The following is a 57,671-nucleotide window of genomic DNA, read 5'->3' as shown; positions in this document are numbered from 1 at the left end:
CCGGCATGCCGGCGTGGCGGCGGATGGCCGCCACCAGCACGTCGGCGTCGATCGGCTTGGTGACATGCTCCACCATGCCGGCCGCCAGACAGCGGTCGCGCTCCTCGCCCAGGGCGTGTGCCGTGAGCCCGATGACCGGCAAGGCGGGCGCGATCTGACGAATGCGCTGGGTGGCCTGATAGCCGTCCATGACCGGCATCTGCACGTCCATCAGGACGGCGTCGAAGGCGCCCACGCCGGATTCCTGCAAGCGCTCGATCGCCTGCTGCCCGTTTTCGGCGAACAGTACCTGTGCCCCCTCGCTGTTGAGGACGTACTCCAACACCAGCCGGTTGACATCCACATCTTCGGCGGCCAGCAGACGCAGCCCTTCGAGCCGTCGATCCGAGGCCGCGCCGGAAGGCGGCGCCTTGGGAAGGGGCGCTTCGGTCGCCGGCAAGGGCAGGCGCAGGGTGAAGGTGCTGCCGGCACCCGAGGCGCTGGTCACCACGATTTCGCCGCCCATCTGGTTGGCCAGCTTCTGGCTGATCGCCAGCCCCAGGCCACTGCCACCATAGCGACGGGTGGTCGAGTTGTCGGCCTGCTCGAAGGAACGAAACAGGCGCCCGATCTGCTCGTCGGTCATGCCAATGCCGGTGTCGCTGACGGCAAAGAAGGTGTCATCGCCGCGCCGCGTGACGTGCAGCCGGACCTCACCGCGATCCGTGAACTTGACCGCATTGGCCAGCAGGTTGACCAGTATCTGGCGCAGCCGCTGCTCGTCGCCAGCCATCCACTGCGGCAGACCCGGTGCCGCCTCGACGGCGAACCTCAGTCCCTTGGACTCGGCCCGCTCGCTGACCAGGCTGTGCACGTTGTCGAGCACGGCGGTCAGCGCCAGCGGTTGTGAGTCCACCAGGACCCCCCCGGCTTCGAGCCTGGAGAAATCGAGCACGTCGTTGATGACGCCCAGCAGGTGTTCACCGGCTTCGCGGATGCGGGCAAAGGTTGCGTAGGCCGCCCGCCCGGCGCTGTCACGCGCGCCGACCTGCGCCAGACCCAGCACGGCGTTGAGCGGCGTGCGGATCTCGTGGCTCATGTTGGCCAGGAACTCGCTTTTCACCCGCGCCAGGCGCTCCGCCTCGGCGCGGGCGGCCTCCAGTTCCGCCGTGCGGCTTTGCACCAATGCTTCCAGGTGATGGCGATGCTGGTCCAGCTCCTGCTCGAGGGTCTTGCGCTCGGTAATGTCCTGCACGGTACCGACCAGCGCCAGCGGCCGACCCAGGGCATCACGCTGCAGGTACGCCCGCCCGTTCAGTACCCGCATCTGGCCATCCGGCAGCGCGACTCGAAACTCTTGGTCCGCAGTGGATCGCCCGGCGATGCATGCGTCTGCCCAGACACTCACCCGGTCCCGGTCGTGCGGGTGCACCCGGTCCAGAAAGGCCTGCCGGTCACGAACCGGATCATCCGGGGCGATGGCGCACAGCCGGTAGGTCTCCTCACTGCAGCTCACCGCCCCACTGGCCAGGTGCCAGGACCAGCTGCCGATATGGGCGATCCGCTGCGCTTCCGACAGGGCGCTTTGCTTCTCCAGCAGGGACTGCTCGGCCCGTTTGCGTTCGGTGACGTCGGTATAGGTGCCCACCACCCGCAGCGGCTCGCCGTCCGGGCTGCGCTCGAAAACCGAGCCCTGATCCAGTATCCAGCGCCACGAACCGTCCCGGGCGCGCACCCGATGTTCGTTGCTATAGACGGCCGTTTCGCCCCGAAAATGACGCTCACGGTCGGACTGGCAGCGCGCCAGATCGTCCGGGTGAATGCGATCGGACCATTCCTGCAGGGTGTTGCCGACCTCGCGCTCGGAGTAGCCCAGCATCTGCTTCCAGTGGCGCGAGAAAAAAACCTTGTTGGTCTGTGCATTCCAGTCCCACACGCCCAGCCCGGCGCCTTCCAGCGCCAGAACCCAGCGCCGTTCGCTCTCGATCAGCGCCTTCTGGGAGGTGACCAGGCCGTCCAGCATGTGGTTGAAGCCCCATGCCAGGCGGCCGATCTCATCATCGCGGCGTGGCGTCGCGCGCAAGCCGCGCTCGCCGGCGGCGATCTGTTGCACCACGCCGCCCAGTTCCCGCAACGGCACGAGCACATGACGACTCAGCCCCAGCCAGGCGGCCCCGACCAGCAGCAGCACCAACGCCAAAGTGGCCACATTGGCAGCCAACAGTTTGTGCAGCGGCGCATACGCCGCGCCGACCGGGATGGCCACCTGCAGCCAAGCTGCCGGCTCGCCGTCCCATGCCAGCGGCACCACTGCCTGAATATAGTGACCGCCACCGGGCCCCGGCGCCTCGAACACACTGTCGCTGCGCACGGCCTGGACCCTGGCCAGCGCGTCGCCCGCCAGCGGCCGACCGATCCAGTTGCCCGGATCCGGACGGCTCAGCATCACCTTTCCCGTGCGCTCGATCAGACTGACGACCGAGCCGGCTGGCAAGCGCTCCTCGACCGGGCCTTTGGCGAGCCAGTCCAGATCAAGCGCAACGTGAATCAGCAGTGCCACATTGCCGCCCCGGTCCAGCGCCGGCGCCAGCAGCGACAGGTTGGGTCGGCCGCCAGGCTGACCGAAGGCGTAGCCACCAACGTGAAAGGCCGCCGTCTTGAGGGTCTGCGAGAAACCCGGCAGCCGCGTCGCGTCGAATGACTCGGGCAGCGGTACCGCGCTGCAGCGCAGCGCCCCGCTGGGCCGGATCACGGTGAAATTCTGGTAGGGCGATGCCGCCTCGCCGCGAATCTGCGCCAGCAGCGCGCTGCACGCCGCCGGATCGCCGTCGCGCAACACCGGCACGCGCAGCAACCCTTCCAGCAGGCGGCGCGCTGCCTCGATCTGGCGTCCCTGCTGGTTTACCAGTTCACGAGCAAGGTTCTGGGCGTTGCTGCGTACCGACTGCCTGGCCGCGACGTACTGCATCCAGGCCACCGACACCATCAGTGCCAGTACCGGCAGCAACACCAGCACCGCCCCCAGCAACAGGCGGGATCGCAGACTCGCAAGGCGGATCGCGCTCATGGCATCACACCAGCCTGCTGCGAGTGCGTCGCCGCTGCCTGAACGGCCTACTGCGGATCATTGCCATCGCGATACCGCCGGGCGATGTCGCGGCAGGTTTCGGCCAGACCCTGCAGGGCATCCACCACATCGGGATCGAAGTGCCGACCGCGCTCGGCCTGAATCATCTCCATCGCACGCTCGTGGGAATAGGCCTCCTTGTAGGTACGGCGCGACATGAGGGCATCGTAGACATCGGCCGCCGCCATCAGGCGTGCGGAGATGGGAATGTCATCGCCGGCCAGGCCCTGCGGATAACCGGAACCGTCCCACTTCTCGTGATGGCAGTGCGCGATTTCGCGCGCGAAGCGCAAGAATGAGCCACCCTGATCGCCCAACTCGAGTTCGGCCTGGGCAATCGCATCCCGGCCATGGGTGGGGTGCCGCTTCATGATTTCCCATTCGGCCGGCGTCAGCTTGCCCTGCTTGAGCAGGATTGCGTCCGGAATGGCCACCTTGCCGACGTCGTGCAGGGGCGCCGACCTGAACATCATGTCGATGGTCTCGTCGTTCAGTTCATGGCGAAAGCGCGGGTGGTCCCGCAAGCGCTCGGCCAGGACCCGCACGTAATGCTGGGTTCGGCGAATGTGGCCACCGGTCTCGTTGTCGCGCACTTCGGTCAGCGAGCACAGGGCGGTGATGGTCGCCCCCTGCGAGGCGATGACTTCCTGCTTGCTGCGTATCAGCTGCTCGGACTGACGCAGGATCTCGCGCGTGCGCTCGGCCACCAGCCGCTCCAGGTCCTCGTTGCGATCCCGCAGCTGGCGGCTGGCGCGGGCCAGCTTCAGGTGGTTGTTGACCCGCGCCAGCACGACCGGCGGCGAGTAGGGCTTGTGGATGAAATCGTCCGCCCCCAGCGACAGGCCGTATTCCTCGTCGGCCGCGCTGTCCAGGCTGGTGAGCAGCAGCACCGGCATGTCGCGCAAGCCGGGCGATGCCTTGACCCGCCGGCACACCTCAAAGCCGTCCATGCCCGGCATGACGACGTCCAGCAGCATCAGGTCCGGCCGATCGCCATCCGCAAGACGTGTCAGCGCCTCCTCCCCGTCACAGGCGGCATGCACCGTGTAGTGCCGGCCAAGCAGGTCCTCCAGGATCAGGAGGTTGTCCGGCTGGTCGTCGACGATCAATATCCGGGCCGCGGCTTCATTCATCGGGTCGATGCTCATTTCCCGTAATCGCCCGGTGCGGCTGGCAGCCGTTGCTGCGCGCAACGACCACCCGCATCAGTGCAGGGCACGATGACTACATCGGCGGGCGCGGAAAAAAATGAAGCGCTGCGTAAAAAAACATTCGGCCGGAACGGCCAGAGGCCGGCGCTACGACGCCCGGCGGGCGTTCTTCAGACCGGCTAGGCGGCGGAATGGCGATCGCGCCAGGCGCTCAGCAAGGCCGTGACCTCGGCATCGCTGACCGGCCCGAAATCGCGATAGAACTGGCCAACGGCGCCGAAATCGACCGGCGTCAGCAGGCACACGACCTGGTCGGCATGGGCGCGCAATCGGCTCAGTGCATCCGGCGGCGCCACGCCGACGGCCACCACCAGCCGCGCCGGGCGCCGGGCGCGCAGCGCATCCAGGGCGGCGATCAGCGTGGCGCCGGTGGCGACGCCGTCATCCACCACCACCACCAGCCGGCCGGCCGGATCGACCTGCTGCGCGCCGTACTGCGCGCGCCGGCGCCTGATGACGGCCTGCTGACGGGCCGTTTCCTCGGCCAGGTACTGCGCATCCAGGTCAGCGGCAACATCCGGGTTGACATAGACATGCCCAGCCTCGTCGACCGCACCGATGGCGTACTCGGGATTGCCGGGTGCCCCCAGCTTGCGCACCAGGATCAGGTCCAGGTCGCCTTCGAGAGCCGTGGCCAGAATCACGCCCATGGGCACCGCCCCGCGCGGCACCGCCAGAATCAGCGGGCGCTGGCCACGCAGATGAGCCAGGCGCGCCGCCAGCTCAGTGGCGGCTTGGTCGCGATCCTTGAACATGCACACCTCCGGGACGTGCGCCGCGTGCGCGGCGCCTGCGGGATGTCGAGGGCTTCAGGCATTGCCTGATCCAGTCCCGCCCGACCGGACGACAGCTTGCGGTGGGCTCTGCAGCCGATCGATGACCTCGGTCAGGATCTTCTCGCCGGCTTCCGGACCGCGGGCATCCAGTCCCTCGGCAACGACTTCGCTGTAGCGGCAGTCGATGAACTCGCACAACCAGCGCAGGTAACTGGTCTGGAAATTTACCTGCGGCAGATCGGCGTAAGCGCTGCCGCGGGTGGTGACCAGCGTCAGCGGCTTGCCACCGCACAGGCCATGCGGCCCCTGCGCGGTATAACGAAAAAGCAAACCCGGCTGCACCACCACGTCCAGGTAGTGCTTGACCGGATACGGCAGGCTGAAATTCCACATCGGCGCGGCGATGACCACCTCGTCGGCCGCCAGGAACTCCCTTGCCCACGGCACGATGGCCTCCCAGGCCCGCTGCTGCGTCGGCGTCAGCTGCGACCCGGCCGCCACGCTGCCCTTGGCCAGGGCCACCGGCCCGTCGACCAGCGGCAGTTCGGTATCGACCAGATCGACCTCGTCCACGGCCAGTGCCGGATCCGCCGTACGCCGTTTGGCGAGCCAGGCATCCAGCAGCCGGCGCGTGCGCGACAGCGGTCCCTTGGGTGTGCAGGAAACGACCAGTAAGCGCGCCATGGCTATTCCTTGGGCACGGTCAGCGCCAGGAACAACGGATTGCCGCGTCGCTGTATCAGCAGCGGCACCGCCCGTCCGGCCGGCAACTTGCCAACCAGGGTCTTGAAGTGCGCCACGTCCTTCACCTCGCTGTCGCCCACGCGCAGGATCACGTCGCCGCGAGTCAGTCCCGCCCGCGCCGCCGGCCCGTCGCCCACCGCCATGACCAGCACGCCACCTTTGGGTACATCGAGCTGCTCACGTTGCGCCGCGTCGAGGTCGGCGACCGCCAGCTTCAGCCGGCCACCCTGGGCCTGATCGGCCGGCTTGGACGCCGGGCCGCCAGCCTCGTCGCTATCCGAAAGCGCGCCGACCGTCGCCGATACCGTGCGTTCCTTGCCGTCCCGAAGCACGGTCAGGGACACCTTGTCACCGACTTCGGTATTGCCCACCAGGGGCGGCAGGTCGCCGGCATCGGCCAGCGCCCGCCCGTTGAAGGCCAGAATCACGTCGCCGGCCTTGATGCCGGCCGTGGCGGCCGGGCTGCCCGCCGTTACATCCGCCACCAGTGCCCCGCGCGCCTTGTCGAGACCGAAGGATTGCGCCAAGGCTGGCGTCACCGGCTGCACGGTCACGCCAAGATAGCCGTGCGAGGCGTGGCCGGTTTTCTGTATCTGCCCGGCGGCGCGCATCGCCACCTTGATCGGAATGGCGAACGACAGCCCCATATAGCCGCCAGAGCGGCTGTAGATCTGCGAGTTGATGCCGATGACTTCGCCATCGGTATTGAACAGCGGCCCGCCGGAGTTGCCCGGGTTGACTGCCGCATCGGTCTGGATGAACGGCACGTAGGCGTCGCTGGGCAGGGTGCGGCCGACCGCGCTGACGATACCCGCCGTGGCCGTGTACTCCAGCCCGAACGGCGAGCCGATCGCCAGCACCCACTCGCCCACCTCCAGCCGGTCCGAGTCGCCGATCTTCACCACCGGCAGGTCCTTGGCCTTGATGCGCAGCACCGCCACGTCGGTGCGCTCGTCCAGGCCGACCAGTTCGGCCGGCTCCTCGCGGTGATCGGACAGCTTGACCAGAATCTCGTCGGCGTCCTTGACCACGTGCGCGTTGGTCAGGATGGTCCCGTCAGAGGAAATGATGAAGCCCGAGCCCAGCGATCGGGCCTGCCGCTGTCCGCCCGGCGGCTGGCCGAAAAAGCGCCGGAAAAACTCGCTGCGCGGATCGTTCGGATCCATCGGCATGCCCGGAAACAGCTCCTGCGTGCGGGCCTTCTGCGTGGTCGAAATATTGACCACGGACGGGCCGACGTCCTTCACCAATTGAGTGAATTCCGGCAGCGCCGCATGGACGCTGGACCACCACGGAGTCCACAGCAGCAGCACGGCGAAAACAGCGCGTAACGCGGTCATACAGACTCCAGTAGAGGCCAGGGTTTCAGCATTGGATTGCGGCCAGCCGACACGCGGGCCGTGGCGGCTGCCGCATGAGACTCGCAGCGCATGCAATAAGTTCCGGGGCTGTTCGGCCCGAGGGTGGGCCTCCCACGCAAAAGACCCGTGGGAGCGGCACCCCGCCGCGAATGCCCAGGCCGGTTGCGGGCACGGCCCCGCTGCTGCCGAACAGACGACTTCGTCGGCTCAAGGCGCGTACCCCGTAGCGCGGCCGCATCATTGTCCAAGCAGCGCCATCAGGCCGGCCTCGTCCAGGATCGCGACCCCCAGCTGCACCGCCTTGTCGGCCTTGCTGCCCGGATTCTCGCCCACGGCGACGAAGTCGGTGTTCCTCGACACGCTGCCGGTGACCTTCGCGCCCAGGCGCACAAGCGCTTTGGTAAGCGCCTCGCGCGGCTGCGAGAAGGTGCCGGTGATGACGATAGTCTTGCCGGCCAGGGGCTGCGCGGCGGGATCGGCCGCGCGCGGCGCGGCGCCGTCGTCCTGAAACGTGATGCCGGCTGCCAGCAGGCGGCGGATGACATCCAGGTTGCGGGCATCGGCGATGAACTCGGCCAGGCTGTCGGTGATCTCGGTGCCGATGCCGCGCAGGGGCAATTCCTGCACCGGCAGCGGCGCACGATCGGGGTGGTCGGCATTGTGCTTGCGGGCCTTCTGATTGGCCTTGGCGATCGCCTGCTTACGCTCGTGCAGCGCCGCCCAGTCCTGCGTCAGCACGGCATCCAGGGTGCGGAACTCGGCAGCCAGCTGCCGCGCCACCTCCTCGCCGACCAGCGGGATGCCGAGCGCGAAGATGAAGCGCGACAGCGTGGTGCGCTTGCTGGCCTCGATCGCCGCCACCAGCTTGGCGGCCGACAGCTCGGCCATGCGCTCGAGGCCCGCCAGGGTCGGCGCGTCCAGGTGATAAAGATCGGCCACGTCGTGCACCAGGCCACGGTCGACGAGTTGCTCGATCAGCTTGTCGCCCAGGCCGTCGATGTCCATCGCCCGCCGTCCGGCGAAATGGGCAATGCCGGCCTTCAGCTGCGCCGGGCAGTGCAGCCTGCCGCTGCAGCGCGAAACCGCCTCGCCGGCCAGGCGCACGATGTCGGAGCCGCACACCGGGCAATGCGTGGGCATGACGAACGGCTGGGCATCCGCCGGCCGGCGTTCCGGCAACACCCGCACCACTTCCGGGATCACGTCCCCGGCCCGGCGCACGACCACGCTGTCGCCGATGCGCAGGTCCTTGCGCCGCAGCTCGTCCTCGTTGTGCAGCGTCGCGTTGGTCACCGTGACGCCACCGACGAACACCGGCTGCAGGCGCGCCACCGGCGTCACGGCGCCGGTGCGGCCGATCTGCACCTCGATGTTGTCGAGCACGGTCACCGCCTCCTCGGCCGGGAACTTGTGCGCCAGCGCCCAGCGCGGCGCGCGCGAGACAAATCCCAGCCGCTCCTGCAAATCGATACGGTCCACCTTGTACACCACGCCGTCGATGTCGAACGGCAGCTGCGGCCGCAGACGGCCAAGCTGTGCGTAATAGGCCAGGCACGCCTCGATGCCGGTAACCCGCTGACGCTGCGGGCACACCGGCAGCCCGAACTCGTGCAGCAGATCCAGCCGCTCGCCGTGACGCGCCGGCAGCCAGCCCTCGAAGCGCCCGTGGCCATAGCAGTAGAAACGCAGCGGCCGCCGGGCGGTGATCCGCGGGTCCAGCTGGCGCAGGCTGCCGGCGGCGGCATTGCGCGGGTTGGCGAAGGGCTTCTCGCCGCGCGCCGTCTGTTCGGCGTTCAAGCGCGCGAAGCCCTCGCGCGGCATGAACACCTCGCCGCGGGCTTCCAGCAGCGGCGGCGGATTGCCGCGCAGGCGCAGCGGGATGGCGGCGATGGTGCGCACGTTGGCGGTCACGTCCTCGCCGGTGGTGCCATCGCCGCGGGTGGCCGCCTGCACCAGCAGGCCGTCGCGGTACAGCACGCTGATGGCCAGGCCGTCGAACTTGGGCTCGGCGTGGTAGTCCACCACCGCCTCGCCGGTCAGCTCGCGCACCCGGCGGTCGAAATCGCGCACCTCGCTCTCGTCGAAGGCGTTGGCCAGCGACAGCATGGGCACGGCATGCGTCACCGGCGCGAAGGCCGGCGAGGGTGCGCCGCCGACGCGCTGGCTCGGCGAGTCGGGCGTCACCAGCTGCGGGTACTGGGCCTCCAGCGCCAGCAGCTCGCGCATCAGCCGGTCGTACTCGGCGTCCGGAATGCTGGGCGCGTCCAGCACGTAGTAGCGGTAGTCGTGCTCGGCGATTTCGCGCCGCAGCGCCTCGATGCGCGCGCGCGCCTGGGCTTGGTCCATGCGGTCTCCTTCAGGCACTCGCCAGCGCTACGGCCTCGTCCACGTCCACCGCCACCAGGCGCGACACGCCAGGCTCGGACATGGTGACGCCGGTCAGCTGGCCGGCCAGCTCCATGGTGGTCTTGTTGTGGGTGATGACGATGAACTGCACCCGCGCCGACATCTCGCGCACCAGGGCGCAGAAGCGGCCGACGTTGTGGTCGTCCAGCGGCGCATCCACTTCGTCGAGCATGCAGAACGGGGCGGGGCTCAGCTCGAACAGCGCGAACACCAGCGCGATCGCCGTCAGCGCCTTCTCGCCGCCCGACAGCAGATGAATGGAACTGTTGCGCTTGCCCGGCGGGCGGGCAACGATGCCGACCCCGGCTTCGAGCAGGTCGTCGTCGAGCAGTTCCAGGTGCGCCTCGCCGCCGCCGAACAGGCGCGGGAAGGCCGCCTGGAACCCGCTGTTTGCCTTGTCGAAGGTCTCCTTGAAGCGACTGCGCGTCTCCCGATCCATGCGCCGGATGGCCTGCTCCATGGTTTCGAGGGCCGCCGCCAGGTCCGCGTGCTGGGCGTCCAGATAGGTCTTGCGCTCGGCCAGCTCGCGCTGCTCGTCGATGGCCGCCAGGTTGATCGCGCCCAGGCGCTCGATGCGGCGGGACAGATCGGCGATGGCGAGCTCCAGGGCCGCCTCGTCCGTGTCCGATGGCAGCTCGGCCAGCAGGTGATCGGGATCGGCATCGAATTCCAGCGCCTGCTCGCGCAGGCCGGCAGCGCGGGTTTCCAGCTCCGTCAGCTCCAGGCGACGGGCCTCGACCTCGCCGCGGCGCTCGTGCAACGCCCGCTCGGCCTGCAGGCGCGCCTGATCCTGCTCGCGCAGCGCCGTGTCGGCCGCCGCCACGGCCTCGCGCGCCGCCGCGAGGCGCGCCGCCGCCACCTCGCGCGCGGCCAGCTGCGTTTGCAGTTCCTGCTGCAGGGCTTGCAGCGGCGCGGCGGCGGCCTGCTGCTCCTCCTGCGCCGCCGCCTGGCGCTCGCCGATGCCGTCCCGCTGCGCCTGCCAGCCGACCAGGGTTTTCTGCAGAGTAGCGACCTCGGTATGGGCGACCTGGACGCGCATGCGCAGGGTCTGCAGGCGCTCGCGGGCCGCGTCCTGCGCCGCCCGCGCGGCGCGCACGGCAGACTCGGCCTCCCGTCGCCGGGCTTCGCTGCGCTCGCGTTCCCCGGCCAGGCCGGCCTGTTGCCGGACCGCCTCATCGCACGCCGCCTGGGCGGTCGCCAGCTCCGCAGCGTCGTGCGTGGCCTGCGCATCGATCTGCGCCAGCTCGTCGGCAATGGCCGCTCGCCGCGCCTGCGCGCGCTCGCGGTGGGCCTGCGCCGCCGCGTGGCGGGCTTGCAGCTCGCCCAGCTGCCGCACGCCGGCCGCGTGCTGCTGGCGGGCCTCGCCACGGGCGCGTTCGGCCTCGACCAGCGCCGTTTGCGTCGCGGCCCGCTGCGCCTGCAGGGCGGCCAGTTCCTGCTCGGCCCGCGACAGCGCTTCGCGCAGGCTGGCGATTTCGGCGCTGCGTTCCAGCACGCCCTCGCCATGCTCACCGGCCGGCACGGCCAGCCAGTTTGGCCCCACGCGGGTGCCATCCGCAGTGATCAGGCTCTCGTGCGCCGCCAGCCCATGACGGGCGACCAGCGCGCCGGCCAGCGTGTCCGCCCGCCGCACGCCGCCGATCAGGGACCGCAGATCGACCGAGCTACGCACGGCGTCCAGCAGGTCGCCGGCTGCTTCCGCCCTGCCCGGCCGCGATTCCACCAGCCGCAACCCGGCCACTTGGGCCAGCCCATCGGCGGACAGATCATCCAGGCTGGCCACCACCTGCGCACCCAGCCACGGGCCAAGCGCCACCTCGAGGGCGGCGCGCCAGTCGGCTTCGGCGTCCAGATCGCCGAGCAGGGCCTGAGCCTCGACGCCCTGCGCGCTGAGCCAGGCCTCGGCCCGGCCGCTGCCGGCCAGCGCCACCTGCTGCAAGGTTTCGAGGGAGGCCAGGCGTCCGCGCTGCTCGCGGATGCTGGCTTGAAGGCGGGCAAGCTCGCCAGCGCTTGCGTCCAGCTGCGCCCGACGGCTGGTGATGTCGGCCTCCACCGCCGCCAGCGCCTGCTCGGCAGCGGATGCCTGCGCGCCGGCGCTGGCCAATTGGTCGGCAAGCCCGGCCTCATCCGCGCTTGCTTCGGCCGCCAGTTGCTGCTGTTCGCGCAGCAGGCGCTGGCGCCGTTCCTCCAGGCGGGCAAGGTGCTCGGCCAGCCGCCGGGCACGTTCCTGCTCCAGGCGCTCGCGCTGGGCGGCTTCGCTGACCGCCATGCTGGCGGCATCTTGGGCGCGCCGGACCTGGCTCAATGCGGCTTCGGCGGCGGCGAGCGTTTGCGAGGCCTGCGCCAGCTCCCCTTCCATCTGCTCACGGTCGGCATCGGCCGTCTGCTGCGCCGCGGCCAGCTGCAACAGGCGCGCCTCGGTCTGCACGCACTGGCGATCGATCTGCTCGGCACTGGCGTCCAGCCGCGCCAGCTCCTGTGCCAGACGCTCGCGCTGGTGTTGCAATGCCGCGAGCGCCTGCTCGCAGCGGGCGACTTCGGCGCCGATCTGATACCAGGCCTGCTGGGCTTCGCCGAAGGCGGCCGTGGCCTGCGCGTGCGCGTCACGCGCTGCCTCGACCTGCGCCTCGCCGGCCCGCACGGCCGACAGCGCCTGTTCCTGGGCCGTCAGGCTGCGCTCGAGCGCCGCTCGCCGCTCGGCTGCGGCCGTCTCCAGCACCCGCAGCCGAAACCCCAGCAGCTGCCCGCGGGCCTGTCGCTCGGCGGCCTTCAGTTCGCGAAAGCTCTGCGCCGCGCGCGCCTGGCGCTCCAGGGTCGCCAGACGCTTGCCCAGCTCATCCCGCAGGTCGTCCAGGCGCGCCATGTTTTCGCGGGTGTGGCGGATGCGGCCGGCCGTCTCGTGGCGGCGCTCCTTGTACTTGGAGATGCCGGCCACTTCCTCGATGTAGGCGCGCAGCTCCTCGGGCCGCGCCTCGATCAGGCGGGCGATCATGCCCTGCTCGATGATGGCGTAGCTGCGCGGGCCAAGCCCGGTGCCCAGAAAGATGTCGGTGATGTCGCGGCGCCGGCAGCGGCTGCCGTTGAGGTAATAGACCGACTGCCCGTCGCGTGCCAGCTCGCGCCGCACGGCGATCTGCGCATAGGCCGCCCAGGGGCCACCCAGACTGCCGTCGGAATTGTCGAATACCAGCTCGACACTGGCCTTGCCGACCGGCTGACGGGCGCTGGAGCCGTTGAAGATCACGTCCGCCAGCGCATCGCCGCGCAGCTGCCGGGCCGAGCTTTCGCCAAGCACCCAGCGCACGGCGTCGACCACATTCGACTTGCCGCAGCCGTTGGGGCCCACCACGCCGGTCAGCGGCCCGCGCAGGTGCAGCGTGGTCGGATCGACGAAGGTCTTGAAGCCGGCCAGGCGGATGGTCTTCAGTTTCATGCCTGACGGTATTCCTGAAGGCGCCCGGTTGGTCGTTGTGGGCGCGCGCGCGGCGACCGGATAATGCGCGCCCCACAACCCGACCCGGAGACCTGCGTGGCCAGTTCGCGTCCCGTTCGCTCGAAAAAGCCGCCAGCCGTCGGCAGCGCGCTCGAAACCTTCGCCAATCCCCACCCTGGGCGGGACTACACGGTGCGCATGCGCTGCCCGGAATTCACCTGCCTGTGCCCGAAAACCGGCCAGCCGGACTTTGCCACCATCCACATCGAGTTCGTGCCGGACCGGCTGTGCGTGGAGCTCAAGTCCCTGAAATTATATCTGTGGTCATTCCGCGACCAGGGCGCGTTCCACGAGGCCGTCACCGGCCGCATCCTGGACGATCTGGTCGGCGCCATGGCGCCGCGCTTCCTGCGCGTGACGGCCGAATTCCTCGTGCGCGGCGGCATTTACACCAGCGTCGTGGCCGAGCACCGGATGGCCGGCTGGGCGCCCGCAGCGCCGGTGCTTCTGCCCTGAGGGCCTGCGGCCCGCAGCGATCGGCATCTGGCCCGCGGTCTGACGGGCACGCTATCTGAATTGCTCTCGCGATTGATGCGTTGGGGCATCCATGCCCCGCCGGGCACCTCGAAAGGTTTTTCGAGGTGCCCTGATCGGGGTTATCCGAACCCCCGCCGCGGGGCCGGATGGCTCAATGCGCCTGGTCGCCGGACAGTGCCAGCCAGGTGGCGACCACCGTGTCGGGGTTCAGCGACACGCTCTCGATGCCCTGCTCGACCAGCCACTGCGCCAGGTCGGGATGATCCGACGGCCCCTGGCCGCAAATGCCGACGTACTTGCCGGCGCGCTGACAGGCGTCGATGGCGAGCTTCATCAGCGCCTTGACCGCCTCGTCGCGCTCGTCGAACTCGCCGGCCACCAGGCCGGAGTCGCGGTCCAGGCCCAGCGTCAGCTGGGTCAGGTCGTTCGAGCCGATCGAGAAGCCGTCGAAGTACTCCAGGAACCGGTCCGCCAGCACGGCATTCGACGGCAGCTCGCACATCATGATCAGGCGCAGGCCATTCTCGCCGCGCTTGAGGCCCTGCTCGGCCAGCAATTCGGTGACCTGGCGCGCCTCGGTCAGGGTGCGCACGAACGGGATCATGATCTCGACGTTGGTCAGGCCCATGTCGTCGCGGACTTTCTTCAGCGCCCGGCACTCCAGCGCAAAGCAGTCACGGAAGCTGTCGGCGATGTAGCGCGAGGCGCCGCGAAAGCCCAGCATCGGGTTCTCCTCGTGCGGCTCGTACAGGTCGCCACCGAGCAGGTTCGCATACTCGTTGCTCTTGAAATCGGACATGCGCACGATGACTTTCTTGGGCCAGAAGGCCGCACCCAGCGTGGCGATGCCCTCAACCAGCTTTTCGACGAAAAAGGTCTGCGGATCCGCGTAGCCGGCGATTATCTCGTCGATGGTGCTGCGCAGGTCGGCGCCCAGCGTCGCGTAGTTGATCAGCGCCTTGGGGTGCACGCCGATGCCGCGGTTGATCAGGAACTCCAGCCGCGCCAGGCCGACGCCGGCATTGGGCAGGCTGGCAAAGTCGAAGGCGCGGTCCGGGTTGCCGATGTTCATCATGATCTTGGTCGGCGGCGTCGGCATGCTGTCCAGGCGTACCTCGCTGACTTCGTTCTTGAGCGCGCCCTCGTAGATGAAGCCGGTGTCGCCCTCGGCGCAGGACACGGTCACCGCCTGCCCGGTGCGCAGGTGATCGGTGGCATCGCCGCAGCCGACCACGGCCGGGATGCCCAGCTCGCGGGCAATGATGGCGGCGTGACAGGTACGCCCGCCGCGGTTGGTGACGATGGCCGAGGCCCGCTTCATCACCGGCTCCCAGTCCGGATCGGTCATGTCGGCCACCAGCACTTCGCCCGGTTGCAGCTCGCCCATGCGGGCCGGGCTGTCGACAACCCGTACGTTACCGACGCCGATGCCCTGCCCGACGCTGCGGCCGGTGACCAGAACCTTGGATTTCTCTTTCAGCTGATAGCGGCGCAGCACCTGTGAGTCGCCGCGCGCCTTCACCGTCTCCGGCCGCGCCTGCAGGATGTACAACTGGCCATCCTCACCGTCCTTGCCCCACTCGATATCCATCGGCCGGCCGTAGTGGTCCTCGATGGTCAGCGCCTGGCGTGCCAGCTCCTCGACCTCGGCGTCGGTCAGGCAGAACCGACGTTGGTCCGCCTGTGGGACGTCCACCGTGGTGGTCGACCTGCCGGCCGAAACCGCGTCGGTATAGATCATCTTGATCAATTTGCTGCCGCGATGGCGCGAAATCACAGCCGGCCGGCCAGCGCGCAGCGTCGGCTTGTGCACGTAGAACTCGTCCGGGTTGACCGTGCCCTGCACCACCGTTTCGCCCAGGCCGTAGGAGGCGGTCACGAACACCACGTCGCGGAAACCGGACTCGGTGTCCAGCGTGAACATCACGCCGCTGGCGCCGGTATCGGCGCGCACCATGCGCTGGATGCCGGCCGACAGGGCTACATGCCCATGGGCGAAGCCTTGATGCACGCGGTACGAAATGGCGCGATCGTTGAACAGCGAGGCAAACACGTGGCGCACCGCATGCAGAACATGCTCGGCACCGCGGATGTTCAGAAAGGTTTCCTGCTGGCCGGCGAAGGAGGCGTCGGGCAGGTCTTCGGCCGTGGCAGACGAGCGCACCGCCACCGCCACCGCATCGTGCCCCTCGCACAGACGTCCGTAGGCCTCGACGATGGCCTGTTCGAGTCCGTCCGGAAACGGCTGTTCCAGTATCCAGCCGCGGATTTTCTCGCCCGCGCGCGCCAGGGCCGCAACATCCTCCACGTCCAGCGCGTCCAGCTCGGCGTTGATCCGGTCTGCCAGCTGCGCGTGGGCCAGGAAATCACGATAGGCCTGCGCGGTGGTGGCAAACCCGCCCGGCACCCGCACACCCAGCGGCAGGAGGTGGCTGATCATCTCGCCCAGCGACGCGTTTTTGCCCCCCACGATCTCGACATCGTGCATGCCCAGGGTATCGAACCAACGCAGATATTCGGCCATGTGGCACTCCAGGAAGTTGAGACAGCAAACATCGCAGCGCCCACCGGCCGGCAACCCGGAAACGCTTCGCACGGAAACGCAGTTTCGGTCAGGTAATGGGGAACGCCATTTTGCCAGACCCAGCCCCGACCTCGCCCCCAATCCGGATTATGGCTGATCACGCACCCATGCCCCTGGCCAGGCATTGCTTGATCGCGATCAGGCGCCGCTTTTGCTTTTTTGCAGCGCCTGCCTATAATTCCGGCCGTGTTGATGTTTGTAGTGCGGACCCGCGCCGCACTGGTTGGTTTCAGTTACCTCAGCTTTTCAGGGGCTCTCATATGCAGAACAAATTGATTATTGGCAAGCTTGCGGCCGTCGCGCTGCTGGCCACCCTTTCCGCCGGTTGCGCCACCAAGGGCTATGTGAACGAGCAGATTGCTCAGGCCAAGTCGGCTGCCGACAGCGCCCAGGCCACCGCCAGCGCCGCTTCTTCCAAGGCCGATGCTGCCAGTGCCAAGGCCAGCGAGGCCCTGGCTGCTGCCCAGGCTGCCCAGCAGTGCTGCGTGGACACCAACGAGAAGATCGACCGCATGTTCAAGAAGTCGATGCTGAAGTAAGCATCCGCTTCTCCAGGCGTTGAAAAAGCGGGGTCAGCCAGGCTGGCCCCGCTTTTTTTACGTCCGGAGCGCGTGCTGTGTCAGTGCTGGACTGCCACCTGCGCACCCATATCGTCAACATTCGCGTCCAGCAGCATCACCTCATCCGACCGGCTGATAGCCACCGGCATCCCGGTTGGCTTGGCTAGCTCGCGCCGCACCAGCACCCAGTCCACGTCGGCCGTGGCCACGCCGCGGTTCGCTAGCAGACGAGCAATCTCGCCAAGCGCCCCTTCCTTGCGGCCTTTTTCTTCCTTCAACGGGTGGTGCACTTCCAGATAGGTGATGCCAAAGGCCTGTCCGATCTTGTACGGCTGACTGACAAAATTGACCGCCACGCCCGGCGCAACCTGCTGGAACAAGGCAGCGATATCTTCCGGATACAGACGCAGACAACCATGCGTCACTCGCATGCCGATTCCGTAGGGCTTGTTGGTGCCATGGATCAAATATCCCGGCACGCCCAGCCGCAGCGCGAACTGACCGAGCGGATTGTCCGGCCCGGCAGGCACCACCGGCGGCAGGATGTCGCCCTTGGCGGCATGCTCGATGCGAATCGATTCCGGCGGCGTCCAGCTCGGGTTGGGCACCTTCTGCGTGATCCTGGTCACGCCCAGCGGCGTGCGCCAGTCGAAACGACCGATGCTGATCGGATAGGTCACCACCTGCGAAAAATCCCCTTTCGCCGGCAGGTAGTAGTACAGGCGCATCTCGGGCAGGTTAATGACGATGCCCTCGCGCGGCGCCTGCGGCAGGATGTGCCGGGTGGGCAGTACCACCTGCACGCCCTCGCCCGGCATCCACGGATCCAGGCCGCGGTTGGCCATCTTGATCTCGGTATAGCCAAGCCCACCGCGGCGGGCTATGTCCAGCAGGGTGTCCTCGTGACGCGCTGCCACCACCCGCACCTGACCGACCAGGTCCACGTCCGAGGGCGGCAGGGGGACAGTCTCGGCTACCGCGGCCAGCGGCGTCACGGCAAGGGCCGCCAGCATGGGACGTAGCCAGGTATGGGGGGAATGCACGCGCGGGGACTCTCTCTTGTGCGGCCAAATAGCCGCGAAGTCTAGCAAATCGAGCCAACACCCCGCCCGCCACGCATGCCGAATCAGGCCAGGTTGCCGGCGCGCAAATCCGCCAGAAAAATCTCGTCCCGCCAGGCCGGCCGCTGGCGCAGGGCAGCCAGCCAGTGCCGCAGCGCCGGGTAGGACGCGAAATCGACGCCCAGCGGCAGCAGCGCCGGCACGCCGGCGCCAAGCGCAATGTCGGCGATGGAATAGGCGTCGGCCACCCAGTCCCGGCCGCTCAGCTGCTGTTCCAGCATGCCGAGCAGAAAATCGACCCGTGCCGCGGCGGCGGCCTCCTCGCCCCCACCGACATGCGCCATGTACAGCGCCATCAGGGCCGGGATGAACGTGCTCGCCTCCCAACCGAGCCACTGCAGCACGCGCGCCCGGTGCTGAGGCTCGATCGGCAGCAACGGCGCCGGGCCGCGGCTGTCGCACAGGTACTGCAGGATGGCCGACGACTCCCACAGAATGAACCCGTCGTCGTCCAGGATCGGCGTCAGGCCGTTCGGGTTCAGGCGCCGCAGCGGTGCCTCCGCTGGCCGCAGCTCGCGGGCCGGATCGACGTCGATCAGCTCGAACTCAAGACCCAGCTCGCGCAGCAGCACGGCCACCTTGAGCGCGTTGTGCGAGCCGGGATGATCGGCGCGCGGCAGGATGTGGTACAGGCGCAGCATGTTCAGAACACCCGCTGCCAGGGATAGATGGTCTCGACCGCGAAGTAGCCGTGCCGGGCCAGCGGATCCGCGTCGTGCAGCGTCCGCGCTTCGTCGGCGGAGCCGGCCTCGAAGATATTGATGGCGTTGACGAAACCCGCGCAGGGCCCGCCGCTGACCAGCTTGCCGCTGCCGCGCAGTTCGGTCAGGTGCGCCAGATGCGCCGCCAGAACGCTGGCCAGGCTGGCCGGCACACCCTGCGCCTCGATGTCGACCTGACTGGGCACGCGCTGGTGGTGGATGGCCTCGTCGATATAGGCGAAGGCCGCCGGCGGCAGTTCGCTGCGCAGGCGCGCCACGGCGGCCTCGTCGAAACGGGAAATGACCACATACAGCATCGCTCGCTCCTCCTGCGGTTTTTGTCGGCCGGTCAATCCTGCGCCCGTCGCCGGCGCACGACAAGGCCGGACCGCGCACCCGAACCGGCGGCTGCAACTGCCCCCGCGGTACCCGGCAAAGACACGCTCCCTACGAATCTTTCAGTCAAGCATTCGGCCCGAGGGCGGGCCTCCCACAGCGGAGAACCGCTGTGTGTAAGGCCTTGTGGTGCGGCGCCCCGCCGCGAATCTTCCAGCCGCCCATTCGGCCCTCGGCGGGCCTCCCGACACACCTGCGCGGGCGTCCTCAGGAACAAACCCGCTCAGGCCCGCGCAATGCGATCCACGCCACCCAGATACGACCGCAAAACCTCGGGCACCACAATCGAGCCGTCCACTTGCTGATAGTTCTCCAGCACCGCCACCAGCGTGCGCCCGACCGCCAGGCCGGATCCGTTCAGCGTGTGCAGCAATTCCGGCTTGCCGGTGGCCGGGTTGCGCCAGCGCGCCTTCAGGCGCCGCGCCTGGAAATCGCCGAAGTTGGAGCAGGACGAGATTTCTCGGTACTTGCCCTGGCCCGGTAGCCAGACTTCGAGGTCGTAAGTCTTGGCAGCGGAAAAGCCCATGTCGCCGGTACACAGCGCCATCACGCGATACGGCAGGCCGAGCTTTTGCAGCACGGCCTCCGCGTCGGCGGTCAGTTCCTCGTGCGCCTGCCAGGAGGTCTCGGGCGGCACCAGGCGCACCAGCTCGACCTTCTCGAACTGGTGCTGGCGGATCATGCCGCGCGTGTCCTTGCCGTAACTGCCGGCCTCGCTGCGAAAGCACGGCGTGTGGGCAACCAGTTTCAACGGCATATCGCTGGCATCGACGATGCTGTCGCGCACGATATTGGTGACTGGCACCTCGGCAGTCGGGATCAGGTAATAGCCCCCGCCCACGGCAAACAGGTCTTCCTCGAACTTGGGCAGCTGGCCGGTGCCGACCAGGCTGTCCGCATTCACCAGATACGGCACGTAGACCTCGGTGTAGCCGTGCTGGCGGGTGTGCAGGTCCAGCATGAACTGCGTCAGCGCGCGGTGCAGCGCCGCCAACGGGCCGCGCAGCAGGCTGAAGCGGGCGCCGGCGATCTTGGTTGCAGTCTCGAAATCGAGTCCGCCCAGCGCCTCGCCGAGGTCCACGTGATCGCGCGGCGTGAAGTCGAAGGCCGGCGGCGTGCCCCAGCGGCGCACCTCGACGTTGTCGTCCTCGCTGTTGCCGACCGGCACCGAGTCGTGCGGCAGGTTGGGGATTTCCAGGCAATAGGCGTCGAGCTCATCCTGCACGGCCTTCAGGCCCGCTTCGAGCTGCGCCAGCCGCTCGCCGACGCCGCTCATCTGCGCCAGCAGCGGAGCGGCATCCTCAGCGCGCCGCTTGGCCTCGCCGACGGCCCTGGACACGCGGTTGCGCTCGGCCTGCAAGTGCTCGGTTTCGGTCTGCGCGGTCTTGCGACGGGTTTCGAGCGCCGCCAGGCGCGGCAGGTCGAGTGCAAAGCCACGCGCGGCCAGGCGTGCCGCCACCGTCTCCGGTTCGCGGCGCAACAGTTGCGGGTCGAGCACGACTCAGCCCTCGAGTGCTTCGATGATCATCTGCGCCGCCTGTACCGTCATGCGGTTCAGCGCCTCGCGCGTGGCGGCGCCGATGTGCGGGCACAGCACCACGTTGTCCAACGCCAGCAGCTCCGGATGGTTCGGCGGCTCGGCCTCGTAGACGTCGAGCCCGGCGCCGGCAATCTGGCCCGTTTGCAGGGCCGCGATCAGCGCCGGCTCGTCCACCACCTCGCCGCGGGCGGTGTTGATCAGGATGGCGGTCGATTTCATGCGCCCAAACTGCTCGGTGCTGAACAGGTTGCGGGTCGAGTCCAGCAGCGGCACGTGCACGGTGATGTAGTCGGCGACGTCGATGACGTCATCGACCGTCTCGACCTTGCGCACGCCGTGCTCGGCCATGGCCGCCGCATCGATGAACGGGTCGTAGCCGACCACCTGCATGTCGAAGGCCAGCGCGCGCCTGGCCACCAGCTTGCCGATGTTGCCAAAACCGACGATGCCCAGCGTCTTGCCGGCCAGCTCCACGCCGGTGAAGCGGTCGCGGTCCCAACCCTCGCGGCTGCGCACGTAGCGGTCGGCCGCGGCCAACTTGCGCGACACCGCCAGCATCAGCCCGAACACCAGCTCAGCCACCGACACCACGTTGGCCTGCGGCGTGTTGCGCACCGGCAGGCCCTTTTCCTTGGCGTAGGCGAGGTCCACCTTGTCCAGGCCACTGCCGGCGCGGGCGACGATCTTCAGTTTCGTGGCGTTGTCGATGACCTGCTTCGAGACCCGCGTGTAGGTCTTGATCATCAGGCCGTCGTAATCGCCGATGATGCGTGCCAGTTCGGCCTCGTCGGTGCGCTCGCGCACGTCGACGTCGAAGTGCTCGCGCAGCAGGTCGATGCCGGCCTGCTCCAGGGTTTCCGCCACCAGAACGCGTTTTTTGCTGCTCATGTGTTGCTCAGGCCAGGTAGTGGTCCAGCACCTTGATGATGCGATACGCCGCCGTCACGGTCGGCACCGGGATGCCCAGCTCGCGGCCCTTGTCCACGAAGGGCTTGACGATGTAGTCGACCTCGGTTTTCTTGCCACGCACGACGTCCTCGTGCATGGAGGTGCGCCCGACGTAGTTCTGCTGCTTCATGCGTTCGCCAAAACCCAGGATCAGCTGCACGGCGTCTTCTTCGGTCTTGCACTCGTATACGTCCTTCAGGCGCGACAGCGGCGCGTAGAAGTTCTGCGGCGTGTAGCCCAGCGCCGTGTAGACCGCCAGCAGCTCCAGGGAAATGGCCACGTAGTGCTCGGCGCCCTCGCGCAGCGCCATGCCGTCCACGAAGGTGAGGTCGTTGTTGCCGGCCAGCGTGCTCACCGACCAGGCCGACGCGTTGCAGATCTGCGCCAGCTTTTCCCACAGCACCTGCTGGATACAGTCAACCGCCTTGGCTCCTAGACCGGCCTTGTTGAAGGCGTCGGCCAGCGCCTGCGCGCGCGGGCTGATGGTGCCGTCGATCTCGCCGAAATAGGCCGTGGTGGGCACCGTGACGTGGTTCTTGACGAAACCTGGCGCCTCCAGCGAGCCGCCCTCGATGGTCGAGGCGCCCATCACGCGCGCCGGGTCGCCAATCCAGTCCGTCAGCACCTGTTCCTTGACGATAGTGTTCTGGATGGAGCAAGCCGTCCGCACCCGGTCGCGCAGGCAATCGGCCGAGGCCAACGCCGTGTCGCTGTCCTTGGCCTTGGTGGCCAGGATCAGGTAATCGAATTCGCCCGTGGCCTCGGCCGGGTTGCTGATGGCCGTCAGATTCTCGTGGATCAAGTGTTCGCCGCGTACGCCCTCGATGCGCAGGCCATCGCGGGTGATGGCCTCGGCATGCGCCGGGCGGGCGATCAGGGTGGTGTCGACGCCGGTTTTGGCCAAGTAGCCGCCGATCACCGAACCGAGACCGCCGGCCCCCAGGATGCACACGCGCATGTCACGATCTCCAAAAATAGAAAGGGCAGACAAGGGCTCCGTGCGGGCCGCCGGTTCCCGCGCCAAGCCGGTGATTGTTCTGGCCCGCCGTCGAGGCTGTCAACGTGCCGATGGCGGGCTTCTGGCCACTACAGTCTTCGCCGCGTTCCGCGCGCTGACTGAGGTCGAGGCCGGCAGCCAGCGCGCACGCTCAGGCCGATCAGCGCACCGATACCCTGCAACATCAGGCAGCCTGGCCGCCGCCCTGCCAGCGGACGGCATGGATACACGGACCTTGCGGAAACGCGCAGCTGCGCTCAGAGCGCGTCCGAACCGGTCTCGCCGGTACGGATGCGCACCACCTGCTCCAGGGGACTGACAAAAATCTTGCCGTCGCCGATCTTGCCGCTGTTGGCGGCGTTGGCGATGGCCTCCACGACGCGTTCGGCGTCCTCATCGCGCACGGCGACCTCAACCCGCATCTTGGCAATAAAATCGACCATGTACTCGGCGCCGCGGTAGATTTCGGTGTGGCCCTTCTGGCGCCCGAAACCGCGCACCTCAGTCACCGTCATGCCGGTAATGCCAAGGTCGCCGAGCGCGTCGCGCACGTCGTCCAGCTTGTGCGGCTTGATCACCGCGGTGATGAGTTTCATGCCCCTGCTCCCTGATTTTTTGCAAACGGCGCCTGACACGCGCCGGGCCGCATAAGGTACACGAAAGCCACCCCTGGTCCGCTCCCGAATGGCACAGACATGCGGCCGTTTTGCCCCCACGCCGAGCGGCGAGCTGCACCTGGGCTCGCTGTTGGCGGCGGTCGGCAGTTACCTGGCCGCGCGTGCCGCGGGCGGGCGCTGGCTGCTACGTATCGACGACCTGGACTCACCACGCGTGGTGCCGGGCGCCGCCGATGCCATCCTGCGCAGCCTGCAGGCGCACGGCCTGCTGTGGGATGGCGAGGCGCTGTACCAGAGCCGGCGCGCCGAGGCCTACCGGGCGGCCCTGGAACACCTGCGCGACGCCGGCCTGACCTATGCCTGCGCCTGCACGCGCCGCGAGCTGGCCACCATCGCCCGCGCCGGGGTGGACGGACCGGTGTATCCGGGCACCTGCCGCAGCGGTCTGGCAGCCGACCGCCCGGCGCGCGCACTGCGCCTGCGGGTGCCCGACGCGGACATCGGCTTTTTCGATGCCGTGCAAGGCGAATATCGTCACAACCTTGCACGCGCGGTCGGCGATTTCGTCCTGCAACGGGCCGACGGCCTGATCGCCTATCAGCTCGCCACGGTCGTCGACGACGCTTACCAGGGCGTGACGCAGGTGGTGCGCGGCGTGGACCTGCTGGCCTCGACGCCGCGGCAGATCTACCTGCAGCGATGCCTTGGCCTGCCACAGCCGGACTATGCCCACCTGCCGCTGCTGGTCGATCGTCACGGCATGAAACTTGGCAAACAGACCGGTGCCGTCCCGCTCGACGACCGGCACGCCAGCGCCAACCTGCGCCAGGTTCTGGCCGCCCTGGCCTTGCCCCCGCCTGCTGAGCTGAGGGGCGCACCGCCCGCCGAGCTGCTGCGCTGGGCGACGGCACATTGGGAACCGGCGCGGCTGGCCGGACAAACGGCAATCCGGACCCAGGAGATCGCTGCCATGCCGTGACCCAAGGCGCTTCGCACCGCCCAGGCGCGGGCGGCCACGACCCGCAGGGCATCACCCAAGCGAAGTGGGTAGGCACGCTACGCTTTGCCCACCCGAGTGCCAAAGACGGTGGACGCCCACACCGGCTGGCCATGCAGGAGGGGCTTGGGCACAATGGCCCCATGTCCCCGAAACGCCGCACGCACCCAACGGACCTCACGGGCGCTGACGACCGCGCATCCCTCCCCGTTGCGGTGCGTATCCACGGCGCATCGGCGGGCACGCCGCTGACGGCGCAGCAGCAGAAGTTCAACCGCCACATCGAGCGCATCGCGCAGCAGCGCAAGCTGCTGGCCCAGTGGCAGCAAGCCATCGCCGACTACCACGAGCGTCAGGCGCGCGAAATCGTGCCGTTGCAGAACAGCTTGCAGGCGCTGACGGTCGATCTGGTCCTGTGGCTGGATACGGCCAGCGACCGCAAAAAACTCGCCAAGACCGATCGCCGTACCCTCAGCGAGGCCATCACCAGCCGACTCGCCCCGCTGATCGACGTCGTCCCCGACGAGGCCATGCGCGAGCGCCTCAAGGAGATCTACAACCGCCACAGCGGCAGCGACTACGACGCCGAAGCAGCCGAGGGCCACGAAATCGCCCGCGAGATGGCGCAGGCCATGGTGCACGACTTCTTTGGTGTGGATCTGGACCTGCAAGACGTGGACATGGATTCGCCGGACGAACTCCTGCGCCGCCTGCACGAGCAGATCCAGGCCAGCCGGGCGCAGGCCGAACAAGAGCGTGAGGCCACGCGCGCGCGCAAGCCCGGCGCCCGCGAGCGCAAAGCGCAAGAGGCTGCCGCGCAGGCCACGCAATCGGTGCGCGAAATCTACCGCAAGCTCGCCAGCCGGCTGCACCCCGACCGCGAATCCGACCCCGCCGAGCGCGAGCGCAAAACGACCCTCATGCAGCGGGTGAACGAAGCCTATGCGGCCAACAATCTGCTCGATCTGCTGCAGCTGCAGCTGGAGGTCGAGCAGATCGACACCGCCCACATCGCCGGCCTCAGCGACGAGCGCCTGAGGCACTACAACCGGGTGCTGGCCGACCAGCTCGAAGAGCTTCAGCAGGAAGTGCGTGACCAGCAACTGCAGTTCGCGATGCAGTCCGGCCTCGAGCCGCGCCCCGGCCTTAAACCCGCCAGCCTGATGCGCGAGCTGCGCGCGCACCTGCAATCCCTCCAGTACCAGAGCCTGCAACTACGCAGGGAGCTCGACGTCCTGCGCGCCGACCCGGCTGCCCTCAAGGGCTGGATCAAGGCCGAGCGCCACCGGCAAAAAATGCAGGAAGCCTTGGACGCCTTCGACGAACCGGACCTGTGGTTCTGACTCCACCGTCACCTGATTCCATGCCACGAGTCCCTTGCCGCGCAAGTTCGTATTCGGTCGTCCCTGAAAAAATTCATTTCTCATCCCAGGCCAGCCGTGAGCGGTGGTGTGATGGCGATACGCTGCGCCCGGGGCTCCGCATTCCGATCGGCCGGTTGACGGTGCACAAGAACGTCCTGCCTGTGACGCCCGACTGCCGGTAGCGCATGGCTTGCATGTCGTTATGTTGGGCTTCCAGTGTCAGCCCAATCTACGCTGCCTAGCTGATTGCCGGTGCCGATTAACCCATCCGCAGCGCATCGCCCAGACCCGAGTCACGCTCCAGGCGCCGGCCGATGGCGGCGGCAAGCGTCGCCTCGCTGCCCCACACGGTCACGCCCTCGCGCGCTCGGGTCAGCGCGGTGTAGATCAGCTCGCGCGTGAGCAGCGGGCTCGGCTGCGGCGGCAGGATCAGCAGCACGCGCGTGAATTCGCTGCCCTGACTCTTGTGCACGGTCAGCGCGTAGGCGGATTCGTGCGCCGGCAGGCGGCTGGGTGCCAGCGCCCGCGGCGTGCCCTCGGGGCCGGCAAACCAGGCGCGCAGCGCGCCGGCCGGGTCCAGCAGCAGCAGGCCAAGATCGCCGTTGAACAGCCCGAGCGCGTAGTCGTTGCTGCCGATCAGCAGCGGCCGGCCGGGGTAGTGCGCGGCCTGAGCGCGGATCAGCCCGCGCCGCTGCAGCGCGCGCTCGATGACGGCGTTCACGCCGCTGACGCCGAAGGCGCCCTCGCGCAGCGCCGTCAGCATCTGGAATTCACCCAGGCGCGCCAGCGCGGTCGCCGGGTCGACGGTCTCGAACAGCGGCTGCAGCGCCGGGCCGACTTCCGTTGCAAGACGCGCGACGAGTCGGGCCGGCGTATCCACCGCCTCGAAGCGCACCGCGCCGCCGCTGCGAAGCAGTTCCAGCGCGCCTTGCGCGTCGCCGGCGTTGACCGCTGCCGCCAGGCGGCCAATGGCGCCCCCACCGGCGAAGCGGTAGCTGTGTTCGAGCTTCGCCACGGCATCGCCGATGCCGCCCGGCCCACCGCCGGGGATGGCATCCCCACTGGCCGCCTCGATGCGCGCCGCGGCGGCCGGGCTGTAGGCGCCGGCACCGGCGCACAGCTCGCCGAGCACGGCGCCCGCCTCCACCGAGGCCAGCTGGTTCGGATCGCCGAGCAGGATCAGCCGCGCCGCGGGCGGCAGCGCGCGCAGGGTGCGCGCCAGCAGCGGCAGGTCGACCATCGACGCCTCGTCGATCAGCAGCAGGTCGCAGCGGAGCGGATGATCGGCATCGTGGCGGGCGCTGCCGTCCGGGCGCAGGCCGAGCAGGCGGTGCAGGGTCGGAATGGATGCCGGCAGCGCGAAGCCGGCCGGCAACACGTCCGCTGCCTTGCGCAGGCTCTCGGCCAGGCGCTGCGCCGCCTTGCCGGTCGGCGCGGCCAGTGCCAGGCGCAGCGGCCGCTCGCCGGACAGCTCCATCAGCAGCGCCAGCAGGCGCGCCACGGTGTGCGTCTTGCCGGTGCCGGGGCCGCCGCACAGGATGCCCAGGCCATGCAGGGCCGCCACCGCAGCGGCGCGGCGCTGGCCGACGCTGCCCGGATCGGTATCCGGAAAGAGGCGACGCAGCGGGGCGTGCAAAGCGGCCGGATCGACATCCGCCCGTGGCGCGGCGCGCCGCAGCAGATCGCGCGCCACCTCGGCCTCATCCCGCCACAGGCGATGCAGGTACAGCCGGCCGACCGAATCCAGGATCAGCGGCGTACCTGCGCCCGGCTCGCCGACCACACCACTGCCCAGCAGTGCCTCGCGCCATTCGGCCAGCGGCGGCGCGCGCCAAGGCTGTTCGTCGAACGGCGCCCGGCCAGCGAAGCGTCCCAGCGGCAGGCACACGTGACCCTCGCCGGTATGACGGCTGACCAGCGCGGCGGCCAGCGCCAGTTCCGGCGACGGCCTTGCGGCGTGGCGCAGCAGCAGGTCGGCGAAGTGCGCATCCAGCGGGCGTAGCGCGCGGGCCTGTTGCAGGGCCAGCAGGCGCGCGTCCATCAGGCGCCCCCGCACAGGGCAGCTTCGAGCGCGCGCACCAGGCTGGCGGGCGGCCGGTCGAAGTAAATGCCGGCGTCGCCCTGCCCCGGCGCCATGCCGCGCAGGAACAGGTAATAGACGCCGCCGAAGTGGCGCTCGTAGTCGTAATCCGGCACGCGCAGGCGCAAATAGCGGTGCAGCGCCACCGTGTAGACCAGGTACTGCAGGTCGTAGCGGTGCTCGGCCATCGCCGCGCGCAGCGCCGCCGGCGCGTAGTCCGCCGCGGTCGCGCCGAGCCAGTTCGACTTGTAGTCGGCCAGATAAAACCGCCCGGCGTGCTCGAACACCAGATCGATGTAGCCCTTGAGCACGCCTTCCACGGCGTCGAAGCGCAGCGCCGCGGCCTCGGCCGCCACGGCGGTGGCCTCCAGCAGGCGGTTCAGCGTGGCCGCCTCGATGCGCGCCAGCGGAAAGTAGAACTCCAGCTCGTCGCGGCGCTGCGCGCGGCCGATGTCCCGCAGGCGCAGCGCCTGGCCGTCCAGCGGCGTTTCGAGCACGTCCGCCACCAGCCGTTCCAGCGTCGGCTGCCACAGAGGCGGATAGCCGGCGCGAGCCAGCGTCTGCGCCACCGCCTCGCCCAGCGCCGGGCCGTGGGCGTGCGGAAAATCCAGCGCCTCGAACAGGCCGTGCAGACTGGTGCCGGCCGCCGCGCCACGCGGAAAGCGGGCGATCGGCGGCGGGCCGCCACGCTCGGCGGATACGTCCGGCGCCGCCGGCAGCGCGACCTGCGGCTCGGCGAGCGTGCCGGCATCGACCGCATCGTAGTCCGGCCGGTCGGTGCCCAGCGCGCCGGCGGCCAGCGCCGAGTAGCTGGTCACCCGCCAGCGGCTGTCGATGCGGCCGGTGAAGATGCTGGCCTGCCCGGCCGGCGGCGCAGCGCCGGGCGAGTACTGGGCAGCCGTCGGCGGCTCGGTCAGCACGAGCGCGCCGTCGCTGGCAGCGGCCAGCGCCTGCCACGGCGCGCGGGCGGCGGCATCACCGAGGGCGCTCAGGCCTTCTCCGCCGTACAGCAGCCACGCCAGCGCGCCCCACTCCGCCTGATTGATGACGCCAAACGGCAGGGCGCAGTGCTGGCGCGCCCGCGTCAGGGCCACGTACAGTAGGCGCACGCGCTCGGCCAGCGCCTCCTTTTGCGCTAGCTGCGCGTGCGGGCTGGCGGGGTCCAGATCGGCCGTGAATGCGAGATCCAGTGGGTCGTGAAATTCGAACGGAGGCTGGTCGTTGGGTGTTTTCTCGTTCCACGCGAAGGGCAGGAACACGATTTCCCACTCCAGCCCCTTGGCCTTGTGCACGGTGACGATCTGCACCAGGTTGGCGTCGCTTTCCAGGCGCAGCTGCTGGTTCTCGGCCACGCCGTCGATACTGGCGATGGCATCGCGCAGGAAGCGCAGCTGCGCATCCAGGCCGGACCGGCTGGCGGCCTGCGCCTGCAGCAATTCGCCCAGGTGAATCAGGTTGGTCAGCGCCCGCGCGCCGTCGGGACTCGCATGCAGGCGGCCGATGATGCCGGCCTCCTCCATCAGCCCCAGCAGCATGGGCAGCGGACCTGCCGTGAACCAGCGCCGGCGGGCGTTGTGGAACAGGATGACCCAGCGTTCCCAGGCCGCCTCGTCGCCGTCGAGCGCGGCGATGTCGGCGGCCGTGGCGCCCAGCAAGTGCGTGGCAAGAGCAGCCCGCAGCGTGCCGCTGGCGGCCGGATCGAGCGCCGCTTGCAGAATCCGCTCCAGCGCCACCGCCTCGGGGCTCTGGTAAACGCTGTCTTCTCGAAGGCAGACGCTGTCGACGCCGGCCCGGCGCAGCTGCGCCTGCATCTGACCCGCCTGCCGGTTGGTCTTGACCAGGATGCCGATGTGGCGACCGGCGAGCTCGTCTGCACCTACCCGCGCCTGACCCGCCGCGCCCAGCGCGAGCAGCTGCGCCACCCGCGCGGCAGTGGCGGCCAGCGCCTGCCCGTCTGCGCTGTCCTTGCTCAGCGGCTTGCCCGTTTCGCCACGCGCCAGCCACCACACCTCAAAGGCCGGCAGCGCCTCGCCGTCCACCAACAGTGGCGCCTGCTCGCGCCGGCCAGCGGCGTCGACCGCGTGGAACTCGATCTCCTGCCCGGGCGCGTCGAGCACAAACGGCCGCGGGTGGCCTCCAAACAGCGCATTCACGGCCCGCACCAGCCGGCCGGTGGAGCGCTGGTTGGTGGTCAGCGTGTGGCGCTGGGCCGGCGGCACGCTATTGCGAACGGCCAGATACGCGAACACGTCCGCGCCGCGAAACTGGTAAATGGCCTGCTTGGGGTCGCCGATCAGGTACAGGCCGAAACCGTTCGCGGCGGCCCGGTGCATGCGGTCAAACAGGCTGTACTGGAGCGGGTCGGTGTCCTGGAACTCGTCGATCATGACCACCGGGTAGCGACCGGCAAGGGTGCTCGCCAGCGCGGGCCCGCCGGGGCCATCCAGCGCCGCGGCCAGCTCCTGCAGCAGGCTGTCGAAGCCGCGCCGGCCGCCGGCCAGCAGGCGCGCCTCGCTTTGCGCACGCAGGTACGCCAGCGCCGCGTGCACGGTTTGCACATGCAGCGCGTGCGTGAGCGCCGCGCCGGCCACCGTCAGGGCGGCGGCGGCATCCAGCAACGGGTGCGTCGGCGCAGCGACGCCTTTCTTGCGGGCACCGGGGGTCAGCGCCTCATCGAGCACGGCCGGGCTGAGGCGCTCGATGCCCGCGGGTGGCAAGCCCTGCGGCTGCGCGGCCCAGGCGTCGATGGCGTCAAACAACGCGGACAGTTGATCTTTCGGATAGCCCTTTTTCTTGTCGCGGCTGAGTCCTTGGTGCCCCAGCAGCAAAGCCAGCGCGTCATCCCGCCCAGCCGACCAGACGGCGACGAAGTCCTGCACGGCCGTATCCAGCGCCGCTTGCCCCGCCGCTGGATCGACCTCAGACGCAGGCGGCAATAGGCGCAGGCCCAGCCGGCCGGACAGGCTCTTCAGCGCGCCAGCCAGGCTTTCCGGACCGTGCGGCCACAAGCGATACAGCGCATCCAGCAGCACCGCATCGGCAACCGCGCACCGCCGGCGCCAGAAATCGCCCAGGATTTCCGCCGTCAGCGGGCGGATGTCGGTTTCGATGTCGGCCTCGAAACGGCTGCCGGCGCTGAAGGCATGCTCGGCCAGCACCCGCCCGCAAAAGCCGTGGATGGTGTGCACGGCCAGCTCGTCCAGGCGCAGCAGCGCATCGTCCAGATGCGCCTTGGCGGCAGCGTGGTCCGGCAGACTGCCGACCAGCGTGGGCAGAAAGGCGTCGTTCTCGTCCTTGGGCGGCAAGCCGTCCAGGACGCCTCGCGCCTCGAACAGCCGCGCGGCGATGCGCTCGCGCAGCTCGGCGGCGGCCGCCTCGGTGAAGGTGACCACCAGCATCTGCCCCGGCTCGCGCCGGTTCTGCAGCAACTGACGCAGGTACAGCGCGGCGATGGTCCAGGTCTTGCCGGTGCCGGCGCTGGCCTCGATCAAATGCCGGCCGGCCAGCGGCAGGGTCAGCGGATCGAGCGGCGTGCTCATGCGCGCTCCATCGCGGCCAGCAGCGGGCCGCACAGGCGCTGTGCCAACTCGACAAAGGCCGGCTCGGACACCGGGTCGCGACCCCGGAAGGCGACCTGTACGTCCGCGTCGTCGCCCTCGCCGGGCGATTCGCGGTAGGAATTGCCCTCCCAGGCCTTGCGCGCGGCGTTCAGGCCGCTGGCGTGATCCTTGGCCGTGGCATATGCAAACGCGCATTCCGGCAACAGCGGCAGCGCCTCGCCGCGGCCCTGGCTGGCCAGAGCCAGGATGTCCGCCAGCAGGGCGTGCGCATCGGCCGGCGGTTGCAGCAACACGGTTTCATCGCGCAGCACGTAGCGCGTTGGCGTCGCTGCCCGGACCGCGTTGATCGCCAGGTGGCGCACCCACAGTTCGAGCAAATTGCGTGCGCGCCGCTTCGCATAGCGGTACTCCACCAGGCCCTGGTCGGTCAGCCCGCGCAGGCGGCCGGTCAGACGGGCACCGGCAATATCCACATCCAGCAACAGATCCGCCCGCGGCGTGGCCAGAAAGGGCACCAGGCGCGCGGCAAAGGCCGCCGTGTCGCGCCAGGACTGCTCGAACAGCCGCCGGCCGGCGGCCGCCGCCGGCAGCACACCTTCGCTGCGCAAACGCCGATAGGCCGCGTCCGTATCGTCCCCACTCAAATGCGCCGCCACCAGCCGCTGGCCAATGGCGTGGTTGGCGAGATTGTCCAGATAAAACGGCTCCTCGTCGGCCAGCGCGTCGTCCGCCCGGTACAGACGGATGCCCAGCCGCTCGCGCAGGAACCAGCGCGCCGGCGAGCGCACGAAGCCAGTCAGATCCTCCAGCGTCCATTCCTCCGATGCGGGCACGGAGGACGGCAGCGGCGCGGCGGCAAACGGCGGTGTCGGCTGCGCCGGCTGGAACCACTCAACGGCATAGGTGACCCGCCGCGCGTCGTGGCCGTAGCAGTCGCTGAACGGCTGCAGCGGGTGCTCGACCAGCAGGCGGCTGGCGTCACCGGTCATGCGCCCGGCCACGTCCAGCAGCTCGCTCAGCAGTGCCGAGGGCGGCAGCGGCGCGTTGTCGCTCTGGCGCCGGCCGACGTAGCTCAGGTGCAGGCAATCGCGCGCCGCCAGCAGCGCATCGAGCATCAGGTAGCGGTCCTCGTCGCGCGCCACCCGGTCGCCGGGGCGGTGATCGTCGGCCAGGCGGTCGAACTCGGCCGGCCGCCGGCGGCGCGGAAACTCCCGGTCGCCCAAGCCCAGCACGCACACCACCCGAAACGGTATCGCCCGCATCGGCGACAGCGCGCAGCAGGTCAGCGCACCGGTGATGAAGGCGCGTGCCGGGCCGGCCTCGTCCAGCACGCCCGACAGCTGCGCCTTGACCACTGCCCGCGGAAGCGGCACCGCGCAGCCGCCGGCCTGCGCCTCCTGCGCCAGACGCAGCAGCGCGCCGCGCAGCAGCGCGAGCGTGTCGGCCTCGTCCTCGTCAACGGCCTCGAACAGCGTCAGCGCCATCAGCAGGCGCCGCGTCCACTCGGCCGGCGGGTGCGGGCCGGCCAGATCGGCCTGCAGCGCGTGCAGGCGGCGCAGCAGCTCGGCCAGCGCGCCGACCGCCTGCGCCAGCTCGCTGCCACCGGCCGGCAGAGGCAGCACCTCATCCAGCGCCGCGGCGTCGGTGGCGTGGCCCAGCAGCAGGCGGTCCAGGCCGGCGCGCCAGGTGTGCTCGTCGCTGGGCGGCAGATCCAGGCCGGCCCGCGCCGCGGCGTCGTAGGCAAAGCGCACGCCGCTGTCCTGCACCAGGGCGCGCAGGCGCGGCAGGCTGGGCTCGTCGATGCCAAAGGCAGCGCGCAGCGCCGGCAGCTCCAGCAGCGAGAGCACCTGCGAGGCCGGCAGGCGGCTTTGCGGCAGGTCGAGCAGTTCCAGAAAGGCCGCCGCCAGCGGTTGCTGCGCCCGCGGCGCGCGGTCGGCGATGGCAAACGGAATGCGCCGACCGGCCGGCGCGGCGCCGAACACGGCCGTGATGTGCGGTGCGTAGGCCTCGATGTCCGGCGCCATCACCACGCAGTCGCGCGGCGTCAGGTCCGGGTGCGCCTCGAACAATCCGAGCAGACGGTCATGCAGTACCTGCACCTCGCGCAGCGGGCTGTGGCAGATGTGGATTTCGAGCGAGCGGTCATCCTCGGCCGGGGCCTGTGCGACGGGCGGCTCCAGAAACAGGATGTCGCGCTGCAGGCGCCGCAGCAGGCTGGCAGCGCCGGGGTCCTCGTAGTCCTCGGTTTCCAGCGCCTGACAGTCGAGCAACTGGCCGGCAAACTCGCGTCCCGCCTGACCCCAGGCGGCCAGCAGCGGATGACTGTCGGCGGATTCATCCATCTGTTCCGGCGCATCGGCCGCCTGCTGCGCCCACTTGCGCCGTCGCCGCGCCGCCACGCGCGGCGCCTGCAGGTCGTGCCAGTAGGCGGCGCAGGGATCCAGAAAATGCACATGCACGTGCATGTGCCCGGCCAGCGCCTGCAACAGCTGCAGATAGGCCGGCGCCAGCGCCGACAGGCCGAACACCGACAGGCGCGCCGGCAGGCCGTCCACGGCAAGCCGCCCGCCGCGCACGCGCTGCGCCAGATCGATCAGCAGCCGGCCCTGATGCGGCCGCCCGGCCGCCACCTGCCGCCACAATCGGGCGTCCCAGCCGGCGTCCGCGCCCGCCTCCCAGGCCGCCAGCCAGTCCGGCCGGAACACCTGATAGCGCTGGTAACAGTCGGCCAGGCGGCGGGCCAGCTGCCAGGCCTTCAGGCCATCGTCGGCGGCCAGGTAGCGCTCTACTTCGGCCGGCCGGTCAGGGCCGGCGAAGGCCGCCAGCAGCCCGAACAGCAACGGCCCCTGCTCGGCCGGCGGCGTCGGCGGCAGGTCCGCGTCCTGCGCGCGCAGCACCCGCCACACGAAGGCGGCCGGGAACACGCAATCCAGATTCGCCGCCACGCCCAGGCGCTGCGCCACTGCCAGCGACAGCCAGCGCGCCATGCCGGGGTTGGGCACCAGGATGGTTTCCGGGGCCAGCGGCGCGCCCAGCGGCGTGGCAATCACCTCGCACAACCGGTCGGCTAGGCGCTCCAGGCGATTGCTGTGGTGGATATGGAGCATTCAGGGCGCGGAACGGTGCTGAAAGAGACGATGCAATAAGGCGCAGCGGCGGCGTCGGGATGCTGATCGAACGCCGATCGGCAGCGTGGATTATGCGGACCTGTCGGCGCCGCTCGCATACCGCTCGCGCAGTCGCCAGCACGGGCGACAGCTTACGGTAGCCTTGTGCAGACCAAACGATAACGTGCCACTGGCGCATGAGGGCTGCAGCGCGTGGAAATCCTTACCGTCAACGTGGGCAGTTCGTCGGTCAAGCTGGACCGCTTCGACGGCCGCACGAGCCCGCCCCGACACATCGCGGCGCTGCGCCCCGCGCCGGGCGACGAGGCGCTGGGCGGCGTGCCGATTCCGGAACTGATCGTGCATCGCGTGGTACACGGCGGTGCGCTGGCGCATCCGGTACGCATCGACGCCGCGGTCGAGGCGCAGATCGATGCCTGCGCGCCGCTGGCACCTCTGCACAATCCGCCCGCGCTGGCCATGATCCGCGCCTGCCGCCAGCGCTTTGGCGATGGCATCGCGCAGGTGGCGGTGTTCGACACGGCATTCTTCGCAGACCTGCCACCGGCGGCGCGCGACTATGCCTTGCCGCGCGAGCTGATCGAGAAGCACGCCATCCGCCGCTACGGCTTTCACGGACTCGCCCACCAGGCGCTGTGGCGTGCCTGGCAGGAACACACAGGCCGCAGCGGGCGGATCGTGACCCTGCAATTGGGCGCCGGCTGCTCGGCGGCAGCCATCGCCGACGGCAGGCCGCTGGACACCTCGATGGGCTTCACGCCACTGGAAGGCCTGGTCATGGCCACCCGCAGCGGTGACGTGGATCCGGGCCTGCTGCTGCACCTGCTGCGCACCGGCAGCATGGACGCGACGCAGCTGGAGCGGATGCTCACCGAGCAAAGCGGCCTGCTCGGCCTGGCCGGCAGTGCCGACATGCGCAGCCTGCTGGCCGACCCCTCCCCCGCCGCGGCCCACGCAATCGACGTCTACTGCCACCGCGTGCGCAAGTACATCGGCGCCTACGCCGCCGTGCTGGGCGGGCTGGACGGGGTCGTGTTCGGCGGCGGCGTGGGCGAGCACGCGCCCGCGGTGCGCGCCGGCATCCTGACTGGCATGGAGTGGCTGGGCATCCGCCTCGACGCCGCTGCCAACGCGGCGGCAAGCGGCCCGCCCACGCGCATCAGCGCCGCCGGCTCAGCCTGCGCCGTATGGGAGTTTTCAGTGGACGAGGCAACTGAACTGGCCCGCATCGGCCAAGGCTTCCTGCCCGACGCGGGTGAAGCATCGCCCGTCGGCCCGGTCGGGACACTGGATGGCCGCCGGCGGAGTGATGCATAGGAAGGGGCCACCGTGTGGAACGCTTTTTGCTGGCCTTGGTCAGGGACCGAGGCGGTTCCCGAGCCCCGGTGCACCAGGCGTGCGCGCTGCGAAAGGCACGCTCGGGGCTGCCGGAACTTCCGTCTGATCCCTGCCTCTAACCAGCGACCCGCCGCGCCGCCCTGGATGACGACCTGTTGAAAGAGCGCAAGCCCACCCCTGCCCCACCGTCGCATGCCGCCACCCCGGCACACCCCGCACAGCAGGCAAGGTGGGTCGTGATCCGCGACGTGCAGCCTCGCATCGAGTGCGGCCGCTATCCGGTCAAGCGCGTGGCCGGCGACCGGTTGCGCGTGTCGGCGGAGATCTTCCGCGACGGGCACGACCTCATTGCCGGGGTGCTCAAGCTGCGCCCGGCCGACGCGCAGCAGTGGCAGGAAATCCCGCTCACCTCGGTCAACCCCGGCCTCGATCGCTGGGAAGCGGAGGTCGAGCTGGCTCGCAATACCACCTACCGCTACACCCTCGAGGCCTGGCCCGACGCCTATGGAAGCTGGCGTGCGGACACCCTCAAGAAACTCGAGGCAGGCCAGGATCTGGGGCTCGAAGCGCTGGAAGGTCGCGCCCTGCTCGAGACCATCGCCGCACGCGCGAAAGACGCAGACGCGGCGGCGCTGCGCACGGTGCTGGAGCGCCTGACGAGCGGCGATGACGCACTCGCGGTGCTGCTCGCCGACGACACCCTTGCCCTGGCGCGCCGCTGCCCGGACCGCAGCGAGGCCACCGTCTACGCACCCGAACTCGAGGTGGTGGTCGACCGCGAGCGGGCGCGCTTTGCCGCCTGGTACGAGATGTTCCCGCGCTCGCAGGGCACTGACCCCACGCGCAGCGCCACGTTTGCCGAATGCGCTGCGCGCCTGCCGGAAATCGCCCACATGGGCTTCGACGTGGTGTATCTGGTGCCCATCCACCCCATCGGGCGCATCCACCGCAAGGGGTCGAACAACTCGCTGAACCCCGGCCCGGACGATCCGGGCAGCCCCTATGCCATCGGCGCCGACGAAGGCGGGCACGACGCCGTGCACCCGGCCCTGGGCACGCTGGACGATTTCCGCGCCTTCGTCGCGCGCGCCGGTGAGCTGGGCATGGAAGTGGCGCTCGATTTCGCCATCCAGTGCGCGCCGGACCACCCGTGGGTGCGCGAGCATCCCGAGTGGTTCAGCTTCCGGCCGGACGGCAGCATCCGCTACGCCGAGAACCCGCCCAAGAAATACCAGGACATCGTCAACCTGGATATGACCGGCCCGCACCGCGCGGCGATCTGGGACGCGCTGCGCGAGGTCATCGAGTTCTGGATCGCCCAGGGCGTCAAGACCTTCCGCGTGGACAACCCGCATACCAAGCCGGTGGCGTTCTGGGAGTGGCTGATCGGCACCATCCGCGCCCGCCACCCGGAGGTGGTGTTCCTCGCCGAGGCGTTCACCCGCCCGCCGATGCTCAAGACCCTGGCGCGCGTCGGCTTCACGCAGTCCTACACCTACTTCACCTGGCGCAACAGCAAGCAGGAACTCACCGAGTACCTCACCGAGCTCACGCAGACCGAGTGTCGCGAGTACCTGCGCCCGAACTTCTTCGCCAACACGCCGGACATCCTGCCGCCGATCCTGCAGCATGGCGGGCCGGGCGCGTTTCGCATCCGTGCGGTGCTGGCGGCCACGCTGTCGTCGGTTTACGGCATCTACAACGGCTTCGAGCTGTGCGAGGGGCGCGCCGTCCCCGGCACGGAGGAATATCAGGATTCCGAGAAATACCAATACAAGGTGTGGGATTGGGACCGGCCGGGCCACATCAAGGACTACCTGACGCGCCTGAATCGGGTGCGCCGCGCCAACCCGGCGCTGCACGACTGGTGGCACCTGCGCTTCCTGCCGGGCTACCACGACGGCGTGCTGTGCCACCTCAAGACCACCGCCCAGGGCGATCAACCCCTGGTGATCGCCGTGAGCCTGGACCCGCACCAGACCATCGACTGCGAGATCGAGCTGCCGCTCGACGCGCTGCGCGTGGACCCCGGCTACTACACGATGCAGGAGCTCATGACCGGCACGCGCCATCAGTGGAGTGGCCCGCGCCAGTGGGTGCACCTCACGCCCGAGCAACCGGCGTGGATCCTGCGGCCCGGCACCGGCGAGGGCCCGGATGGTGGATAACGCGCCGGGGAAGATTGGCGATCCCGAAGCCCCTGCCAACCTCGCCGCCACCGGCCCGCAGGCCGCGCTCGCGGCGCCGTGGTACCAGGACGCCATCGTCTACCAGACCCACGTCAAGGCGTTCTGCGACTCAACCGAAGACGGCATCGGTGATTTCGAGGGGCTGACGGCGAAACTCGATTACCTGGTGGATCTGGGCGTGACGGCGCTGTGGCTGCTGCCGTTCTACCCCTCGCCGCTACGCGACGACGGCTACGACATCGCCGACTACCGTGGCGTGCACCCGTCCTACGGCACGCTCAAGGACTTTCGCCGCTTCCTGCGCGAAGCACACCGACGCGGCCTGAAGGTGATCACCGAGCTGGTCATCAACCACACCTCCGACCAGCACCCGTGGTTCCAGCGCGCGCGCCGGGCGCCGCCGGGTTCGGCGTGGCGCAACTATTACGTGTGGTCCGACACCGACCAGCGCTACTCCGGCACGCGCATCATCTTCACCGACACCGAAGCCTCCAACTGGGCCTGGGACCCGGTCGCCAAGGCCTATTACTGGCACAGGTTTTTCTCCCACCAGCCGGACCTGAACTTCGACAACCCACAGGTGATCCGCGAGATCAAGCGGATCATGAAGTTCTGGCTCGACCTGGGCGTGGACGGCATGCGCCTGGACGCCATCCCCTACCTGTGCGAACGCGACGGCACCAACAACGAGAACCTGCCCGAAACCCATGCGGTGATCCGCGACCTGCGCGCCTGGCTGGATGCGCACTTCGCGGACCGCATGTTCCTGGGCGAGGCCAACCAATGGCCCGAGGACGTGCTGCCGTACTTTGGTGACGGTGACGAATGCCACATGGCGTTTCACTTCCCGCTCATGCCGCGCATCTACATGGCACTCGCCCAGGAAGACCGCTTTCCGGTGGTGGACATCATGCGCCAGACGCCGGACATCCCGGCCGGCTGCCAGTGGGCGATCTTTTTGCGCAACCACGACGAACTCACGCTCGAGATGGTCTCCGACCGCGAGCGCGACTACCTGTGGAATTTCTACGCCGCCGACCGGCGCGCGCGCATCAACCTCGGCATCCGCCGCCGTCTGGCCCCGCTGCTCGACAACGACCGGCGCAAGATCGAGCTGCTCAACGCGCTGCTGATGTCCATGCCGGGCACGCCGATCCTGTACTACGGCGACGAGATCGGCATGGGCGACAACGTCTACCTGGGTGATCGCAACGGCGTGCGCACGCCCATGCAGTGGTCGCCGGATCGCAACGGCGGCTTCTCGCGTGCCGATCCGGCCTCGCTGTACCTGCCGCCGGTGATGGACCCGGTGTATGGCTTCGAGGCGGTGAACGTCGAGGCCCAGCAGCGCAGCCCGGCCTCGCTGCTGAACTGGATGAAGCGCCTGATCGGCGTGCGCAAGCTCCATCCGGCGCTGGCGCGCGGCGGGTTTCGGATGATCTTTCCGGGCAACCGCAAGGTGCTGGTGTATCTGCGCGAACTGGCCGACGAAACCATCCTGTGCGTGGCGAATCTGTCGCGCGCGCCCCAGCCGGTGGAACTGGACCTGGCCGAGTTCCGCGGCCGGGTGCCGGTGGAAATCATGGGCCGCAGCGTCTTCCCGCCGATCGGCGAGCTGCCCTACTTCATCACCGTGACCGGCTACGGGGTGTACTGGTTCGTGCTGGCGACGGAAACCGACGCGCCGCGCTGGCACACCTCGGCGCCCGAACCGCTGCCGGAACTGGCCACGCTGGTGCTGCCGGCCGGCTGGGCCTCGCTGGCGCAGGGGCGCGCCTTGGAAACCCTGGCCGGACAGGTACTGCCGGAATTCCTGCCCAAGCAGCGCTGGCTCGGGGGTGGCGGCGGCGGCGCGCTGCACGCCACGTTGCGCCTGCGCGCACCGCTACCGTATGACGGCGACGGCGCGGTGGTGGCGCTGTGGTCGGTCCGCGGACAAGGACTGCAACATGACTACGCGCTGCCGCTTGCGCTGGCCTGGGAGACGCCCGACGACGAACCGCTGGCGCGGCTGCGCGGGCATGTGCTGGCGCGCGTGCGCCGCGGTGCGCGGGTCGGCGTGCTGTACGACGCGATGCAGGATCCGGCCTTCGCCGTGGCGCTGACGCGTGCCATGCAGGCCGGACAGGCGTTCGCCGCCAACGACGGCGCCCATCTGAGGACGTGGGCCACCGCCGCGCTGGAAGAAGCCGATTTCGTGCCTGCGGCCGACGTGCATCCGATGAGCGTCGAGCAGAGCAATTCCTCGGTGCGTTTTGGCAACCGCATGGTGCTCAAGCTGATCCGCCGCGTCCGCGCCGGCATCCACCCGGAAGTGGAGATCGGCCACTTCCTGACCGAAGTCGCCCGGTTTCGCAACATCCCGGCCTTGCTGGGCGCTGCCGAGTTCGTGACCGCCGATGGTCAGGCCGCGACCATCGCCGTGCTGCAACGCTATGTGGACAACCAGGGCGACGGCTGGGCATTCACGCGCAATCGCCTGGGCAGGCTGCTCGAGGACGCCGAGCTCGATGCCGCGGTGCGCTCCGACCAGGTGGCCGAAACGCTGGACCCGGGCTACCTGCGCTGGGCCGGCGTGCTCGGCGAGCGCCTCGCCGCTCTGCATACCGCCTTCGCCCTGCCGGTGGACGACCCGGCCTTCGCGCCCGAGGCGGTAAGCGCGACCGACTTTCAGGCCTGGCGCGCGGCGCTTGCCACCCAGGCGGCGCTGGCCAAAGAAGCGCTTGCGCGCGCGGCGGCCGCCGGCACCGCCAACGGGCCGGCGGGCCTGGCCAGCGCCCTGCTCGCGCGCTGGAAAGAGGTGGACGCAATGGGTCGGCTCGGGCGGCTGACTGCGCACAAGACCCGCACCCACGGCGACCTGCACCTGGGCCAGGTGCTGGTGGCGTCCGACGACGTCTACTTCATGGACTTCGAAGGCGAGCCGGCGCGCGATCTGGCGGCCCGGCGCGCCAAGTACCCGCCGCTGCGCGACGTGGCCGGCATGCTGCGCTCGTTCGACTACGCCGCACGCCTGACGCTGGGCGAGGCGCTTGCCTCGCGACCGCAGGCGCAGGCCATGCTGACCGCGGCCGTCGAGGCTTGGACCCGCAGCGTGCAGCGGGTCTTTCTGGATGCCTACGACAGCGCCGCGCAGGACTGCCCCACCGTGCCCAGCGACGCCGCCACGCGGCGCGCACTGGTGCGGTTTTTCACGCTCGAGAAAGTGCTTTACGAGCTCGCTTACGAGGCGAACAACCGGCCACAGTGGCTGGAAGTCCCGGCGCAGGGCCTGCTCGCATTGCTCGATGGAGCCGACGCATGAACGCACCCGCCCGGGACCTGCAGGAGATCGTCACCGGCCGCTGCGCCGATCCATTTGCGCTGCTCGGCCCGCACGCGACGCCCGGCGGGGTCACGGTGCGGGTGTTTGCGCCGCAGGCGCAGGCGGTCACGCTCATCGAGGCCTCCGGCGCGGAAACCGCGCTGCGGGTCGAACAGCGCGGAGGCCTGTATGCGGCCACCCTGCCCGCTCGGACCCTGCCCCTGTGCTACCGCCTGCGCGTGACCGACGACACCGGTTCGCGCGAGTGCGAGGACCCGTACCGCTTCGGCCCGGTGCTGGGCGAGCTCGACAGCTACCTGCTGGCGCGCGGCGATCACCGACGCGTGTGGGAGGTTCTGGGCGCGCATCCGCGCAACATGGACGGCGTGGCCGGCGTGAGCTTTGCCGTGTGGGCGCCCAACGCGCGCCGCGTGAGTGTGGTCGGTCCGTTCAACGGCTGGGACGGGCGCGTGCACGTAATGCGGGCGCGCGCCGAGTGCGGCGTGTGGGAAATCTTCGTGCCCGGCCTTGGCGCCGGCACGCTGTACAAGTACGAACTGCTGGGGCCGGACTGGGCGCCCCTGCCGCTCAAGGCCGACCCGTTCGCGTTCGCCAGCGAGCACCCGCCGGCCACGTCATCCATCGTCGCGCAGGTGACCGCGCCGAAAGCCGTGGCGGACTGGGACACCCACCGCGCCGCGCGCCAGGCCCGCCAGGCGCCGATCAGCATCTACGAGGTGCACCTGGGCTCGTGGCGGCGCGCAGGGCCGACCGGGGACAGCCACCTCAGCTACCGGGATCTAGCGGGCCAACTGGTGGATTACGTGCGCGACCTGGGTTTCACGCACATCGAACTGCTGCCGATCACCGAACACCCCTTCGAAGGTTCCTGGGGCTATCAGCCCACCGGGCTTTACGCGCCCACCTCGCGCCACGGTACGCCGGACGACTTCGCCCATTTCGTGCAGCGCTGCCATGAGGTCGGCATCGGCGTGCTGATGGATTGGGTGCCCGGCCATTTTCCGAACGACGCGCACGGTCTGGCGCAGTTCGATGGCACGCACCTTTACGAACACCACGACCCGCGCCAGGGCTTTCACCCGGACTGGAACACGCTGATCTACAACTTCGGGCGCGCCGAGGTCGCCAACTTCCTGCTCGGCAGCGCGCTGTACTGGCTGGGGCAGTACCGCATTGACGGGCTGCGCGTGGATGCGGTGGCCTCGATGCTGTACCTCGACTACAGCCGCAAGGCCGGCGAATGGGTGCCCAACCGCCACGGCGGCAACGAGAACCTCGAGGCGGTGGATTTCCTGCGGCGCCTGAACGAAACCTGCTACGGCACCCACCCCGGCGCCATCACCGTGGCCGAGGAGTCCACGGCCTGGCCGGCGGTGTCGCGTCCTACCTATCTGGGCGGCCTGGGCTTCGGCTACAAGTGGAACATGGGCTGGATGCACGACACCCTCGATTACATGGCCAAGGATCCCATCCACCGGCGCTTTCACCATGACCGCCTCACCTTCGGCCTGCTGTACGCGTTCTCGGAGAACTTCATCCTGCCGCTCTCGCACGACGAGGTTGTGCACGGCAAGGGTTCGCTGCTCACGCGCATGCCCGGCGACCGCTGGCAGCAGTTCGCCAACCTGCGCGCGTATTACGGCTTCATGTGGACGCACCCGGGCAAGAAGCTGCTGTTCATGGGCGGCGAGTTCGCCCATGAACGCGAGTGGAGCCACCAGCGCAGCCTGGATTGGCACCTGCTCGACCAGCCCGAGCACGCCGGCATGCAGCGCCTGGTGCGCGACCTCAACACGGTGTACCGCGCCCTGCCCGCGCTGCACGAGAAAGACTGCGACCCGGCCGGCTTCGCCTGGCTGGATGCGAACGATCCCGACCAAAGCGTGCTCAGTTACCTGCGCCGGGGCAGCGAACCGCAGGCGCTCGCCGTAACCGTCTGCAACTTCACCCCGGTGGTGCGCGAACGCTACCGGGTGGGCGTGCCCCGGCCCGGGTGGTGGCGCGAACACATCAACACCGACGCCAGCTGCTATGCCGGCAGCGGGGTTGGCAACCAGGGCGGCGTGGCGAGTGAGCCGGTGCCCTGGCACGGGCACGCGCAGTCGGTGTGCCTGACCCTACCGCCCCTGGCGACCGTCATCCTGGCGCCGGAGGCCTGATGGCAAGACGATCCATCAGTTCGGGCTCGATCGCCGGCAGCATGCGGGTCTGGCCCGGCAACCCCTACCCGCTGGGCGCCACCTGGGACGGACGCGGCGTCAACTTCGCGCTGTTCTCGCTGCATGCCGAACGCGTGGAGCTGTGCCTGTTCGATGCCGGCGGGCGGCGGGAAACCGCCCGCGTGGTGCTACCGGAATACACCAACCAGACCTGGCACGGCTACCTCCCGGACGTGCGCCCGGCGCAGCGTTACGGGTATCGCGTGTATGGGCCCTATGCGCCGGAACAGGGCCATCGTTTCAATTCGCACAAGCTGCTCATCGACCCCTACGCGAAGCGCCTGAGCGGCCCGCTGGTCTGGCACGACGCCATCCACGGCTACCGGGTCGGCGACCCGGCGGGCGACCTGTCCTTCGACCGCCGCGACAGCGCCGCCTACGTGCCCAAGTCCGTGGTGGTGGACACCGCGCATACCTGGGGACGGGATGCCGCGCCGCAGCGTGCCTGGTCGGAATCGGTGATCTGCGAACTGCATGTGGCCGGGTACACCCGCCGCCACCCGGACGTGCCGGAACCCTTGCGCGGCACCTTCGGCGGCATGGTCCAGCCACAGGTGGTGCAGCATCTGCGCAACCTTGGCGTCACCGCGGTCGAAATCCTGCCGGTACACGCCTTTGCGGAAGAGCGCCGCCTGACCGACGCCGGCTTGGCCAATTACTGGGGCTACAACACGCTGGCGTTCTTCGCGCCAATGCAGCGCTATCTGGCCAGCGGGGAATTGGGCGAGTTCAAGACCTTTGTGCAGGTCATGCACGACGCCGGCATCGAGGTGCTGCTCGACGTCGTCTACAACCACACCGCCGAGGGCAACCAGCTCGGGCCGACACTGTCGTGGCGCGGCATCGACAATCTTTCGTACTACCGCCTGGTGCCCGGTGACTGGCGCCATTACATGGACTTCACCGGCTGTGGCAACGCGCTGAACCTGCACCAACCGCGAGTGATGCAGCTGGTGACCGACTCGCTGCGCTACTGGGTGCAGGAAATGCACGTCGACGGGTTCCGCTTCGATCTGGCCACCACGCTGGCGCGCGAATGGCAGGACTTCGACCCCCAGGCGGGGTTCCTCGAGGCGGTGCTGCAAGATCCGCTGCTGCAGCGCGTGAAGCTGATCGCCGAACCCTGGGACGTCGGTCCTGGGGGCTATCGGCTGGGCGGGTTTCCGCCCGGGTGGTCGGAATGGAACGATCAGTACCGCGACGTCGTGCGCCGCTTCTGGCGTGGCGATCCGGACCAGCTCGGTGCGCTGGCCTCGCGGATCACCGGTTCGGCGGACATCTTCGGCCACCACGGCCGCCGGCCCCAGGCGAGCGTGAACTTCATCACCGCGCACGACGGCTTCACGCTGCGCGACCTGGTGTCCTACAACGGCAAGCACAACGAGGCCAACGGCGAGGACGGGCGCGACGGCACCGACGCCAACTGGTCGTGGAACTGCGGCGCAGAAGGCCCGACCGACGATCCGGCCGTCAATGCTCTTCGCGCCCGCCAGCAGCGCAACCTGCTGGCCACGCTGCTGCTCTCGCAGGGCACACCGATGCTGCTCGGTGGTGACGAACTGGACCGCACCCAGCACGGCAACAACAACGCCTACTGCCAGGACAGCGAAATCTCCTGGCTGGACTGGGAACACGCCAACACCGCCTCTGCGCAGGATCTGGTCGCCTTCACGCGCCAGCTGATCGACCTGCGCCGCCGGCACATCGTGTTCCGCCGCGCACGCTTTTTCGAGGGTCGCGCCATTCCCGGCACCGACGTGAAGGACATCGTCTGGCTGAACACCGACGGAACCGAGAAGGATGCCGCCGACTGGGCCGGGCGCGATCCGCACCGCCTCGCCTTCGTGCTGTCCGGCGATGCCGGCCATCACCATCTCACCGCGGCCGGCGAGCCGGAACCCGACGAGACCTTCCTGGTGCTGATGAATGCGGCCGGCGAGCCGGCCGGCTTCTGTCTGCCGCCCCACGCCGCGGTGCAGGCCTGGCGCCCGGTACTGGATACCGCGCAGGCGGACCCGTTTGGCGGCGGACCGGCGCTGGCCGCCGGGTCCATCTATACGCTCGAAGCGCACGCCCTCGCGGTGCTGGTCGAAACCCCGCCGCCAGGAGGTCCGGCGCCGGCATGACCAGGACGCACGTGCACCACATGCCCTTCGGGGCGCAGGTCGAGCCGGACGGCGTCGCGTTCCGGCTGTGGGCGCCCTCGGCGCGCGAGGTGAGCCTGCACGTTGAAGGGCTGCGCGCCCACCCCATGGCGCGCGACGAGAACGGCTACTGGCACGACCATGTGCCCGGCGTGACGGCCGGCGCCCGCTACCGCTTCGAGGTGGATGGGCTGACCGTGCCGGACCCGGCCTCGCGCTTTCAGCCGGACGGCGTGCACGGCCCCAGTGCGGTGGTGGACCCCGCCGGCCATCCCTGGCAGGACGGCGCCTGGCGCGGCCGGCCCTGGCACGAGGCAGTGGTTTACGAACTGCACGTCGGCACCTACACCGCGGACGGCACCTTTCGGGCCCTGATCGCGCACCTGCCCGAGCTCGCCGCGCTGGGCGTGACGGCCATCGAGCTGATGCCGGTGGCGGATTTTCCCGGCGCGCGCGGCTGGGGCTACGACGGCGTGCTGCCGTTTGCGCCCCATTCCCGCTACGGCAGTCCGGACGACATCAAGGCCCTGATCGACGCCGCCCACGGCCACCGCCTGATGGTGTTTCTGGACGTGGTCTACAACCACTTCGGCCCGGAGGGGAACTACCTGCACGCCTACGCCCCGGAGTTCTTCAACCCCGCCCATCACACGCCGTGGGGCGCGGCCATCAACTTCGACGGGCCGCACAACGCCGCGGTGCGCGAGTTCTTCATCCACAACGCACTGTATTGGCTAACCGAGTACCACTTCGACGGCCTGCGCCTGGATGCCGTGCATGCCGTCCGCGACGACTCGGCGGTGCATGTGCTGGATGAACTCGCCCAGCGCGCCCGTGCGCAATGTGCCGGGCGGCACGTGCACCTGGTGCTGGAAAACGACGCCAACCAGGCGCGCTTTCTGGGCGCCGCCCCCGGCGGCTACGACGCGCAGTGGAGCGACGACTGGCACCACGGCGCGCATGTGCTGCTCACCGGCGAGATGCACGGCTATTACGCCGACTACGCCGACTGGCCGCTGGCGCATCTGGGACGCTGCCTGGCGCAGGGCTTTGCCTGGCAGGGCGAACAATCGCCGTTTCGCAACGCGCCGCGCGGGGAACCCAGCGCGCACCTGCCGCCGACTCGCTTCGTCGCCTTTTTGCAGAACCACGACCAGATCGGCAACCGGGCGCTGGGCGAACGCCTCACCACCCTGGCCGAGCCGCGCGCGCTGCGCGCACTGGCGACGATGCTCGTGCTGGCCCCGCACATCCCCATGCTGTTCATGGGCGAGGAATGGGGCGCGCGCGAGCCGTTCCTGTTTTTCTGCGACCTTGGGCCGCAGCTGCGCGATGCGGTGCGCGACGGGCGGCGACGCGAGTTCGCCGCTTTTCCGGCCTTTGCGGACCCGGCGGCGCGCGCACGCATTCCGGACCCCACCGCCGCGTCAACCTTCGCCGCCTCACGCCTGGATCACGGCGCGCGCGCAGCGCCGGAAGGCCGCGACTGGCTGGCGTTTTACGCCGGCCTGCTCGCGCTGCGGGCCCGCGTGATCACCCCCCTGCTGGCTAGTGCCGACGGTGGCGCCGGCGATTTCGAACTGCCCGAGCCGGCCGTGCTGCGGGTGCGCTGGAAGCTCGCGCACGGCCGCGTGCTGACGGCGCTGCTGGCCACCCCCGGCTCCACGGCCGTCCTGCCCCGCCCGCCGGGCACGCTGCTGCGCTGCACCGGGGCGCTGTGCGAACAAGCCGGAACCGTGCAACCCGAACCGTGGAGCGCAGCCTTCTGGCTGACGGACGGCACTTGAACCCGGCCCTGGCGCAGCTGGCGCGCGCGGCCGGTATCGAAGCCGGTTACACCAACCCGTGGGGCCGGCATGTGGACGTGCCCGAATCGACCGTGCGCGCCCTGCTCGGCGCGCTCGAGCTGCCCGCTGCCGATGACGCCAGCGCCGCGCGCACGCTGGCGAACCTACAAAACAACCCACCCCTGCTGCCGGCCGTGAGCGTGGCGCGTGCCGGCGCGCCGCTGCGCGTGGTGCTGGGCGGCGTGCTCGGCGGGCGCGGCCAATGGCGGCTGCAACTCGAGGACGGCAGCGTACGCGAGGGCGGTTTTGCCAGCGCGGAGCTACCGCGCAGTGCGCAGGGCGCCGTGCTGATAGTGGGCGTGCTGCCGGACGGCTATCACCGCATCGAGGTGCGTTCCGGCCGGCGCCACGCCAGCGCAGCCGTGATCGTCGCGCCCGCCCGCTGCTACCTGCCGCCGGCACTGGCGCTCGGCGAGCGCACCTGGGGCTTCACCGCGCAGCTGTACGGCCTGCGCGGGGCCGCCGACACCGGCATGGGCGATTTCACGGCGCTGGCCGAACTCACGCAGGCCAGCGCGCGGCTGGGCGCCGGCATCGTCGGCATCAATCCCCTGCACGCGCTGTTTCCCGACCGGCCGGGGCAGGCAAGCCCGTACGCGCCGTCCAGCCGCACCTACCTGAACGTGCTGTACGTGGACCCGCGCGCGGTGCCGGAATACGCCGCCAGCGCACCGGCCCGGCAGGTATTCGACGCCGCGCAGGCGGACGGCACGCTCGAACGCCTGTGCGCCGCCGCGCACGTGGATTACGGCGGCGTGGCGCGGCTGCGCCTGGCTGCCTTCGAACACCTGTACGACGCGTTCGAAGCCACCGAGCTGGCAGCGAGCAGTGTGCGTGCTGCCGCCTTCCGGGCCTTCGCGGACCAGGGCGGCGCGGCGCTGCGGAGCTTCGCCACCTTCGAGGCGCTGCGCGAACTCCACGCCGCCGCCGGCACACCCGACTGGCGTGACTGGCCGAGCGAACACCGCGATGCAGGCAGTCCGGCGGTGGCGGCCTTCGCCGCGCGCCACGCCCGGCGCGTGTCCTTTCACCAATACCTGCAGTGGCTGGCCGACTGCCAACTCGCCGATGCCGCGCAGTGCGCACGCGCCGCCGCCATGCCGGTCGGCCTGTACCGGGATCTGGCCGTGGGCGTGGACCGTGCCGGTGCCCAGGCCTGGGCCGCGCCGCAGCTGTACGCGCACGGCTTTGGCACCGGCGCGCCGCCGGACGCCTGGAACCTCAACGGTCAGTGCTGGGGCTTTCCGCCGCCGCTGCCGGGCCGCTCGCGCGCGCTCGGCCACCAGCCCTTCGCCGCGGAACTGCGCGCCAACATGCGCCACGCCGGCGCGCTGCGCATCGACCACGTGCTCGGCCTGGCGCGGCTGTTCTGGGTGCCGGACGGCGCGCCGGCCACGCACGGCGGCTACGTGCGCTACCCACTCGATGAACTGCTGGCGGTGCTGGCCCTGGAAAGCCACCGCGCGCACTGCATGGTGGTCGGCGAGGACCTGGGCACGGTGCCGGATGGCCTGCGCGAGACGCTGGCCCGCGAGGCAGTACTGTCCACGCGTCTGTTCTATTTCGAGCGCGGTGCCACGGGCGATTTCGCCGCGCCGGGGGACTATCCTGCGCTGTCCGCGGTCGGCATTTCCACGCACGACTTGCCGCCGCTGGCCGGCTGGCTGAGCGGGCACGATCAGTACCTCAAGCGCACGTTGGGTCTTTACCCCACGCCGCAGCTTGAGGCGCAAGACGAGGCCGACCGGGAGGCCGACCTCGAGCGCATCAGCGCGCTCGCCGACATGCCGATGCATGCTCCGAGCCCGGAAATTGCGCGGTCGGTCTATTCGCACCTTGCCGCCACGCCAGCGCTGCTCACGCTGGTGCAGCCCGAAGACATACTGGGCGTGCAAGAGCCCGTCAACGTGCCGGGCACCAGCACCGGGTGCTCCAACTGGACACTGCGCCTGCCGGCGTCCATCGCGCAGATCGCGCAGGCCGCCGAGCCCGTCGCCCAGGCGATTGCCGCGCAGCGCCCGCCGCCTGCCGCGTCGACGGTCCCCGCGGTGCCGCGCGCCACCTATCGCCTGCAACTGCACGCCGGCTTCGGTTTCTACGACGCCGCGCGCGCGGTGCCCTACCTCGCCGCGCTGGGCATCAGCCACCTCTATACCTCGCCCATCACCCGCGCGCGGGCCGGCAGCACGCACGGCTACGACGTCGCCGACTTCGGCTCACTCAATCCCGAACTGGGCGGCGACGCCGGCTTTGCCGCGCTTGTGGCCGCAGCACGCCGCCACGGCCTTGGCATCATCGCCGACCACGTCCCCAACCACATGGGCGTGGGCCAGGCCGACAACCCGTGGTGGCTGGACGTGCTCGAGTGGGGCCGCGCCTCACCCCACGCGCCGGCCTTCGACATCGACTGGGATCCGGCCAAGCCGGAACTGCACGGGCGCGTGCTGCTGCCGTTTCTGGGCGACCACTACGGCGCGGTGCTGGAATCCGGCGCGCTGGAACTGCGCCTGGACCCGCACGAAGGCAGCATCAGCCTGTGGTATGGGCCGCACCGCTTTCCGCTGCACCCGGCCAGTTACCGGCCGCTGCTGCAGCGAGCCGCCGCGCTGGCGCGCCGGGCGCGCGACGACGAGCTGACCCGCCAATTCCACGCGCTGGCCGGCAGCGCGCGCACTGTCGCGGGTACCGACCCGCAGCGCAGCCGCGCGGCAGGCACTGCACTGAAAGCCACGCTCACCGAAATGTGCTCGACAGGCGCTGGCGCAGCCGCGCTTCTGGAGCAGGCCCTCGGTGCCTACGCCAGTCCGGACGACGTCGGACGCGCGCGCCTGCATCGGCTCATCGAACACCAGCACTACCGCCCCGCGTTCTGGCAGGTGGCGGCGGACGAGATCAACTACCGGCGTTTCTTTCAGATCAACGAACTCGCCGGCATCCGCCAGGAGCACCCGCCGGTGTTCGAGGCGACCCACGCCCGGATGCTGGAACTGCTGCGCAGCGGCGCCATCCAGGGCCTGCGCATCGACCATGTGGACGGCCTGTACGACCCGGCCGGCTATCTGGAACAGCTCACCCGCGCGGCCGGGCCCGGCACCCACGGGCGGCCGTGGCTGTGGGTGGAGAAAATCCTCGCCGCGCACGAGGCACTGCCGCCTACCTGGCCGGTGGCCGGCACCACCGGCTACGAACTGATCGCGCAGCTCACCGGCGTGCAGGTGGACAGCGCGGGCCTGGCCGCCATCACGCGGCTGTATCGGCGCTACACCGCGGACCCGCGCGCCTTCGCCGACATCGCCCGCGCCTGCCGGCGCGAGGTGATGGAGGAGGAACTGGGCGGCGAACTGGCCGTGCTGGCCACGCTGGCCGACCGGCTCGCCGAGCAGAATCCGGCCAGCCGCGATTACACGCGCGCCGCGATGCTGCGCGCGCTGACCGAAATCGTGGCCGGCTTTCCGGTGTATCGCACCTACGTCACCGCGGCCGGCGCGACCGACACGGATCGTCAGCACCTCGACTGGTCGGTGGGACTCGCGCGGCGCAACCGGCGCCTGGCCGAAACGGGCATCTTCGCGTTCCTTCGCGCGGCCCTCGCCGCCGAACTGCCGCACGAGGGCGCGCGCCGCTGGCCGCGCGAACTCACGGTGCAACTGGCGATGAAGTTCCAGCAATACACCGCGCCGGTAGCCGCCAAGGCCATCGAAGACACCGCCTTTTACCGCTACGTGCCGCTGCTGGCGATGAACGAGGTCGGTGCCGAGCCGACGCAGGGCGCGCTGGCGCCCGATGCCTTTCACCGCGCGGTCGCGGCGCGCGGCCATAGCCACCCGCACGCACTCAGCCCCGTCACCACGCACGACACCAAGCGCAGCGCGGACGTGCGCGCGCGCCTGGCGGTGCTCAGCGAGGACCCACGCGGCTGGGCGCGCTGCCTGTCGCGCCTGACGCGCATGGCCGGTCCGGCACGCCGCGCCGCCGGCCCGCAGATCACCCGACACGACGAGTGGTACCTGTACCAGACCGTGGTCGGCACCTGGCCTGGCGCTCCCGACGGCATGGACTGGGAAGCCTACCTGGCGCGGCTGCTGGCGCACGTGGTCAAGGCCGGGCGCGAGTCGGGCGAGCGCACCAGCTGGGCCAGCCCCGATGTTGCCTATGAAGGGGCGCTCGAGCGCTACATCCGGCGCGCGCTGGACCCGCACCTCAGCCGCCCGCTGCTGGACACGCTGGCGCGTTTCATCGCCACCATTGCGCCTGCCGCCACGGTCAACGCCCTGGCCCACAGCCTGCTCGCGCTGACCGTGCCGGGCATTCCGGACCTCTACCAAGGCAGCGAGGGCGAGCACCTGACGCTGGTGGACCCGGACAACCGCCGCCCGGTGGATTACGCCGCGCTCACCACCGCCCTGGCGGCGCCGGTGGCCACCCTCGCCGCGCTGCTCGACAACCCCGGCCAGGCCAAGCTGCAGCTTGTGCGGCGCGCGCTCGGCCTGCGCGCGCGCCGGGCGGAAAGCCTTGCCGGCGGCGCATACCGTGCGCTCGCCATGCACGGCACGCACGCGGCGCGCGTGCTGGCCTTCCAGCGCGGCGACGATGTAGTCGTGATCGTGCCCCGGCTGATCCTGGAGCTGACCGCCACGGGCACGCGCTGGCCGGTCGGCGCTGCGTGGGCGGAGACCTGGGTGGACATGCCGGCCGGGCGCAGCTGGCACGAGGTATTCACCGGCCGAACGGTGGCCGGCGGCGCGCTGTCACTTGAGGAACTGCTCGCCGGGTTCCCGCTGGCTCTGCTCGAATGCACCGACCAATGCACCGACCCGGGAGTTCCCGCATGACGCTGCTGGCCGGGGAGAACACCGAAGTCACCCGGCGACTCCATCGACATCACTAACCGCCCCGGCGCGGATTCCCGGCGGTGCGGCGGGGCAACCCACGGCCAGGCGCTGAGCGCGTCTGCGACTTGTGGCCGCCCGCACGCGGCGGCCTGGTGCCCTATTTTTCCTGGATGCTGACCAGGTAATCGACGATGCTGAGAATTTTTCCCCGTACCTGCATGTCGGTCTCGCTTTCCCGGCCAAAGCGTTCGCCCCACACGGGCATCTCCGCCGGACCGTGGATGCCGAGCGCCTGACCGCGACCGTCGATGATGGCGCGCACGCGGGCATACGGAAAACTACCGTTGTTGTTCTTGGCAAGCTGCGTCAGATCCGTCGGCCGCTTTTTCAGCTCGCTTGCTACCGGCCCGTCACCACGCCCGGAAGGGCCGTGACAGGATGCGCAGTAGGCAAAAAAATCCTCCCGCTGCATTTCACTGATCTGGCTGGCAGCCAGCGTGGCACCACTGGCCAGCACCAGCGGCAACGCAGCCGAGAGCACAAAACGGACGCGCTTGCGGTTTGTCTTGATGTCCGACACGACACTCCCTCCCTTGGGTTCAAAAAACGCCATTCCATCGGCTGCCGCGCCAAGCCGGCGCTGCGACGCCGATTACTGCTTCTGCATGCGCCGCAGGTATTCGGTCAGCCCTTCGATACGGTCATGGGCCTGACGCTGGCCGACGCCTTCGGCCGACACATAAAACTCCTTGCCCCACACCGGCATGGCGCGCGGGCCGTGCGCCTTCACATCGGCGCGGCCGTCGATGATCTCGCGCACCTTGTCGGCGGGATACTTGCCGTCGTTGTTCATGCTCAGCAGGGTCAGATCGGCAGGCATGGCCTTCATCGCCTGCGCCACCGGGCCATCGCCCCGCCCCTCGGCTCCGTGACAGGACGCGCAATATTTCTGGTAGTCGCGTCTGGCCTGCTGCTGGGTGCCATCGGTCGCCGCCAGGACCGGCGCACTGGCGGCGGACAGTATGGCGATCATGCCCGTGGCAGCCATGGCAGCGGCGCGAAACGGGCTCACAAATCTGCGTGCGGTTTGCATCGGCGGAACTCCTCTTGTTGTGCGTCCACTGGACGGTGTTTTGGTAAACGGGCCACAGCCTAACGTGGCCGCGCCGGGATGGGCCGTGATCTTGATCAAGCAGCCGCCTGTCAGCCGCGCGCAGGCCAGCAGGCGCCGGCGGCGTCACTCCTGCGTCGGCGGCAGCAGCTTGCCCGGATTCAGACGGCCCTGTGGGTCCAGAGCCGCCTTGACGCGACGCATCAGATCGATGGCCACGGCCGATTCATGCTGCGCCAGCGCATCCCGCTTGAGCAGGCCGATGCCGTGCTCGGCCGAGATGGAACCGCGATGCCGGGCAACCACGGCATTGACCAGGCCGCTCAGGGTGTCCCACTGCGCAAGGAACTGTCCGGCCGGCATGTCCACCGGCTGCGACAGGTTGAAATGCAGGTTGCCGTCGCCGATGTGGCCGAAGGCGCACACGCGCAGCCCCGGACAGGCGGCCTGCACCGCCGCACTGGCCTCGGCAACGAAGGCCGGCACCGCCGACACCGGCACCGCCACGTCGTTCTTGATGCTGGCGCCCTCGTGGCGCTGCACCTCGGCCACGCCCTCGCGCAGGCGCCAGAAGTCCGCCGCCTGGCGCGCACTGGCAGCCACGGCGGCGTCGCTGATCTCGCCGCTGCCGAGGCACTGTTCGAGCACGCTTTCGAGCGCCGTCGCCAATCCGGCACTAGCGCTGGAGCTGGTCAGTTCCACCAGCAGATACCAGGGCGCCGGGGCACCCAGCGGATCGCGCGCGCCCGGCAGGTGGCGCAGCACGAACTCGAGCGCCGTGCGCGACAGCAGCTCACAGCCCGTCACGGCGTCGCCGCTGGCGTCCCGCAGCCGGCCGAAAACCGCCACGCAGGCCTCCACCGACGGGCAGGCCAGCCAGGCGGTGACCGTCTCGCGCGGCAGCGGAAACAGCTTGACCACCGCCGCGGTGATGATGCCCAGCGTGCCCTCGGCGCCGATGAACAGCTGCTTCAGGTCGTAGCCGGTGTTGTCCTTGCGCAGCGCCGTGAGGCCGTCCCACACCTGCCCGTCGGCCAGCACCACCTCCAGGCCCAGCGTCAGCTCGCGCGCGTTGCCGTAGCGCAGCACGTTGGTGCCGCCGGCGTTGGTGCTCAGCGCCCCGCCCAGGCGGGCGCTGGCGTCGGCGCCGAAGCTGAGCGGAAAGAGTCGATTTTCGTCAGCCGCCGCCTCCCGCACCCGTTGCACGATGCAGCCGGCCTCCGCCGTGAGGGTGAAATTGGCCGCATCGATAGCCCTGATCCGGTCCAGACGCTCCAGGCTGACGACCACCTGCCGCGCCGCGTCCTGCGCCACAGCGCCACCGCACAGGCCGGTATTGCCGCCCTGCGGCACCAGCGCCAGATCGAACCGCGCGCAGGCCCGCACCAGTGCCGACACGGCCGCGGTGTCCTGCGGCAGCGCTACCGCCAGCGCCGCGCCGCGGTACAGGCCGCGCTGCTCGGCCAGGTACGGCGCCATGGCATCGGCATCGGTGCGCCAGTCGCAGCCCGGCGTGACCGCCAGGCGCGCCAGAAGACCTGCCCGATCAGCCCCGTTCACGGCACCCGGGCAGCGGCGGCGGTGTCCGTGATCCGGCACACGTCGATGTCCCCGCCGCAGTAGACGTTGAAGGCCATGGCTGCGGCGCAGGCGCGCCGGGCCAGCGTCTCGGCATCCAGGTCGCAGTCGTACAGGGCATGCAGCGCCCCCAGCGCAAACTCCGCCCCGGAGCCGACCGCGTAGTACTGCTCGAAGGCCGTCACGCTGGTGTCGGACGACACGAAAAAGATGCCGCCGCCGTTGACCAGCAGGAACGAGGCGTCGAGGTCACCGAACGGCGAGCGCTCCTCCTCGTGCTGGCACTGATCGTTGACCAGCGAATAGTGCTCGTGCAGCGCCTTCCAGAAGGTCTGGAAAAACCGGAACACGTCGCGCTCGGTGTCGAGCTTGGGCGCCCGCTTGCGGGCCAGGAAATCGTCCAGGATGTTCGCGTACAGCCCCCAGCCGCTGGTGGCCAGGTGATTGCCGCCCACGGTCAGGATTTTCTGCGTGCGGTGGTTGGCAATCGGCGCCCGGTTGTGGCCGAAATTGTTCTGCGTGTCGGCGGCGATCACGATTTCGCCACCCTTGCGCACGGCAACGGCTATGGTCATGGCAGTACATCTTGAGGACAGGTGCGGCAATGCTATCAGCCGCCCGCCCGACGCCGCTGTGGCCCATCAAACCGGAGGAAACCACCATGCAGCAGCTGTTCCCGGACCTGTGGCAAACCGCCGCGCAATACCCGTTCGGTCCCGCCGTGACCACCCACGCCTACCTGTGGCTGCGCGCGGACGGCAACGTGCTGTTCTACAACACCGGCCTGGCGGCGGAACTGGACGCCATCGAGCACCTGGGCGGCGTTGCCTGGCAGTACCTGAGCCACCGCGACGAAGTGGCGCCCAGCCTGGCCGACATCCGCCAGCGCTTTGGCGCCAGGCTGTGCTGTCATGCGCTGGAGGCACCCTTCGCCGGCCGAATCTCGCCGGTGGACGTCGCCTTCGATGCAGCGCACACACCACTGGCCGGCCTGGATGTGATCCCCACGCCCGGCCACACGCCCGGCAGCACTTGTTACCGCGTTCGCTCGGCGCACGGACCAACGTACCTGTTCACCGGCGACACGCTGTTTCCGGACGGCGCCGGCTGGGGCACCTACGTCGCCGCTGCGCAGCGCGACACCCTGCGGCAAAGCCTGGAGCTGCTGCGCGATCCGGCGCCGGACGTGGTGCTGTCGTCCGCGGCCCGTGATCCGGACGGCTACCGTCGCCTGACCGGACCCGACTGGCAGCGCGTGCTCGACGAGGCTATCGACAGCCTGCGGTAATAGACGGCGCGGCGCGAGACTCTTCGTTATGGGGTAAAAACCCACATCGCGCAGCGCCGGAATCGCAATGCCTGAAAAAGAAGCCACCGCCCGCATCAAGATCAACCGGCTGCTGGAAGCGGCCGGCTGACGGTTCTTCGCCGACGGCGCGCTGGCGGCCAACATTCGCCTGGAACCCGGCGTCGCGCTCAAATCCCACGACCTCGACGCGCTGGGCAACGACTTCGAGACCACCGGCAAGGGCTACGTCGATTTCCTGCTGCTGGATGCCAAGGGCTTTCCGCTGCTGGTGCTGGAGGCCAAGGCCGAGGACAAGAACCCGCTGGTCGGCAAGGAGCAGGCCCGCAAATACGCCCGCGCGCAGAACTGCCGCTTCGTCATCCTCTCCAACGGCAACCTGCATTACTTCTGGGATCTGGAGCGCGGCAACCCCTACGTCATCACCGCCTTTCCCACCCCGGAGTCGGTGGTCGGCTACCAGAAGGTCACGCCGAACCAGGCGCGGCTGACGGACGAAAAAGTCGGCGACGACTACATCGTCCTGACCCAGCGCCCAACTTACGCTCTTGATGCCGGCTGGAAGAACGCGGCCGAGCGCCCGGCCTACATCCAGGCCAACAAGCTGCGCTTCCTGCGGCCCTACCAGCTCCAGGCCATCCATGCCCTGCAACGGGCGGTCGGCGAGGGCAAGGACCGCTTCCTGTTCGAGATGGCCACCGGCACCGGCAAGACCCTCACCGCCGCCGCCATCATCAAGCTGTACCTGCGCTCCGGCAACGCCCGGCGGGTGCTGTTTCTGGTCGATCGCCTCGAACTCGAAGACCAGGCCAAAAAGGCCTTTGCGGGCCTGTTGTCCGCCGACTTCCAGACTGTCATCTATAAAGAAAACCGCGACGACTGGCGCCGCGCCGAGATCGTCGTCACCACCGTGCAGTCGCTGCTGTTCAACAACAAGTACCAGCGCCTGTTCTCGCCGACCGACTTCGATCTGGTGATCTCGGACGAGGCGCACCGCTCCATCGGCGGCAACGCCCGCGCCGTGTTCGATTACTTCGTCGGCGACAAGCTCGGCCTCACCGCCACCCCGCGCGACTACCTGCGCCGTTTCGACAGCGCCAAACCGGGCAGCCGCGATCCGCGCGAGGCCGAACGCCGCCTGCTGCTGGACACCTACCGCACCTTCGGCTGCGAATCCGGCCAGCCGACCTTCCGCTACTCGCTGCCCGCTACGGCTGGGCCAGGCTGATGCTTGGATTCAAGAATCAAGTGCAACACGATTTGAGAAATTGGCGATTTCTTCGGCCATGGCTTCGTCCGGTGTTCTCCAGTCCAAGGTTTTTCGAGGACGGCCGTTCAGCAGCCGGGCGATGTCGTTGAGCGCGGTCTGGCTGACCTCGGACAGGTCCGTGCCCTTGGGCAGGAATTGGCGCAGCAGGCCGTTGGTGTTTTCGTTGCTGCCGCGCTGCCAGGGCGCGTACGGGTCGGCAAACCAGATGTCGATCTTCAAGCGCTCGGCCAGCTCGGCGTGACGGGCCATCTCGCTGCCGCGATCGTAGGTCAGGCTTTGGCGCAAAAACGCCGGCAGCTTCTTCATTTGCCGCGTGAAGCCTTCCAGCGCGGCATCGGCGCCGCA

General features: G+C 69.5%; 35 protein-coding genes and 1 pseudogene (1 of these 36 running past the window's edge). 13 read left to right on the top strand and 23 right to left on the bottom strand.

Going from position 1 to position 57,671, the window contains the following annotated elements; translation table 11 throughout:
- The 7 genes from H5U26_RS11150 to smc form a co-directional block, all read right to left on the bottom strand.
- On the bottom strand, positions 1–3,046 hold the 5' portion of the coding sequence (locus H5U26_RS11150; protein ID WP_290619650.1) for a PAS domain-containing protein. 407 nt of this gene lie to the left of the window's left edge; the window shows 3,046 of its 3,453 coding nt (coding positions 1–3,046); it begins with the start codon at positions 3,044–3,046; its stop codon lies beyond the left edge, outside the window.
- 47 nt (positions 3,047–3,093) lie between these two features.
- On the bottom strand, positions 3,094–4,239 hold the full coding sequence (locus H5U26_RS11145) for an HD domain-containing phosphohydrolase (RefSeq protein WP_290619648.1): 1,146 nt from the start codon (positions 4,237–4,239) through the stop codon (positions 3,094–3,096).
- A 197-nt stretch (positions 4,240–4,436) separates the two neighbouring features.
- Entirely contained in the window at positions 4,437–5,072 is a 636-nt protein-coding gene (locus H5U26_RS11140; RefSeq protein ID WP_290619646.1) for a phosphoribosyltransferase family protein, read from the bottom strand.
- 54 nt (positions 5,073–5,126) lie between these two features.
- Complete coding sequence (locus H5U26_RS11135; RefSeq protein ID WP_290619644.1) at positions 5,127–5,777, bottom strand: NAD(P)H-dependent oxidoreductase; 651 nt, start codon at positions 5,775–5,777, stop codon at positions 5,127–5,129.
- Between the two features lie 2 nt (positions 5,778–5,779).
- Positions 5,780–7,177 carry a DegQ family serine endoprotease gene (locus tag H5U26_RS11130; RefSeq protein ID WP_290619642.1) on the bottom strand — a complete coding sequence of 466 codons (1,398 nt, stop codon included), beginning with the start codon at positions 7,175–7,177 and terminating at the stop codon, positions 5,780–5,782.
- A 258-nt stretch (positions 7,178–7,435) separates the two neighbouring features.
- Entirely contained in the window at positions 7,436–9,544 is a 2,109-nt protein-coding gene (gene ligA, locus H5U26_RS11125) for an NAD-dependent DNA ligase LigA (protein ID WP_290619640.1), read from the bottom strand.
- A 10-nt stretch (positions 9,545–9,554) separates the two neighbouring features.
- Complete coding sequence (smc, locus tag H5U26_RS11120) at positions 9,555–13,037, bottom strand: chromosome segregation protein SMC (protein WP_290619638.1); 3,483 nt, start codon at positions 13,035–13,037, stop codon at positions 9,555–9,557.
- Between the two features lie 96 nt (positions 13,038–13,133).
- Between smc and queF the strand changes: the two genes are divergently transcribed.
- Entirely contained in the window at positions 13,134–13,553 is a 420-nt protein-coding gene (queF, locus tag H5U26_RS11115; protein ID WP_290619636.1) for a preQ(1) synthase, read from the top strand.
- Between the two features lie 172 nt (positions 13,554–13,725).
- On the opposite strand, the gene ppsA is transcribed toward queF, so the two are convergent.
- Entirely contained in the window at positions 13,726–16,098 is a 2,373-nt protein-coding gene (gene ppsA / locus H5U26_RS11110) for a phosphoenolpyruvate synthase (protein ID WP_290619634.1), read from the bottom strand.
- Between the two features lie 167 nt (positions 16,099–16,265).
- Between ppsA and H5U26_RS11105 the strand changes: the two genes are divergently transcribed.
- Positions 16,266–16,697 (top strand): Lpp/OprI family alanine-zipper lipoprotein, encoded by a 432-nt coding sequence (locus H5U26_RS11105; RefSeq protein ID WP_290619632.1) that lies wholly within the window; start codon positions 16,266–16,268, stop codon positions 16,695–16,697.
- An 80-nt stretch (positions 16,698–16,777) separates the two neighbouring features.
- Here H5U26_RS11105 and H5U26_RS11100 read toward each other — a convergent pair whose 3' ends face one another.
- The 7 genes from H5U26_RS11100 to H5U26_RS11070 form a co-directional block, all read right to left on the bottom strand.
- Positions 16,778–17,731: a L,D-transpeptidase family protein gene (locus H5U26_RS11100; protein ID WP_290619630.1), complete on the bottom strand. Its 954-nt coding sequence runs from the start codon at positions 17,729–17,731 to the stop codon at positions 16,778–16,780.
- Positions 17,732–17,844: 113 nt separating this feature from the next.
- On the bottom strand, positions 17,845–18,480 hold the full coding sequence (locus tag H5U26_RS11095; RefSeq protein ID WP_290619628.1) for a glutathione S-transferase family protein: 636 nt from the start codon (positions 18,478–18,480) through the stop codon (positions 17,845–17,847).
- A 2-nt stretch (positions 18,481–18,482) separates the two neighbouring features.
- Complete coding sequence (locus H5U26_RS11090; RefSeq protein WP_290619626.1) at positions 18,483–18,857, bottom strand: YciI family protein; 375 nt, start codon at positions 18,855–18,857, stop codon at positions 18,483–18,485.
- Between the two features lie 302 nt (positions 18,858–19,159).
- A complete protein-coding gene (gene serS / locus H5U26_RS11085; RefSeq protein ID WP_290619624.1) occupies positions 19,160–20,434 on the bottom strand; it encodes a serine--tRNA ligase in 1,275 nt (424 codons plus the stop codon).
- A gap of 3 nt (positions 20,435–20,437) precedes the next feature.
- Positions 20,438–21,364: a hydroxyacid dehydrogenase gene (locus H5U26_RS11080; RefSeq protein ID WP_290619622.1), complete on the bottom strand. Its 927-nt coding sequence runs from the start codon at positions 21,362–21,364 to the stop codon at positions 20,438–20,440.
- A gap of 7 nt (positions 21,365–21,371) precedes the next feature.
- Positions 21,372–22,382, bottom strand: coding sequence for a 2-dehydropantoate 2-reductase (locus tag H5U26_RS11075; RefSeq protein ID WP_290619620.1), 1,011 nt, complete (start codon positions 22,380–22,382; stop codon positions 21,372–21,374).
- A 296-nt stretch (positions 22,383–22,678) separates the two neighbouring features.
- Positions 22,679–23,017 (bottom strand): P-II family nitrogen regulator, encoded by a 339-nt coding sequence (locus H5U26_RS11070; RefSeq protein ID WP_290619618.1) that lies wholly within the window; start codon positions 23,015–23,017, stop codon positions 22,679–22,681.
- A gap of 88 nt (positions 23,018–23,105) precedes the next feature.
- On the opposite strand from H5U26_RS11070, the gene gluQRS reads away from it, so the two are divergent.
- Positions 23,106–24,017, top strand: a complete 912-nt coding sequence (gene gluQRS / locus H5U26_RS11065; RefSeq protein WP_290619616.1) for a tRNA glutamyl-Q(34) synthetase GluQRS — start codon at positions 23,106–23,108, stop codon at positions 24,015–24,017.
- A gap of 161 nt (positions 24,018–24,178) precedes the next feature.
- Positions 24,179–25,378, top strand: a complete 1,200-nt coding sequence (locus H5U26_RS11060; protein WP_290619614.1) for a J domain-containing protein — start codon at positions 24,179–24,181, stop codon at positions 25,376–25,378.
- A gap of 280 nt (positions 25,379–25,658) precedes the next feature.
- On the opposite strand, the gene recD is transcribed toward H5U26_RS11060, so the two are convergent.
- From recD to recC, 3 genes are read right to left on the bottom strand one after another with little or no spacing between them, the layout of a single operon-like run.
- The gene (gene recD, locus H5U26_RS11055) at positions 25,659–27,440 is read right to left on the bottom strand and encodes an exodeoxyribonuclease V subunit alpha (RefSeq protein WP_290619612.1); all 1,782 of its coding nucleotides are present in this window, start codon (positions 27,438–27,440) and stop codon (positions 25,659–25,661) included.
- Positions 27,440–31,018: an exodeoxyribonuclease V subunit beta gene (gene recB, locus H5U26_RS11050; protein ID WP_290619610.1), complete on the bottom strand. Its 3,579-nt coding sequence runs from the start codon at positions 31,016–31,018 to the stop codon at positions 27,440–27,442. Before recB ends, recD begins: the two co-directional genes overlap by 1 nt.
- Positions 31,015–34,146, bottom strand: coding sequence for an exodeoxyribonuclease V subunit gamma (gene recC / locus H5U26_RS11045; RefSeq protein WP_290619608.1), 3,132 nt, complete (start codon positions 34,144–34,146; stop codon positions 31,015–31,017). Before recC ends, recB begins: the two co-directional genes overlap by 4 nt.
- A gap of 213 nt (positions 34,147–34,359) precedes the next feature.
- Here recC and H5U26_RS11040 point away from each other — a divergent pair, with 213 nt between their 5' ends.
- The 7 genes from H5U26_RS11040 to treY all read left to right on the top strand — a co-directional run bounded on the left by H5U26_RS11040 (position 34,360) and on the right by treY (position 52,061).
- Positions 34,360–35,484, top strand: coding sequence for an acetate/propionate family kinase (locus tag H5U26_RS11040; protein ID WP_290619606.1), 1,125 nt, complete (start codon positions 34,360–34,362; stop codon positions 35,482–35,484).
- A 257-nt stretch (positions 35,485–35,741) separates the two neighbouring features.
- Complete coding sequence (locus H5U26_RS11035) at positions 35,742–37,673, top strand: alpha-1,4-glucan--maltose-1-phosphate maltosyltransferase (protein ID WP_290619605.1); 1,932 nt, start codon at positions 35,742–35,744, stop codon at positions 37,671–37,673.
- The gene (treS, locus tag H5U26_RS11030; protein ID WP_290619603.1) at positions 37,663–40,998 is read left to right on the top strand and encodes a maltose alpha-D-glucosyltransferase; all 3,336 of its coding nucleotides are present in this window, start codon (positions 37,663–37,665) and stop codon (positions 40,996–40,998) included. Before H5U26_RS11035 ends, treS begins: the two co-directional genes overlap by 11 nt.
- Positions 40,995–43,178, top strand: a complete 2,184-nt coding sequence (gene glgB / locus H5U26_RS11025; protein ID WP_290619601.1) for a 1,4-alpha-glucan branching protein GlgB — start codon at positions 40,995–40,997, stop codon at positions 43,176–43,178. Before treS ends, glgB begins: the two co-directional genes overlap by 4 nt.
- The gene (gene glgX / locus H5U26_RS11020; protein WP_290619599.1) at positions 43,178–45,364 is read left to right on the top strand and encodes a glycogen debranching protein GlgX; all 2,187 of its coding nucleotides are present in this window, start codon (positions 43,178–43,180) and stop codon (positions 45,362–45,364) included. Before glgB ends, glgX begins: the two co-directional genes overlap by 1 nt.
- Positions 45,361–47,169 carry a malto-oligosyltrehalose trehalohydrolase gene (gene treZ / locus H5U26_RS11015; RefSeq protein WP_290619597.1) on the top strand — a complete coding sequence of 603 codons (1,809 nt, stop codon included), beginning with the start codon at positions 45,361–45,363 and terminating at the stop codon, positions 47,167–47,169. Before glgX ends, treZ begins: the two co-directional genes overlap by 4 nt.
- Positions 47,166–52,061: a malto-oligosyltrehalose synthase gene (gene treY / locus H5U26_RS11010; RefSeq protein ID WP_290619595.1), complete on the top strand. Its 4,896-nt coding sequence runs from the start codon at positions 47,166–47,168 to the stop codon at positions 52,059–52,061. The genes treZ and treY overlap by 4 nt, the downstream gene beginning before the upstream one ends.
- A gap of 157 nt (positions 52,062–52,218) precedes the next feature.
- On the opposite strand, the gene H5U26_RS11005 is transcribed toward treY, so the two are convergent.
- From H5U26_RS11005 to H5U26_RS10990, 4 genes are all read right to left on the bottom strand, one after another.
- Positions 52,219–52,641 (bottom strand): c-type cytochrome, encoded by a 423-nt coding sequence (locus H5U26_RS11005; RefSeq protein WP_290619593.1) that lies wholly within the window; start codon positions 52,639–52,641, stop codon positions 52,219–52,221.
- Between the two features lie 72 nt (positions 52,642–52,713).
- Positions 52,714–53,154, bottom strand: a complete 441-nt coding sequence (locus tag H5U26_RS11000) for a c-type cytochrome (RefSeq protein WP_290619591.1) — start codon at positions 53,152–53,154, stop codon at positions 52,714–52,716.
- Between the two features lie 144 nt (positions 53,155–53,298).
- A complete protein-coding gene (locus H5U26_RS10995) occupies positions 53,299–54,732 on the bottom strand; it encodes an FAD-binding oxidoreductase (RefSeq protein ID WP_290619589.1) in 1,434 nt (477 codons plus the stop codon).
- Positions 54,729–55,325, bottom strand: a complete 597-nt coding sequence (locus tag H5U26_RS10990; RefSeq protein WP_290619587.1) for a hypothetical protein — start codon at positions 55,323–55,325, stop codon at positions 54,729–54,731. The genes H5U26_RS10995 and H5U26_RS10990 overlap by 4 nt, the downstream gene beginning before the upstream one ends.
- An 86-nt stretch (positions 55,326–55,411) precedes the next feature.
- On the opposite strand from H5U26_RS10990, the gene H5U26_RS10985 reads away from it, so the two are divergent.
- Together H5U26_RS10985 and H5U26_RS10980 are read left to right on the top strand one after the other, a co-directional pair.
- Positions 55,412–56,038 carry an MBL fold metallo-hydrolase gene (locus H5U26_RS10985; RefSeq protein WP_290619585.1) on the top strand — a complete coding sequence of 209 codons (627 nt, stop codon included), beginning with the start codon at positions 55,412–55,414 and terminating at the stop codon, positions 56,036–56,038.
- A 67-nt stretch (positions 56,039–56,105) separates the two neighbouring features.
- A pseudogene (locus H5U26_RS10980) lies at positions 56,106–57,260 on the top strand (DEAD/DEAH box helicase family protein); the annotation flags it as partial.
- A gap of 33 nt (positions 57,261–57,293) precedes the next feature.
- Here the strand turns inward: H5U26_RS10980 and H5U26_RS10975 are convergent.
- Positions 57,294–57,671, bottom strand: a 378-nt coding sequence (locus H5U26_RS10975; RefSeq protein WP_290619583.1) for an IS30 family transposase, incomplete at its 5' end; no start/stop codon positions are given.

The sequence above is a fragment of the Immundisolibacter sp. genome (genome assembly GCF_014359565.1).
Lineage (GTDB): Bacteria > Pseudomonadota > Gammaproteobacteria > Immundisolibacterales > Immundisolibacteraceae > Immundisolibacter.
Note: the sequence above shows the minus strand (reverse complement) of the source record. Positions and strands in the feature narration are given on the sequence as shown.

Coding starts and splice junctions, on each gene's coding strand:
- H5U26_RS11145 (WP_290619648.1), bottom strand. CDS start 4,239: ATGAATGAAGCCGCGGCCCGGATATTGATCGTCGACGACCAGCCGGAC.
- H5U26_RS11140 (WP_290619646.1), bottom strand. CDS start 5,072: ATGTTCAAGGATCGCGACCAAGCCGCCACTGAGCTGGCGGCGCGCCTG.
- H5U26_RS11135 (WP_290619644.1), bottom strand. CDS start 5,777: ATGGCGCGCTTACTGGTCGTTTCCTGCACACCCAAGGGACCGCTGTCG.
- H5U26_RS11130 (WP_290619642.1), bottom strand. CDS start 7,177: ATGACCGCGTTACGCGCTGTTTTCGCCGTGCTGCTGCTGTGGACTCCG.
- ligA (WP_290619640.1), bottom strand. CDS start 9,544: ATGGACCAAGCCCAGGCGCGCGCGCGCATCGAGGCGCTGCGGCGCGAA.
- smc (WP_290619638.1), bottom strand. CDS start 13,037: ATGAAACTGAAGACCATCCGCCTGGCCGGCTTCAAGACCTTCGTCGAT.
- ppsA (WP_290619634.1), bottom strand. CDS start 16,098: ATGGCCGAATATCTGCGTTGGTTCGATACCCTGGGCATGCACGATGTC.
- H5U26_RS11105 (WP_290619632.1), top strand. CDS start 16,266: ATGCCCCTGGCCAGGCATTGCTTGATCGCGATCAGGCGCCGCTTTTGC.
- H5U26_RS11100 (WP_290619630.1), bottom strand. CDS start 17,731: ATGCTGGCGGCCCTTGCCGTGACGCCGCTGGCCGCGGTAGCCGAGACT.
- H5U26_RS11095 (WP_290619628.1), bottom strand. CDS start 18,480: ATGCTGCGCCTGTACCACATCCTGCCGCGCGCCGATCATCCCGGCTCG.
- H5U26_RS11090 (WP_290619626.1), bottom strand. CDS start 18,857: ATGCTGTATGTGGTCATTTCCCGTTTCGACGAGGCCGCCGTGGCGCGC.
- H5U26_RS11080 (WP_290619622.1), bottom strand. CDS start 21,364: ATGAGCAGCAAAAAACGCGTTCTGGTGGCGGAAACCCTGGAGCAGGCC.
- H5U26_RS11075 (WP_290619620.1), bottom strand. CDS start 22,382: ATGCGCGTGTGCATCCTGGGGGCCGGCGGTCTCGGTTCGGTGATCGGC.
- H5U26_RS11070 (WP_290619618.1), bottom strand. CDS start 23,017: ATGAAACTCATCACCGCGGTGATCAAGCCGCACAAGCTGGACGACGTG.
- gluQRS (WP_290619616.1), top strand. CDS start 23,106: ATGGCACAGACATGCGGCCGTTTTGCCCCCACGCCGAGCGGCGAGCTG.
- H5U26_RS11060 (WP_290619614.1), top strand. CDS start 24,179: ATGTCCCCGAAACGCCGCACGCACCCAACGGACCTCACGGGCGCTGAC.
- recD (WP_290619612.1), bottom strand. CDS start 27,440: ATGGACGCGCGCCTGCTGGCCCTGCAACAGGCCCGCGCGCTACGCCCG.
- recB (WP_290619610.1), bottom strand. CDS start 31,018: ATGAGCACGCCGCTCGATCCGCTGACCCTGCCGCTGGCCGGCCGGCAT.
- recC (WP_290619608.1), bottom strand. CDS start 34,146: ATGCTCCATATCCACCACAGCAATCGCCTGGAGCGCCTAGCCGACCGG.
- treS (WP_290619603.1), top strand. CDS start 37,663: ATGGTGGATAACGCGCCGGGGAAGATTGGCGATCCCGAAGCCCCTGCC.
- glgB (WP_290619601.1), top strand. CDS start 40,995: ATGAACGCACCCGCCCGGGACCTGCAGGAGATCGTCACCGGCCGCTGC.
- glgX (WP_290619599.1), top strand. CDS start 43,178: ATGGCAAGACGATCCATCAGTTCGGGCTCGATCGCCGGCAGCATGCGG.
- treZ (WP_290619597.1), top strand. CDS start 45,361: ATGACCAGGACGCACGTGCACCACATGCCCTTCGGGGCGCAGGTCGAG.
- H5U26_RS11000 (WP_290619591.1), bottom strand. CDS start 53,154: ATGCAAACCGCACGCAGATTTGTGAGCCCGTTTCGCGCCGCTGCCATG.
- H5U26_RS10990 (WP_290619587.1), bottom strand. CDS start 55,325: ATGACCATAGCCGTTGCCGTGCGCAAGGGTGGCGAAATCGTGATCGCC.
- H5U26_RS10985 (WP_290619585.1), top strand. CDS start 55,412: ATGCAGCAGCTGTTCCCGGACCTGTGGCAAACCGCCGCGCAATACCCG.